Source organism: Micromonospora purpureochromogenes, assembly GCF_900091515.1.
Lineage (GTDB): Bacteria > Actinomycetota > Actinomycetes > Mycobacteriales > Micromonosporaceae > Micromonospora > Micromonospora purpureochromogenes.
Genome location: NZ_LT607410.1, coordinates 3,107,733 through 3,162,614, shown reverse-complemented (window position 1 = coordinate 3,162,614; position 54,882 = coordinate 3,107,733). Strand labels below are relative to the sequence as shown.

The window sequence follows — 54,882 nt, the reverse complement described above, 5'->3', positions numbered from 1 at the left end:
CGGCGGGCTCGTCCCGGGCGTCGAGGGCCGCGGCGACCTCGTCCAGCACCTCGGCCATCCCCTCGTAGGTGCGGCGGAACTCGGCGACCAGCGGCGCGAGCGGCCGTCGGACGTCGATCAGCTGGCTGGCCACCACCGCCACCCCGCCGCCGATGAGCGCGTCGACGAACCGGAACGGCACCAGCGACTCGGTCGGTGGCGAGACCACCACCAGGTAGAGCGCGGAGACCGCGGCCTGCACCACGGCGACCGTGCTCGCCCCGACCGCCACGGCGAGCGCGATGGTGAGCAGGATGACCGTGAACACCGTCCAGCTGGTGCGCGGCCCGAGCGCCTGCACCACCAGGTCGGCGACGAGGACGCCGGCGGCGACCCCGAGCAGCACCTCGACCGCCCGGCGGACCCGCTGGCCCCGGGCCTGGCCGAGCACGATCAGCGCGGCGGCGGGGGCGAAGAACGGCTGCGGGTGGCCGACCAGCCGGGTGGCCAGGATCCACGCCACCGTCGCGGCCAGGGTCGTCTCGACCACCGGCAGCCAGCCCTGCCGCAGCCGCCCGGCGGCTTCCCGGAACCAGCCCCACCGGACCATCGCCGCCTCCTCGCCCCGTTCGGGCCCCACCGTAGCCGGGCCGGCGGGTCATGGCCGCCAGGCCCCGGCCGCCTGACCCCGCGTACGCCCGGAAGTCGCGCGGCGGCCCGTCGACCGGTCCGGCCGGTGCGGCCGAGCACGCCGGTCGACCGATCGGCGGTGAGACGCTGAATTGTTCGCCGTAGTGCGGGCATACGCGGGCGTCTACGCTCGCCAGCGTGGATCTGCTGACCGGTCTGCTCGACGGCCCCCGCGCCCGGGGGGCGTTCCTGCTCCGCTCGCTGCTGGACCCGCCGTTCGCGCTGCGGATCGAGGATCGCGCGCCGCTGACCGTGGTGGCCGTGGTGCGCGGCACCACCTGGGTGGTGCCCGACGGCAGCGCAGCCGAGCTGCTGCACCCCGGGGACGTGGCGGTGCTGCGCGGCCCGGACGCGTACACCGTCGCCGACGACCCGGCCACCGCGCCGCAGGTGGTCATCCACCCCGGCCAGCGGTGCACCACCCTGCGCGGCGAGCCGTTGACCACCACCCCGGCGGCGGGGGTACGCACCTGGGGCACCGGCACGCCGGGCCGCACGGTGCTGCTGACCGGGACGTACCAGTTGCCGGGCGAGGTCAACCGGCGGCTGCTCGCCGCGCTGCCCGCGCTGCTGGTGGTCCGGGCCGACGAGTGGCGCAGCCCGCTGGTCGGGCTGCTCGCCGACGAGGTGGTGCGGGACTCCCCCGGCCAGGAGGCCGTCCTCGACCGGCTGCTCGACCTGCTGCTGATCGCCGTGCTGCGGACCTGGTTCGACCGGCCCGGCGCCACCCCCTCGTGGTACGCGGCGGCGGCCGACCCGGTGGTCGGACCGGCCCTGCGCCTGCTGCGCGACGATCCGGCGCGCCCCTGGACGGTGGCGGCGCTGGCCGCCGAGGTCGGGGTGTCCCGGGCCGCGCTGGCCCGCCGCTTCACCGAGCTGGTCGGTGAGCCGCCGATGGCCTACCTGACCGGCTGGCGGCTGAGCCTCGCGGCGGACCTGCTGCGCGAACCGGACGCCACCCTCGGCGCGGTCGCCCGCCGGGTGGGCTACGGCAGCCCGTTCGCGCTGAGCACCGCCTTCCGCCGGGTACGCGGCATCAGCCCCCGCGACCACCGCACCCGCACCCCGGTCGCCTGACCGGACTCACCGCCGGCCCTCGCTCCACTGGTCGGGACACCGGCGCGCCGGACGCGGCATCGCCGGCCGATTCTCGGCCGACCGTCAGGCGATCATGGCCTGCCCAGAGCCGGACACCCGGCCGGTGGGACAGGTCAGGAGCCGGTGAAGGCGCGGAGCAGGGCGCGGACGGCGGCGCGCAGGTCCTCGCGGCTCTCCGGGCTGCCGGGCGGCGGCGCGCTGAGCGCGCCGGCGCCGACGAGGCGGTCGAAGAGCAACCCGTCGACGAAGGCGACGAACTGGTCGCCCTGCCGCCGTGGGTCCGGCGCACCGGCCCCCGCCAGCAGCGCCCGGGCCTGCTCGCGCAGCACGGTGCCGTGCGCCAGGATCGGCCGCAACTCGGGTCGGTGCACGGCCTCCAGCAGGCAGGCGTAGCGGGCCAGGCTACGGTCCCGCCCGACGGTGAGCCAACGGTCCAGCACCTGCGCCGTGGCCACCGCGAGGTGGTCGAGGTCGGCCGGGGTGAGCCGCGGCGGCGGCCCGGGGGGTGGCGCGTCGGTGGGCAGCTCCCGGTCGGCCAGGTCGGCGCGGTCCAGGTCGGCCAGGCGGCGGACCACCGCCTCGATCAGCGCCTGCCGGGTCCGCAGGTACGCCGACGTGGTGCCGACCGGCACCCCGGCCCGGGCGTCGACGGCGCGGTGGGTCAACGCGCGCATCCCGCCCTCGGCGAGCAGCGCGATCGCCGCGTCGGCCAACGCCGCCACCCGCGCGGACCGACCGTTCATCCGGGCCTCCTCGTCGGTGTTCTACAGCTGTAGTATTAACTTCTACAGTTGTAGAAAGGCGGCCGGGATGGACGGACACGCGGTGGTGGTCGGCGGCGGGATCGGTGGCCTGGCCGCCGCCCTCGCCCTGCACCGGGCGGGCTGGCGGGTGACCGTGCTCGAACGCGCGCCGGAACTGGGCGAGGTGGGAGCCGGGCTGACCCTGATGTCCAACGCGCTGCGGGGACTGGACGCGCTCGGCGTCGGCGAGGCCGTCCGCGCGCACGGCCGGACCGAGGCCCCCGGCGGGCTGCGCACCCGGAGCGGACGCTGGCTGTCCCGGGTGGACGGCGCCGACCTGACCCGGCAGCTCGGCACCGCCGCGCTCGGCGTCCACCGGGGCAGGCTGCACGGCGTGCTGCGCGACGCCCTGCCGGCGGCCGCGCTGCGCACCGACGCCGAGGTGGTCGACGTGACGACCGGTCCGGACGGCGCCCGGGTGCAGCACCGCTGGCGCGGGGAGCCCGCCGAACTCGCCGCCGACCTGGTGGTGGGCGCCGACGGGCTGCGCTCGGCCGTCCGTTCCCGGCTCTGGCCGGAGCACCCCGGGCCCACGTACGTCGGGGCGACGGCGTGGCGGGCGGCGATCCGCTGGGACGGCTCGCTGCCGACCGCGGTGAGCTGGGGCCCGGGCGCCGAGTTCGGCATGGTCCCGCTCGGCGCCGACCAGGTCTACTGGTACGCCGCGGTGACCGCCCCACCCGGCGGGCGGGCCCCCGACGAGCTGGCCGCCGTGCGGGAGCGCTTCGGCGACTGGCACGACCCGGTTCCGGCGCTGCTCGCCGCCACCCGGCCCGAGCAGGTGCTGCGGCACGACCTGCACCACCTGGGCACCCCACTGCCGTCCTACGTGCGCGGCCGGGTGGCGCTGCTGGGCGACGCGGCGCACGCGATGACCCCGTACCTCGGTCAGGGCGCCTGCCAGGCGATCGAGGACGCGGTCACGCTCGGCGCGGCCTGCGCCGGCGGGCCGGCACACGTCGACGCCGCGCTCGCCCGCTACGACCGGGAGCGCCGCCCGCGCAGCCAGGCGGTGGCCCGGGCCTCGGCCCGCGCCGGCCGCTTCGGCCAGCAGCTGCGCCACCCGGCGGCGGTCACGCTCCGCGACACCCTGATCCGGCTCACCCCGTCCCGCGTCGCGCTGCGCCAGGCGGCCCGGTACGCCGACTGGCACCCGCCACGCGACTGAGCAGACCGGCCCCGGCCTCACCGGATTCGGCGGTCAGCAGCCGGCGGCGGCCAGGCCGGCGTACTCGGGCGAGGCCAGGAAGCGGGTCAGCACCTCGACGGTGCCGGGGGTGTACGGGCGGCCGTCGAGCACCTCGCCGGGCGGGACGAAGAGCATCGCCGCGCCCTCGCCGAGCACCACGTCCTCCTGCCGAGCCCGGGTGGCGGCCCAGAAGTAGTGCTTCACCCGGTCCAGCTCCGGCAGCTCCTGGCTGGCGAAGAGCCGCAGCTCGCCGTCGGGGCGCAGCCCGGTCTCCTCGTACAGCTCGCGGCTCGCGGTCGCCGCGGCCGTCTCCCCCGGCTCCCCGTGCCCGCCCGGCAACCCCCAGACGTCGGGATGGTTCGGGGCGTGTTCGTCGCGGAGCTGCAACAGCAGCCGGCCGGCCGGGTCGACGAGCAGCACGCAGGCGAGGAGACGCATCCGGTCGGCCTAGTCGCCGGGCCCGCCACAGCGGCCGGGCGCGGCGGGCGGCGCGGTCAGGGGCGGCCGCGCCACAGCGGACTGTCGACGTAGTGGTTGTCGTAGCGCTGTCCGCTGGCGGCGATCTCGGCCGGGTCGGCCTCGCCCCGGTACACCCGCTCGAGGAGCCGGTAGTAGTCGAACCGGTCGATGCCGGGGGTGAAGACCACCAGCACGTCGGCGGACTCGCCGCGGGCCGGGGCGAAGGCGTGCGGGGTGTGCGCGGGAACGAGCAGGAAGTCGCCGCGGCGCAGGGTGCGGATCTCGTCGGCGACCAGCACGTCCAGGACCCCGTCGAGGACGAAGAACGTCTCGGCGGCGCGGGTGTGCAGGTGCGGTGGGGCGCCGGGCGAGCCGGTGTGCAGGGTGGCCCGGTTGGCGGTGAGCGCGCCGCCGGTCTCGCCGGCGTCGCCGAGCAGGGTGATCAGGCTGGTCGGGCCGTCGGCGAGGACGGTGGCGTCGTCGGCACGGACATGCAGTGGTGCGTCGGTCATGGTGCTCGCCTTCTGATGGGGACGGTGGTCAGGACGGGGGCGCGACGAGGCGCTCACGGGTGTTCCGCGGGGTGTCCGGGTAGCGGTCGCCGACCGCCTTTCGCAGCTGCGCGAGGGTCTGCCCGGCCAGCTCCCGCCGCCAGGCCAGGTCGGCGCGGCGCATCGCCTGGGAGATCAGGCAGGCCTGCCGGTAGTCGACGTCGGCGCGACCTCCCGGCCCCTGGCGGAGGATCTGCGCGCAGCGGAAGGCCTCCTCCGCCCCCTCGATGGCGGTCACCACGTCGAGCAGGGTGATCTCCTCGGGGGCGCGGGCCAATCGGAACCCGCCGCGCGGGCCGGAGACGGACCGGAGAATCCCGGCCCGCACCAGGGCCTGCAACTGCTTGTTGAGGTACGCCGTGGGTAGCCCGTAGAAGGCGGCCAGGCGGGCGGCCGACACCGCACGCCCCGGCTCCAACCAGGTCATGTTGAGGCAGCTGTGCAGCGCCCACTCGACGCCCTCGGCCATCTTCATATTCTGGATACTATATATCCAGGATCTGCTCGGCAAGCGTTCCGCACTGCCGGGCGCCGATTCCGGCCCGCCGGTCGGCCCGTCGCCCGGCGGCGGCGGGTCGAGGAGCACCGTCCACCCTGGCCGAATTCCCTCACCGCCCTCCCCGAGGTGGAGAGCCGAAATTGCGTCCGGCCAACCCTTCAGACTATCGATCGCGCCCATTTATGGCGTCAGCCGAAAGGGAGAACGGGCCGGTAAGATCGGTGACACGGTTGTGACTGATCGCTGACTGCGGATAGTGAGTGCGATCACACACACTGCTGGCATGAATACGGGACTCGACCGCGGCAGGGCATTCCGCCTCGCGGTGTGTCTCGCCCTGGTGGCGATGCTCACCGGGTGCATGCAGCTCAACATCGGCCTGACCGTCAACGCCGACGACACGATCGACGGGCAACTGCTGCTGACCGCCGACAAACGGTTCCTGACCACCGACAACAGGACCGTCCAGGTCGGCTTCGCCGAACTCCGGCAGAACATCCCCACGTTGCCGAAGGGCGACGAGTGGGTCTACGAGAATGAAGGCTTCTACGGTTCCCTGATCACCTACCACCACACTCCGCTGAAGGATTTCACCAGCGAGAGCGTAAGACTGGTCCGGGAGGACGATCTCTACCGGTTCAGCCTCCCGCTCGATCCGAAGAAATACGGCGGGAAGGTGGCCGAACAGGATCCGTTGAACCAGGCGAGGTTCATGCAGTTGATGTCGTTCGAGATTTCCCTGACCTTTCCCGGTCGGGTGATCGACACGAACGGCACGCGCATCGGCCGCTCGGTCACCTGGAAGGTCGTCGCCAACCAGGAAAAGCCGCTCGAGCTGCGGGCGGTGGCCGAGGCGGCGCCGAAGCCTTCGCCGTCCGCCACGGCGGCCGCCTCCCCCGGCGGTGACGAAGGCGGGTCGTTCCCCTGGCTCCTGGTCCTCGGGTCCGTGGTCGTCCTGCTCGTGGTCGGCGCGGTCGTCGCCGTCCTGCTGCTGCGCCGACGGGGCCGGTCCGCCGCCGCTCCCGCCGCGACTCGGACGGGCGCGGCCGTCGCGCCGGCCGCCACGCCACCGGCGGAGCATCCGAGGCCGGTCTGACCCCGACAGGGCCGGACATCGCCACCACCCGGGCGGCCGGGCCGGGCACACCAACCCGGCCGTCGCACCTCACCATCACACCCCCTCCTCCCGGCACCATCCGAAGGGAGATCGCTATGAACGATCTCTACACCTGGGCCGCCCTCGGCAGCCTCACCGGCGCGAGCGCCGCCACCCTGCTGACCGCCAACGTCGTCGGCGGCCTGCTCGGACCCTCCGGCGACAAGGCCCGCAAGTGGATCGCGTTGGGCGTCGCCCTGGTGCTGTCCTACCTGACCGCGGCGTTCGCCACGGACGCCGGCGCCGAGAAATGGATCATCGCGTTCTTCAACGGGCTGATCATCTTCTCCGCCGCCCTCGGTATCAACCAGCTGCCGCCGGGCAACCGGCAGGCGACGCAGGCGTCGCCGAGCCGGGTCGCCCAGGGCGGCGCCGAGCCCCGCTACATCCGTTCCTGGGTCTGAGAGAGGTGAGCGTCATGGTCTTCGGAATCATCAGCGCCGCCGTCCACATCGTCCTCGGCGCCGCGTTCGGTGGGTGGGCCGGCGGCACCCTCGGTCTGCTGATCGGCGCGGTCGTCGGGCTGCTCGTCGGCGCCCCGTTCGGCTGGGCGGTCGCCTCGGCCGGGGTGTACGGCCCGGACGCCCGCGGCGTCTGGCTCTTCCTCGTGGACCACACCTGGAGCCTGCTGAACACCGCCGTCGGCGCGGTCTACCTCGCCGTGCACCTGATCTTCGGTCACCAGCTCGACCGGACCACCTCGCAGCACAGCTGCCGGGTCAACCTCGTGGAGGGCGTCTCCCCGCGGTACGCCACCACCATCGGCACGGTCTGCGCCGGCTCCAGCCCCGGCATCCAGCGGCACGAGGACGTGCACATCTTCCAGGGCCGGCTGCTCGGCCCGCTCTACATCCCGCTGGTGCTGCTCAACTACGTGCTCTTCACCATCGCCCCGGTCTGGTTGCTCTGGCACGACCACACCAACGCGCCGATCAACGCCTTCACCCGGTACTTCGAGATCGGCGTCTACCCGCACGTCTGGAACGAGGCCATCGCGTACCGGATCCAGGGGAGCCCGCCGCGATGACCGACGACGGGCGTGGACCGGTCGAGGCGGCCACCGCCGACCTGGCGGCGTGGCTGGCCACCGCCGCGGGCGAGGGCGTCCCGGTCGGCCCGCCCGCCGACGGCGGACCCGCCGACGGGCTGACGGTCTGGCCGCTGGAGCTGCGGCCCGGCCGGCAGACCCGCGGCACCGGCAACCGGGAGCCGTACCGCTTCACGGTCCGCTACCTGGTCAGCGCCGCCGGCCCGGCGGCGCTGCCCCGGCTGGACCGGGTGCTCGCCGCCGCGGTCGTCGACGGGGAGCCGGAGGTGCTGCTCGAGGCCGGCGACCCGCAGCTGTGGCGGGCGTTCGGTGTGCCGCCCCGGCCGGCGCTGCTGATCGACGTACCCGCGCAGGTGGCCCGGCCGCTGCCGGCCGCGCCGCCGGTGCTGCGCCCGCTGCGGCTGCGGCAACTGCCGATGCGCACCCTGGACGGCCGGGTGGTCGGCCCGCAGGAGCAGCCCCTCGCCGCGATGCGGGTCGAACTGGTCGGCACCTCCCAGGCCACGCAGACCGACCCGGCCGGCCGGTTCCGGCTCACCGGCGTGCCGGACGACCCCGAGCAGCCCGGCCCGGTCCGGCTGCGCCTGGTCGGCCGCGGCCACACCCTCACCGCCGACGTCGACCCCGCCGACACCGACCTCGTCATCGTCTGCGAACCCCCGGCCCGCTGACCCGGACCACCCCCGCGCACCAGGAGGACCGATGCCCAACTACTTCTCCCCCGGCATCTACGTCGAGGAGGTGCCGAGCGGGGCCCACCCGATCGGGCCGGTCGGCATGAGCACCGCCGCGTTCGTCGGCATCGCCCCGGACCGCGGCGCCCACGTGGACCGGGCGATGCCGGTGAACAGCTGGTCGGAGTTCCTGCGGCTCTACGCCGGCGGCGAACGCCCGGAGAGCACCCCGCTGGCCCGCGCCGTCTTCGGCTTCCTCGACAACGGCGGCACCCGGTGCTGGGTGGTCAACGTCGGCGAGGGCGGCCAGCTCACCGGCGGCGGCCAGCGCCGTACCGGCCTGCAACTGCTGGAGGCCGTCGACGAGGTGTCGATCCTCGCCGCGCCCGGCTTCCACGACCCGGTCTCGCACGAGGCCCTGCTGAGCATGGCCGAGCGGCTGCGCACCATGGTGGCGATCTGCGACCCGCCCCCCGGCATCGACGACATCTCGGCGCTGACCCGGGTCGCCACCCCCAGCTCCGCCCGCGCCCCCCGCGCCGCCGACGCCAAACCCGCCGAGGGTACGGCCAAGCCGGCCGACGACGACGACGGCGGCGGCGGCGGCGGCGGCGGCACCGTCGCGTACCGGCCCCGGCAGTCGGACTTCGGCACCTGCTACTTCCCCTGGCTGCGGGTGCGCGACCCGCTCAGCGGCGACCTGGTGCTCACCCCGCCGAGCGGGCACATGGCCGGCATCTGGGCCCGCACCGACGGGCTGCGCGGCGTGCACAAGGCCCCGGCCAACGAACCGGTACGCGGCGCCGTCGACCTGGAGTACCTGGTCACCCGCCCGGAGCACGACGTGCTCAACCCCAAGGGCGTCAACGTGATCCGCTACTTCGCCGGCGAGGGCATCCGGGTGTGGGGCGCCCGTACGCTCGCCGCCGAGGCCAGCGAGTGGCGCTACCTCAACGTGCGGCGGCTCTCCATCTCCATCGAGCAGGCCATCGCCAACGGCACCCGGTGGATGGTCTTCGAGCCGAACGACTTCTCGCTGTGGCGCTCCATCCGCCGCGACATCGGCGCCTTCCTCACCCGGGTCTGGCGCGACGGCGCCCTGCTCGGGCGTACGCCGGAGGAGGCGTTCTTCGTCAAGTGCGACGAGGAGACCAACCCGGCCGACGTGCGCGACGCCGGCATGGTGGTCGCCCACATCGGCATCGCGGTGGTCAAGCCCGCGGAGTTCGTGGTGTTCAAGCTCAGCCAGTGGGCCGGTGGCACCGAGACCGAGACGATCGGAGGCTGACATGACGACCCCCGCCACGCCGCAACCGGGCGCGCCGGTCGACCCGTACCGGGCCTACAACTTCAAGCTGCTCATCAACGGCATCACCAACGGGCACTTCACCGAGGTCAGCGGCCTGGAGGTGACGATCGCCCGGCGGGCGTACCGGGAGGCCGGCAACGACCGGATCCGGGCCGTGCCCGGCCAGGTCGACTACGCCCCGGTGACCCTGCACTTCGGGCTCACCTCCTCCCGCGAGCTGTGGGACTGGGTGCAGGCCGCGGCCCGGGGGACGGTGAACCGCCGCAACGTCTCGGTGGTGCTGCTCGACGCCGCCGGCACCAGCGAGGCGCTGCGCTGGAACATGATCAACGCGTGGCCGATGCGGTGGCGGGGCGCGCACCTGCACACCCTCTCCCAGGAGATCGCCATCGAGGCGCTCACCCTGGCGTACGAGGGCCTGGAGCTGGAGTCGGGCAGTGCCGCCGCCGCGCCCAGGACCGCGTAGCTGGCTGGCCCGGCGGCTGCGGGACGCCGCCGACGCCGTCGAGCGGGACCTCGCCCCGACCACCGGTGGCTCGCCGGACGGAACGCCGCCGGACCGGCCGCCGGCCCGGGTGAGGCCGGGGGTGCCGTCGGCCGAGGCGGCGCGGGACGTGCCGCGCCGGCCGGGCCAGCCGCCGGAGCACTGGCTGCGCCTGGTCGCCGCGCACGCCCCCGGCCTGCTACGCGGCCTGGACGTCGACCCGGACGCTCTGCCGGACGCCGGGTCGCCGGCGGGTGCGCGCGACCCACGGGGCGGGCCCGCCGACGGGGCGGGTGGCAACAGGCCGCCCGCCCGCTCGGGTCCGTCGGCGCTACCCCCGGGCAGGCCGGGTACGGCCGTGGGCTGGTGGCCGCGCAATCGCGACGGGGGTCCGGGCTCGTGGTCCCGTGACGCCGACGCCGCCGTGGGCGCGTGGCGGGGCGACCCCGATGGCGGCCCGTGGCCCGGCACGCCCGACGCAGCCGTGACCTCAGGGCACGCCGACCGCGACGGCACCATTGGCGCGCGGCCCGGCGACCCCGTTGGCACCGTCGGCTCGTGGCCCAGTGACCCCAGCGCGGGCGTGGGCTCGTGGGCCGGCGCCCCCGACACGGGCGTGGGCTCGTGGGCCGGCGACCCCGACACGGGCGTGGGCTCGTGGGCCGGCGACTCCGGCACCGGCGTGGGCTCGTGGGCGGCCGACTCCGGCGCGGGCACCCGTCCCGGGTCCGCGACTGAGGGCAACTGGCCGGATGGCGTCAACGGCACAGTCGGGCCGAGTTCTCCGGCCGCCGGCAGCTTCCCCGCCGTCCCCGACCCGAGTGGCAGGCCGGGAGCCACCGCGCCGGACTCCCGGCCGGGACCGCCGCCCGCGCATTCCTGGCCCGGCCGACCGGAACACCACCGGTCCCGACAGCCCGAGCGACGGGTCCGACAGCCGGCCGACGACGTCGACCGTTCGCCGGGGCGTGGCGCCGGCGCTCACCCGGGGCCGGCAGCCTGGCAGATTCGTCCGGCGATACCCGGCCCCGGATTCGGCGACCTCTCGCACACCGGGCCCGGCGACGGCGGCGCCCACCCGCACCGGGACGCGCTGCCGCTCGCCGGTTCCGGCGAACCCCGCGTCGGCCGGGTCGACCAGTCCGAGCAGGATCCGGCGACCGCCTCCGTCGAGGGGACGACAGCCGATGGCCGGGCGGGCACCGCCACCGACCCGGCGCACCGACGAGGCACGACCGGCGGAGATCACGTCGGCGCGCTCCGGTTCCCCGCCCCCTGGTCCCTGCCGACGGGAGCGCGGGCGGGCACCGACCACCCCGGACCGCCGGCCGGTCCCGGGGCGGGCCGGGCGCCCGGGGCGTACCCGGGCGACCTCGCCCGGACGGCCGAGTACCCCGGCGTCGCCGCACCGACCGGCTTCGACAGCGCATCCTGGTCCGCCGACCGGTGGCCGCCGGCGCGGCCCGGCAACGGGTGGCCCGACGCGTTCGCGCCCACCCCGGCACCCGACCCGTGGCCGGTCCTGCCGGACGGGCCGGCGGGCGGCGGCGCCGGGGGCGTACCCCCGACGGGAGCGACCACGACGGGGCCGGCGGGGCGGTGGGCCGGGGATCCGTGGCCGGCGCTGCCCGACGACCCGGTGTGGCGGCCGGCCACCGGCGACGGTGACGGCGAGCGGCTGCGCCGCCTCGACCACGAGCAGCGGGGGGCCTGATGGAACGGGTGGCCTTCCTGGTGGACTCCTCCGGCGTCCGGGTGGACTGCCTGCTCAACCCGGAGACGGTGCAGGTGACCCGGCTGGCCGGAGTACGCCCGCGCGGCGTCGGCGACGGGCAGCTCACCGGCGCCGGCCTCGCCGACGACCCGCTGGTCTTCACCGGCGGCGGCCGCACCGAGCTGGTGCTCGACCTGCTCTTCGACACCGACCTGGTGGACGCGCCGACCCGCCCGGAGGACGTGCGCGCCCTCACCCGTCCGCTGTGGATGCTGGCGGAGAACTCCGCCACCGCGCACGGCTGGCTGCGACCGCCGCTGGTCCGGCTGGTCTGGGGCAAGACCTGGAACATTCCCGGCGTCATCGTCGCGATCGCCGAACGGTTCGACGCGTTCACCCTCACCGGCTCGCCCCGCCGGTCCTGGCTGCGGCTGAAGCTGGTGCGGGTGGCGGAGTCCGCCGACGAGGCCCAGGAGGGCTTCGACGAGGAACTGGCCGCCGCCACCACCCCGGTGGCCGCACCCGGTTCGGCGGTGGTGGCGGCCGGGGACGGCTCCGCCGTGCCCGGTTACTCCGGGGTCCGCTTCGACCTGCTCGCCCACGACGCGCTCGGCTCGCCGCTGCGGTGGCGGCTGCTCGCCGAGCACAACCGGATCACCGATCCGCTGACCGTGCCGGCCGGCACCGCCCTCGCGGTGCCCCCGCTGACCGCCGCCGCGACCACCCCGACCACGCCGGGAGGTGCCCCGTGACCGCCTGGCCGACCGTGCTGCTCGACGGCGTACCGCTGGACGCCCGCCGGCTCCGGTCGGTGCGGGTCGCCGGGCGGCTGGACCAGCCGACCCAGTGCGAGATCGGCTACGCCGCCGGCCCCGGCGCCGCCGCGCTGGACCTCGGTCCCGGCCCGGCGGTGCCGACCGGCGCGAGGATCGACGTCCGACTGGACGACGCCGGCCTGTTCACCGGGGAGGTGACCTGCGTCGAGGTGGAGTACGCCGCCGACGGCACCGCCCTGGTCCGGCTGCGCGGTTACCAGCCGCTGCACCGGCTGCGCAAGCGGCAGCAGTTGCGGGTATTCGAGTCGGTGACCGCCGCCGACCTGGCCCGGGACCTCTGCGCCGAGGTGGGCCTCGACGTCGACGCCGAGGAGGACGGCCCGCGCCTCGAGCGGGTGCTCCAGCACCGGCACAGCGACCTCGACCTGCTGCTGGAGGTGGCCGGCCGGGCCGGGCTGCACCTCGCCGACGACGAGGACCGGCTGCGGCTGGTCACCCTGGACGGGCACGGCGAACCGGTCATCCTGACCCTCGGCCACACCCTGCACTCGCTGCGGATCGCGGCCAACCTGGACCGGGCCGCCGGGCAGAGCGCGGCGCTGGGCTGGCATCCGCAGCGCGCCGAGCCGATCAGCCAGCGGGCCGACGCGGCGCGCACCGGCCGGCGCATCCCGCTCGACCCCGACCCGGCCACCGTCGGCGCGGACGGGGTGCGCACCGCGGTGGACCAGCCCGGCCGCAGCGACGACGAGCTGGCCGCGATCGCCCAGGCCGGCCTGGACGCCCGGGTGGCCGCGCTGGTCACCGCCGAGGGGGTCGCCGAGGGCGACCCGGCGCTGCGGCCCGGCCGCCGCGTCGAACTGGCGGGCGTCGCCGACCCGGTCGCCGGGGTGTACGTGCTGACCGAGGTGGTGCACACCATCGACGCCAACGGCCACCTGACCCGGTTCAGCACCGCCCCGCCGCCGGCCCCGGCACCCGCCCCGGTCGCCGGCGCGGTGGTCACCCTCGGCACGGTCACCGACGTCGACGACCCGGACCGGCTCGGCCGGGTCCGGCTGACCCTCCCCGCCTACGGGGACCTGGACGCCGGCTGGCTGGCCGTGCTCTGCCCCGGCGCCGGGGCCGGCAAGGGGATCGTGGCGCTGCCCGACCCGGACGACACCGTGCTGGTGGCGCTGCCCGGGGGCGAACCGGCCGCCGGGATCGTCCTCGGCTCGCTCTTCGGCGCGGTCGAGCCGTACGACGCGGGCATCGCCGACGGGCGGTCCGGCCGGTGGTCGGTGCGTACCGGCAGCGGCCAGACGATCGTGGTGGACGACGCGGCGCGCAGCCTGAAGCTCGCCACCGACGCCGGCAGCTTCCTGGAGCTGACGCCGGAGCTGACCACCCTGCACGCCGCCACCGACCTGGTGCTCTCCGCGCCGGGCCGGGCGATGGTGGTACGCGCCCGCAGCGTCGATTTCCTGCACGCCGAGACGACCGAGGACGCGCCGACCGCGCGGGAGCGGGCCGCCGCGCTCGCCCGGCAGACCTCAGGAGGCCGCTGATGCGCTGGATCCACCTGCAATCCGTGATCACCTGCGACCACGACGGGCGGGTGACCAACCGGGCGTCGCAGCGCTGGGTGACCGTCACCGGCGTACCGGTGCTGGTCGACGACGACCCGCAGGGGCGGGACATCGTGGCCTGCCCGAACTACGGGCCGACGGTGAAGCCCTGCACGAAGACGCTGCCGGTGCGGGTCGGCTACAGCGACTGGCTGCGCGTCGACGGGCACCGGATCGTCCTGTCGCACCTGGACGGGTTCACCGACGGCACCCCGCCGGGCCTGGTCCACCACACCGTCCGCGACCCGCGGCAGAGCCTGGTGGAGGCGGACCGATGAGGGCCTTCCGCTTCGTGGGCGCCGGCTTCGACGCCGGCCGCACCGGTGGTCTGGCGTTGACCGCGGCCGGCGGGCTCGCGATGACCGAGGGCGACGAGACGGTACGCCAGGCGCTGTACCTGCTGCTCTCCACCACCCCGGGCGAGCGGCTGATGCGCCCCGGGTACGGCTCCCGGCTGCACCGGCTGGTCTTCGCGCCCAACGACGACACCACCGCCGGCCTGGCCATCCACTACGTCCGGCAGGCGATCCGGCGCTGGGAGCCGCGCGTCGAGGTGATCGACGTCGACGCCGGACCGGACCCGGACGACCCGTGGCGGCTGGTGATCCGGCTCGACTACCGGGTCCGGGCCAGCCTCTCCCCCGGCCAGCTGGTCTTCTCCGTCGACCTGCTCCCCGACGACGAGGAGACCGACGGGCCGGACCATGACCACGCCGAGAGGGACGAGACATGACGCTGCCCGTGCCGCACCTCGACGACCGCGCCTTCCTCGACCTCGTCGCCGAGGCCCGGGAGCGGATCCGGCAGTCCTGCCCGGCCTGGACGGACCTGTCCGCGCACGACCCGGGAATCGCCCTGGTGGAGGCGTTCGCGCACCTCACCGAGGTGATGATCTACCGGCTGAACCAGCTGCCGGAGAAGGCGTACGTGCAGTTCCTCAACCTGCTCGGGGTGGCCCGGCACGCGCCGTCGGCGGCCTGGGCGGACGTGCGGTTCACCCGTACCGGGGGCGAGCACGGCGCGGTGCGCATCCCCGCCGGCACCCGGGTCGCCGCGGCGCGCGGCGCCGACCCGAAACCGGTCGTCTTCGTCACCACCGAGCCGGCGACGCTGGCCGCCGGGCAGGCCGAGGCGACCGTGCGGATGCACCACTGCGAGCCGGTCGAGGCGGAACTGCTCGGCACCGGCACCGGGCAGCCGGGGCAGGCGCTGCGCGCCGCCCGGGCGCCGCTGGCCCGGACGGCGGAGCCGCTGGACCTGCTGCTCGGGGTGGAGGTGGCGCCGGGCTCGGTGGAGCTGGGCGCGGCCGCCCGGGAGCACGAGGGACGGACGTACGAGATCTGGCGCCCGGTGGACAGCTTCGCCGGGGTCGGCCCGCAGGCCAAGGTGTACCTGGTGGACCGCTGCTCCGGGGTGCTCACCTTCGCCCCCGCCCTGGACCTGCGCCCGTCCGGCGACGGGTCGGCCGGGGCGGCGGCGACCGGGGCGGCCGGCTCGGGACTGGTGACGGTGGCCGCGGTGCCGCCGGCCGGGGCGGGGATCCGGCTCTGGTACCGGGCCGGCGGCGGGCGCACCGGCAACGTCGCCGCCGGCACGCTGACCAGCCTGCGCGACCCGCTGCCCGGGGTACGGGCGGAGAACCCGGAGCCGGCCAGCGGCGGGCGGGACATGGAGACGCTGGACTCGGCGCTGGTTCGCGGGCCGTACGAGTTCTTCGCCCAGCAGCGGGCGGTGACCGCCCGGGACTTCGAGATCCTCGCCGCCGGCTCCGGGGCGGTGGCCCGGGCGCGGGCCTTCACCCGGGCCGCGGTCTACAGCTTCGCCCGGCCGGGCGAGGTCGAGGTGGTGCTGGTGCCGTACGTGCCGGACGAGGCGCGGCCCGGCGGCCGGCTGCCGGTGTCGGTGCTGCGCGAGCACGAGGTGGAGGAGGCACGCCGCCGGGTCGAGGCGGACCTGGACCGCCGCCGCGCCCTCGGCACGAGCTGCCGGGCCGGGTGGGCCCGCTACAAGGCGGTCTCCATCCGGGCCCGGGTGGTGGTGCGCCGGGAGGAGGACGCCGAGGCGGTGCGGCGGCGCATCCACGACCGGCTGCACCAGACGCTGAGCCCGCTGCCCACCACGCTGAACCCGGCCGGCTGGGCGTTCGGCGAGCCGCTGCGGGCCTCCAACGTGTACCGGATGCTGGAGCACGCCGAGCCGGGCGTGCGCTACGTGGAGTCGGTGCGCTTCGTGGTCGACGAGGCCCCCGACGCCGAGGTACGCACCCTCGCCGTCGACCAGTACCAGGCCCGCACCTGGTACGCGGGCCGCGGCGAGGTGTTGTTCCGCTCCACCAACGCCGGCGCCGGCTGGGAGCCGGCCGGCCGGTTCGAGGGCGAGACGGTGCTGCGGGTGTCCCCCGCCCCCGCCCCGGTACGCCCCGGCGTGACCGCCCGCCCCGGCTCGGTGGCGGCGGTGACCGTCCGGGCCGCCGGTGGCTCCCGGGTGCACCTGAGCACCGACCTCGGCGAGAACTGGTCGCTCCTGACCGACCTGGACTCCCGCATCTCCGACGTGGCCTGGATCGACCGGGACGGCGCGGGCGCGCTGCTGCTGGCCACCGACACCGGCCTGTACGAGGTCTCCCTGCTGCCCGGCTCGGTGCCGTTGCAGATCCTGGTCGACCCGGCCGACGCCGACCGCGGCTTCTACGCCGTGCGCGCCTTCGTCTCGGAGCGGGGCGCGCCCGGGGTGGCGGTCGCCGCGCAGGCCGGGTTCGGCGTCTACCTCTCCACCGCCGCCGGCCGCCCGGGCAGCTTCACCCACGTCGGGCTGGCCAACGTGGACAACCGGGTCCTCGCCGTGCAGTACGACGGCCCGGCCACCCTGCTCTGGTCGGGCGCCGGCGAGCCGGACCCGAAGAAACCCGGGCAGGGCTGCCACCGCACCCGGCTGTTCGAGTCGGACGTGAAGTGGCAGTCGGTGCAGGCCGGCTGGATCGGCGGCACCTGCCGCGACCTGGCCTTCGCCGGCACCCTCGCGCTGGCGGCCACCCAGAGCGGCGGGGTGGTGCGACTGGACACCCTCGCCGCGCAGCCGCAGTGGCAGCCGGTGATGGTCAACTGTGGGCTGCCGCTGCGGGACCGGACCCGGTTCGTACCGGTCGACGCGATCGCCGCCACCGGCGGCACCGACCGGCTGATCCTGGCCGGCGGCGAGCGCGGGGTGTACCGCAGCGGCGACGCCGTGGACTGGACGCCCAGCGCCAACCAGGCCACCGCCGACGTGGTGACCGTCCCGGACACCTGGCTGCTCTGCTCCGGCGAGCACGACATCGAGGTGGTGCGGCAGGATGCGCCGAGCGGCGATTGAGCGGCTGCTGCCCGCCGCGTACCAGCGGGCCGGCGTCCCCGGCAGCGTGCTGTTCGCGCTGCTGGAGGTGATGGAGGCGCTGCACGCCCCGGACGAGGCGGTGCTCGCCGACGTCGACGCGCTGTTCGCCCCGTACCGGGCGCCGGACGGGTTCGTCGGGTACCTGACCCGGTGGGTGGCGATGGACCACGTGCTCGCCTCGCCCCGCCCGGACGCGCCGCCGGCACTGCCGATGGGGCGGCTGCGGGACCTGGTGGCGCACGGCGCGCACCTGGCCCGCTGGCGGGGCACCCCGTACGGGATGCGGAGCGCCCTGGAGCTGGCCACCGGGGTGACCGGGTTCGTCCTGGACGAACCGGTCGACCGGCCCTTCCACCTGGTGGTCCGGGTGCCGCCGGCCGCCGCCGGCTCGCTCGCCCTGATCGGCCGGATCGTGGCGGCGGAGAAGCCGGCCGCGGTGACCGCCGAGGTCGTCCTGCTCGGCGACGCCGACCCCGCCGACCCGCCGGCCGACCCACCCACGGACCAGCCGGCCACCGGCTGGTCCGGACCTGCCGCCGACCCGGCTCCCGGGGCCGCCATCGGTCGGCATCCGGTCGACCCGGAGCCCGGCCACCCGGGCGACCCCGAACCGCCCGTCGACCCGCCGCCGCTGCCCACCGGCCCGGCGGTCGGCCGGGCCGCCGTCCCGCCCCCACGCACCCTTCCACCTCCGGGACCGTCCGCAGAGGAGCCGTCATGACCACCGAATGGGCCGTCGTCGCCGCCGCCGAGCAGTTCACCCTCGACACCGGCAACCACGGCGAACTCACCTTCACCGTCTCGAACCCCGGCGCCGCCCCGGACACGGTGGTCTTCGACGTCGCCCCCGGGGAGGGCAGCCAGCGGTCCTGGTTCACCGTCGCCGAGCCGCAGCGGGTGGTGCCGGGTCAGGGGTCGGTCTCCTTCCTGGTCCGCCTCGCCGTGCCGCCCGGCACCGCGCCCCGCCGCTACGACATGACCGGCTTCGCCTACTCGGCGAACACCGCGCCCGAGGAGAGTTCCCGCTCCAGCGGCCGGGTGACGTACGAGGTCCGCGCCGTCGCCCCGCCCCGCCGCGCCCCCTGGCCGTGGATCGCCGCGGCCGTGGCGCTGGTGCTGCTGGTCGGCGCGGTGGTCGGCTGGCTGGTGACCCGACCGGAGGACGCGCCCGCCCCGGGCGAGCCGCAGGTGGTCACCCTGGAGGCGGAGAGCCTGGTGGCGCAGGCGAAGGTGGAGTCGCCGACCGGCGCCGCGGCGAAGGTGGTGGTCCAGCCGAACTGCTGCGGGGTCACCTGGTCGCAGGACCGGCAGCTGTTCTTCCAGGGCCTGGCGGTCGGCGACCAGGTCACGGTGACCGTCGACCTGCCGAAGGCCGCCGTCTGGCGGTTCTCCGCCGCCCGCACCACCTCGTTCGACTACGCCAACACCATCTTCCAGATCGACGGCGTCCAGGTCGGCGGGACCTTCCTCGGCTTCACCCCGAAGGTGGTCCGTACCGACTTCGAGGACGTCGGCACGCTGCGGCTCGGCAAAGGGCCGCACCAGGTGACGCTGGTGGCGGTGAGCAAGACACAGGCCTTCGACCGGTACTTCGCCGGGATCGACCAGATCCGGTTCACCGAGGTCGGCGGGGCGGCGGCGGCCCGGCCATGAGCGGGCGACGCAAGCTGCTGCTGGTGGGGCTGGCCGTCCTGCTGGTGGTGCTCTTCGTGGTGGCCGTCGGCGCGGGCCGGGGCGACCGGGGCGGCCCGGACGACGACGGCGCCGTCCGCTGGCTGGGCCGGCTGGTCGGCGACAGCGCCACGATCGACCCGGCGACGGTGCGGGCCGGCTGCGACCGTACCGGGGACACCCTGACCGTGGTCGGCGCCTGCGTGCTGCGCGTCGCCGACCCGGACGGGCTGCGCACCCTGGTGCTGCGCAGCCCGGACCGGTTCCGGGTCACCGCGCCGGCGCCCCGCGACGCCGGCTTCACCGTGGACGACGAGGTGGAGCCGGGCGAGGACGGCACGGCCGTGGCGAAGGTCGCCGTCGACCGGGCCAGCGAGATCACCGTCGGCTGTGCGGGAGGTGTGGCGTGCGCGGTCACGATCGGATCCTGAGCCGCCGGGCGGCCTGGCCCGTACCCGCTCCCCGTCGCGGGGGCCCGATCCGCGAGGAGGCCCGTCGTGGGTGAGCTGCGCAAGCCGTTCCTGCTGCTGGCGCTGCTGGCCGTGGCGCTGGTGGTCGGGGTGGAGCTGGGCTCGTCGCTGCTCACCGGCGGCGGGGACGCGGGCGGCGCGCTGCGAGCCGGCGCGCAGGACCTGGGGGTGGACGTCGGCGAGGTGGGCCGGGTCGACGAGCCCGCCGGTCGGGGCACCGGCTATCTGGCGCTGGTCGACGTGGTGGCGCTCTGGACGACAGGGCTGTTCTGTCTGAGCCTGGTGGTGCCGGACCGGGTCCAGGGGCGGGTGCAGGGCGTGGCGACGCTGGTCTTCTCGATCGTGCTGATCCTGGTGTCGCTGCTGATGCTGGTGCTCGCCTTCGTGGAGCTGTCCATCATGGTCTCGCTCTTCCTGGCCGCGCCGTTCGGCACGCTGGCGTACCTGGCGCTGTGGGGTTTCTTCCCGGTCGGCGAGGCGAGCCTGCTGCTCGGCCTGGTGCTGCTGCTCAAGCTGGTCTGGGTGGTGCTGCTGCTGCTCGCCCAGCCCCGCTTCCTGCAGAACAAGGGGCTGGTGCTGCTGGCGCTGACCACGCTGCTCTGCACGGTGCTGCTGGAGTTCCTGCACAACCTGGTGCCGGTCGTCGTGGTGAGCATCCTCGACGACGTCGGCGCGCTGGTCTTCGCGGTGGTCGCGATCGTCTGGGGCCTGGTCCTCCTGATCGGCTCGATCCCCGCCATCGTCAAGGCCGTCCGGGTGACCGCCGCCCTGCCCACCCGCTGACCCGGCTCGCCCAGCCCCACCCACCCCCGCCCGCTCGCCACCAGCGGCCGACCGACCCCGACAGCGTCGGCGCGATCGTGGAGGGTTGTTGTCGTCCCTGCGACAACAACCCTCCACGATCCCGACTGCCGACCCTCGTGGCGGGGACGGGGGGTGGTGGTAGGTCGCGGCCACAGCACAGGCAAGGGCTTTCCTGACGCCGTGCGGTAACCTGTGCCCGACCACGGGGCGCGGGACCGAGGCGGGCAGGGGGTGGCCATTGGCGACGCTGGCCGACGTCGCCCGCCGCGCGGGCGTCTCTCCCGCCACCGCCTCCCGGGTCATCAACGGCAGCAGCAAGCCGGTCGCCGACGAGCTGCGCGAGCGCGTGCTGCGGGCCGTCGCCGACCTGCGGTACGTCCCGAACGCGCACGCCCAGCTGCTGGCCCGGCCGCAGCGCAGCGTGGTCGGCGTGGTGGTGCACGACGTCTCCGACCCGTACTTCGCCGAGGTGACCCGGGGCCTGCAACGGGTGGCCACCGACCGGGGCCGGCTGGTCATCATCTGCAACAGCTACCGCGACCCGGAGCGCGAGCTGGAGTACGTCGAGATGCTGCGGGGCCAGCAGGTCGCCGCCATCGTGCTGGCCGGCTCGGGCTACCACGACCCCGACTGCACCGCCCGGCTCACCGAGAAGCTGGCCGCGTACGAGGCGACCGGCGGCCGGGTGGCGGTGATCGGCCGGCACGAGCACCCCGGCGACGCGGTGATGCCGGCCAACTCCGACGGCGCGCGCCGGCTCGGCGCGGAGCTGCGCCGGCTGGGGCACCACCGGATCGGCGTGATCGCCGGTCCCCGGGAGCTCACCACCACCAGCGACCGCCTCGCCGGGGTGGCCGAGGGGCTCGGTGCCGCGCTGCCGCCGGAGCGGGTCCGGTACGCCGACTTCACCCGCGACGGCGGTGCCCGTGCGGCGGCCGAATTGCTGGCTGCGGCGCCGGGGCTGACCGCGCTGGCCGCGCTCAACGACTCGATGGCGGTGGGCGCACTGACCCTGCTGCGCGCCCGGGGCGTCCGGGTCCCCGAGGAGGTCTCCGTCGTCGGTTTCGACGACATGCCGGTGGCCGCCGACGTCACGCCCGCGCTGACCACCGTCCGGCTGCCCCTGGTGGAACTGGGCGCCCGCGCGATGACCCTGGCCCTGGAACCGGCCGTCGGCCGTCCCCGGGTCGAGGTGCTTCCCGCCGAACTCGTCCGCCGCGGCAGCCTCGGCCCGGCCCCCGCCTGACCGCCCTCGCTCGAACCGCAGCTCCGGCAGCGGGCTGGCGACCGACGTCATGCGCCGCTCCCTTCCTGGCGTGGGTTACGGGCGCGGCCGGGCGCACCGGTCCCCGCGCGTCGAGGTCCAGCTCCGCCCACTTTCGGGCGGGCAGGTCGAGCAGCCGGTCGACAGGTGCCGGGGCGCGTCGCGGGTGCCGTCGGCGACCAGCACCGGTGCCGGTCGGACCGCCGCCCGGCACCGCGGCCAGCTCGCCTCCGGATGGAGGTTCGGAACCACCGCCGGCTGGGGACAATGGGTGCCTCGGGCGACTGCACGGCTGCCCCGACCCGGCGACGAGGGAAGGAGGTGGCCGCGGGTGACGCACGGACGGGACACCGACGGGTACGACACCACGGCCCGCCTCTTTCCGGGCACCGACCCGACCAGCGCGGCGCACCGGGCCATTGACTGGTCCGCCACCCCGCTGGGCCCGGTCGAGTCCTGGCCGGCCGAACTGCGGGCCGCCGTGCGCACCGTGCTGCCGTCGAAGATCCCCATGCTGATCTGGTGGGGCCCGGAGCTGGTGCAGATCTTCAACGACCCCTACACCGGGATGGTCGGCGACAAGTTCCCGGCCGCGGTCGGGCAGCGGGGCGCGGAGTGCTGGGCCGAGGCGTGGGACACCCTCGGCCCGATGACCGAGCAGGTCCTCGCCGGCGGCGGCGCCACCTACGCGCAGGACCAGCTGCTCTTCCTCCAGCGCCACGGCTACCGCGAGGAGACCTACTGGACCTTCTCCTACAGCCCGATCCACCGCGCGGACGGCAGCGTCGCGGGGATCTTCGTGGCGACCAGCGACGTGACCGGTCGGCTGGTCGCCGACCGCCGCCTGGCCCTGCTGCGCACCCTGGGCGACCTCTCCATCGCCGAGGCGGACACCGCCGGCGACGCGGCCCGGGCGGCCGCCCGGATCCTCGCCGAGGGCCGCGCCGACCTGCCCCTCGGGCTGGTCTACCTGCGTGACGAGCAACTCCTCGACGACGAGCGCGGGGAGCGGCCGCCGGCCGGGCCGGCCGGCGACGAGCTGACCCTGGTGGCGTCGTTCGGCACCCCCACCGGGGACGACGGCGCCCCGGACGGGCTCGCCGCCCCCGGCCGGCTCGCCGAGGTGGCGCAGGTGATGCGTACCGGGCAGCCGGCCCGGATCACCGGCCTCGCCCGCCGGCGCGCCGCCGCCACCGTCGACGGCATGCCGGTGGACGACGCGGTGGCCCTGCCGCTGCTGGCCACCGGCCGCGCCCGGCCGGTCGGCGTGCTGGTGCTCGGCGTCACGCCGTACCGGGAGCTGGACGAGCCCTACCGGCACTTCCTGGACCTGGTCGCCAACCGGGTCTCCACCGCGCTGACCGACGTGCTGGCGTACGCGGCCCAGCGCCGCCGGGCCGCGGCGCTCGCCGAGCTGGACGCCGCGAAGACGGAGTTCTTCACCGACGTCAGCCACGAGCTGCGCACCCCGCTGACCCTGATCACCGGGCCGGTGCAGGAGAGCCTCGCCGATCAGCTCCAGCCGCTGCCGCCGGCCCAGCGGGAGCGGCTGGAGGTGGTCCGCCGCAACGCCGGCCGGCTGCGCAAACTCGTCAACGACATGCTCGACTTCGCCCGGATCGAGGCCGGCCGGCTGGAGGCGGAGCGGGCGGCCACCGACCTCGCCGCCCTGACCGCCGGCGTCGCCGAGTCCTTCGCGCACGCCATGCGCCAGGGCGGGCTGGACTACCGGGTCGACGTCCGGCCGCTGCCGCGCACCGCGTACGTGGACCGGGACATGTGGGAGAAGGTCGTCGTCAACCTGCTCTCCAACGCGCTGAAGTACACCCTCTCCGGCACCGTGCGGCTGCACCTGCACGGCGACGACGACCAGGTCACCCTGACGGTCAGCGACACCGGCGTCGGCGTCCCCGCCGACCAGCAGGAGCTGCTGTTCCGCCGGTTCCACCGGGTGCGGGGCAGCGGCGGCCGGTCCCACGAGGGCACCGGCATCGGCCTGGCGCTGGTGCAGGAGCTGGTCCGGCTGCACGGCGGCCACGTCGGGATGCGCTCGATGGAGGGCGAGGGCTCCACCTTCACCGTCCGGCTGCCGTACGGCCGACCGGCCGGCGCGGCGGAGGTCGCCCCGGCGCGGCCCGCGTACCCGCAGGACGCTCTGAGCTGGCCGGCCCCGACGCGCCCCGGCGAGGCGGAGGCGGCCGGGCCGGCCGGGCCGGCCCACCCGGCCGGCGCCCCGACGGTGCTGGTGGTGGAGGACAACGTCGACCTGCGGGCGTTCCTGGCCGGGCTGCTCGCGCCGCACTACCGGGTGGTGACGGCGGTGGACGGCCGGGACGGGCTGGCGCAGGCCCGCGCCCTGCTGCCGGACCTGGTCCTCACCGACATGATGATGCCGCGGCTGGACGGTTTCGGGCTGCTGCGTGAGCTGCGCGCGGACCGGCACACCGCCACCGTGCCGGTCATCGTGCTCTCCGCCCGGGCCGGCGAGGAGGCCGCCGTGGAGGGGCTGGGCGCCGGCGCCGACGACTACCTGGCCAAGCCCTTCTCCTCCGAGGAGCTGCTGGCCCGGGTGCGCGCCCACCTGGAGCTGGCCCGGCTGCGCAACCAGGAGGCGACCTGGCGCGCCGCGCTGGTCGATTCGTTGCAGGACGCGTTCGCGGTGGTCGAGCCGGACGGCACCCTGGTGGAGGCGAACGACGCCTTCTGCCGGCTGATCGGCGTCGAGCGGCTGCGGCTGCCCTCGCCCCCGCCCTACGACTGGTGGCCGGACGGGGAGCTGGAGCCGGCCGAGCGGGACCGGCTCGCGGCGGCGCTGGACGAGGCGGCGCGCACCGGCCGGGGCCGGCTGACGCTGCCGCTGCGGCACGCCGACGGGCACCGGATCTGGGTGGCGGCGGTCTACAACTCGGTACGCGAGCCCCGCACCGACCGCCGGCTCTACGTCGCGACCCTGCGCGACGTGACGACGGAGGTCAACGTGGCCGCCCGCAGCGCCGCGCTGGCCGCCCTCTCCGGGCGCCTGGCCGGGGCCAGCGACATCACCGAGGTCCTCGACGCCGGCCTGTCGCACCTCGGCAACCTGGTGGGCGGTGCGCGCGGCATCGCGGTCACCCTCGACGGGGCCGGGGCGCCGGTGGTGGTCAGCTCGGGCGTCGACCTGAGCGACCGGGTGCGGCGGATCCTGGCGGAGCTGGACAACGACGGCGAGCCGGTGCTGACCCGGGACGACGCGGGCCGGGTGACCGGCCTGGGCACCCGGATCGAGCCCGGCGTGCCCGACGGCGGGATCTGGCTGGAGCTGGACCCGCCGCGGCCGCTGCCCGCGCTGGACCGGCCGCTGGTCCGGCAGCTCAGCGGCGCGCTGGCGCAGGCGCTGGTGCGGGCGCGCGCCTACGAGACGCAGCGGACGGTGGCCCTGGCCATGCAGCGGGCGATGCTCGGGCCGGTGGAACTGCCGGCCGGCTTCGCGGTCCGCTACGAGCCGGCGTTCCGGCCGCTGGAGGTCGGCGGCGACTGGTACGACGTGGTGCCGCTCCCCGGCGACCTGGTGGGCGTGGTGGTCGGTGACTGCGTCGGCCGGGGCCTGCCGGCCGCCACCGTGATGGGGCAGCTGCGCAACGCCTGCCGGGCGCTGCTGTTGCAGGCCAAGAGCCCGGCGGAGGTGCTGTCGGCGCTGGACGACTTCGCCCGGTTCGTGCCGGGCGGCGGAAACACCACGGTGTTCTGCGCGATCGTGGATCGCTCGCTGGGGGTGCTGCGCTACTCCTCGGCCGGTCACCCGCCCGCCGTCCTGATGCACGCCGACGGCAGCGCGGAGCTGCTGGACCGGGCCGGTTCGGTGCCGCTGGCCAGCGTCGCGGTGAGCGGGCGGCCGGAGGCGGGTGCGCGGTTGCCGGGCGAATCGACGTTGCTGCTCTACACCGACGGCCTGGTGGAGCGGCGGCGGGAGCTGATCGACGCGGGGATCGCCCGGGCGGTGGACATCCTCGCGGAGGGTCGGCAGCGGCCGGAGGCCGAGGTGGCCGACCGGCTGATCCGTGACCTGGTGCCGGACGTCCGCAACGACGACGTGGCGGTGCTGGTCTACCGGCACCGGGAGCCGGCGGTCTTCCACGCGACGCTCGCCGCCGACCCGGCGCAGCTCTCCGGAACCCGGGAGGCGTTGCGCGGCTGGCTGGCCGGGCTCGGGGTGGGTGCGCCGGACGTCGAGGCGGTGCTGATCACCGTCGGCGAGGCGTGCGCCAACGCCATCGAGCACGGCTACCGGTTCGCCACGGGCGCCACGGTGACGGTGCGGGGGCGGCTGCGGGCCGGGCGGCTGGAGGTCGAGGTGGCCGACAGCGGCGGGTGGCGGGAGGTCGGCGTGGACGGCGGGGAGCGGGGCCGGGGCCGGCTGATCATGGCTCGGCTGATGGACGAGGCGGTCATCGACGGCACGCCGCAGGGGACGGTCGTCCGGCTGGCCAAGCGGCTCTCCGGCGCCGCCTGAGGTCGCGTACCCGACGGCCGGGTCGGGCCGGTAGTGAAGATCGGCTATAAGTGGTGCATGGAGTTCCCGCCGTACCTCGCCACCATGCCGATGCACGCGATCACCGAGATCCACGGCGAACCCGGCCTGCTGGAACGGTTCCGGCTGGAGATCCGGGCGTTCGACCCGGCCGCGCGGGAGCGGCTCGGCGCCGCCCTCGACCTCGCCGCCGAACTGCACCGCGACGACCGGCGGGTGCGCGAGCCGTACCTCAACCACCTGCTGCGGGTGGCGATCCGGATGATGCACCACTACCAGGTGCGCGACGTGGACGTGATCGTCGCCGGCCTGCTGCACGACGCGGTGGAGGACCATCCGGGCGAGCTGGCCGGCACCGACGTCGCCGACCCGACGGCGGCGGCGCTGGCCACGCTGGCCGCGCGCTTCGGCCCGCGCGTCGCCCGGCTGGTCGGTGCGGTCACCAACCCGGAGTACGACCCCGACCGCGACCGCAACGCCCAGTACCGGGAGCACGTGGCGGCCAGCCTGGACCGGGAGCCCTGGGCGCGGGTGATCAAGGTGTCCGACTTCACCGACAACGGGGTGGGCGTGGTCTACACCATCGGGCCGAAGGTGGCCCGGTCGGCGGCGAAGTACCGGCCGCTGGTGCCCGTCTTCCGCGACCTGATCAGCCGGCCCGACACCCCGCTGTCGGCGCCGGTGAAGCGACACATCTTCGCCCAGCTGGACCTGGCCGAGGAGCGGTTCAGCGCGATCCTCGACCAGCCCAACTAGTAGTGCTTCGTTAGGAGCGGCGCAGGGCGCGGGTGGTGCCGGCGGCGATGGTGGTGACCAGGATCAGCCCGGCGGCGATCAACCCGTACGCCACCCACACCGTCTCCCCCGTCGGCGCGAAGGCCGACTCCTGGCGCAGGTCCACCAGCGGCAGCAGCAGGTCGATCGCGTAGACGGGTGCCCGGAACCGCACCGGGCTCGTCGGGTCCAGCGGCGTCGGCGGTACGGCCGTGAAGACCGCGGTGCCGACGACGACCAGCGCCACCAGCCACATCGCGGCCAGGGCGGGCCGGTACCCGTACCCGACGGTGACGTCCTGGAGCAGGCCCCAGAACCGGTTGACCGGGGACTGCCCCGATCGTCGGTGCCGCTGCCCCCGCAACAGCACCGTGCGCGCGGCGTCCTCCTCGCCGCGCCGCCGGTACGTCCCCGCCAACTGCTCGTACGCCTGCGGCGAGTAACCGTCCTCGTCGCGGCCGAGCCAGGCGAGGCGCTGCCGGACGTCGGCCCGGGAGTGGAGGCTCTCGTAGACCAGGCCGTCGAGCCGCAGCGCCGCCGGCCAGCTCTCGGGGCCGTCGCGCAGCACGCCCAGCCGGGCGTGCCGGAGGTCCACCCGCCCCTCGACCGGCCCGTCGGTGGCGAGGACCAGCTCGGTCGTCTGGAGCTGCCGGCAGTCCAGTGTGGGCGTGCGCAGGCGGGCGTGCTCGAAGCAGACCTGACTGCCGACCCGGGCGAAGGAGATGTTGATCCGGCCTTCGGCCGTAAAGCCGTCGCAGCAGCTCATCGTGCCGCCGACGGCGAGACCGACGGCGCCGAGGGCCCGCCCCTGCGGATTGGTCAGGGCGGCGCCGTGCAGCCGTACCGATCCCCGGATGTCGGCGTGGTGCAGCTGGACCTCCCCGGTGCAGCGCAGGCCGTCGCCCCGGACGTCGTGCCCGACCGAGAGCAGCCGGGCGTCGAGCGCCGGCGCGCCGGACAACCGCGCCCGGTCGAGGACGAGCGCACCGTCGATCCGGGCGGCCGCGAGTCGGACGCCGTCGGCGCACCGGGCGTCGGTCAGCCGCAGGTTGCCCTCCACCACCGCCTTGTCGGCCCAGATCCCGGCCAGCCGGGAACCGGCGAGGTCGATCTCCCGGGTGCGCGCGCCCACCAGCTCGAAGCGGTCGGTGAACACGCAGCGGCTCATCCGCACCGCGTACGGGATCTCCGCGTACGACAGGTCGAGGGTGCCGGTGATCTCCGCGCCCACCAGCGTCAGGGCGGCCAGCTCACCCGGCTCGGGCGGCACCGCCCCGAGCAGCAGGGCCCGGATGACCGCCGCGCGGACCACCCGGTCCTCGGCGTCGGTCAGGTCCACCAGCCCACGGCGCGAAAACGCCGTCCACAGTGCTCGCTCCGGGACGGTCAGCTCCAGGTCCACCCCGCCATGGTGCCCGCCGACCGCAACCGGCGCCGGCCCGGCCGGCGGGGGCGATGGCCTGTGCGCCCTGCGGGTGGCGGTGGCCCGGGCGCCCGGCGGGTGCGGTGGCCCGGGCGCCCGGCGGGTGCGGTGGTCCGGGCGCCGGCACCATCGGGTCAGGCCGTCGCGGCGGCGACGCGGCGGCGCAGCGCGGGCAGCCGCTCGCCGGTGGTGCGCAGGACGAGCCGGAACGGGTACCGGCCGTGCGACCACACGTCGTCGCAGACCTGGAGCAGGGTGGCGAACTGCGCGGGCGGCTCGTCGGCGAGGAGTTGCTCGGCGTCGTCGACCCGCAGGGCGAGCGGGCCGGCGTCGTCGGAGTCGAGCAGGCAGTCGGCCAGCGCGTCCCAGTTGCGCCCGAACCACTCGGGCAAATCGAGGGCCTGCGCGAGCAGCCCGAACAGGTCCGCGCGGCTGCGGGCGTCGGCGCCCGGCACGACGACGGTGCCGGCGGTCGGGTCGGCGATGGGGTCGGCGGTCAGCTCCAGCCACGGTGGCAGGTGGGGCGCGTCCATCCGGTCATCCTCCCCGCTCCGGTCGGGCCGGCCGGTCCCCGGCCCGACCGCCACCCCTCAGAGTCGGTAGAAGTTCGCGTAGTGGTCCGGCGAGAACCAGGTGACCCCGGTGCTCCGGTTGACCACGATCCGGTACGCGTCCCGCGAGGCCCCGTACGCCCGGGGGTAGACGTCGTACTCGTGGTAGGTGGCGTTGGCGGGGAGCTGGCCCTCCCGGTTGTAGAACTGGCCACCGGCGAAGTTGTAGAGCCCGCCGCTCCAGGTGTACCAGCCCCGGCTGGTCGGGAAGCCCTTGGCGGCCCAGCCGGACCGGGCGGTGCGCGCATCCGCGCAGCGGGTCATCGTGCACGAGCTGTAGACCGCGGCGGAGGCGGAGTCGGTGAGCGACGGGGTCACCACGGACGGGCCGACGAGCGCCGCGGCGACCATGGCGGTGAGCAGGGCGAACGTGCCGACCAGGCGGCGCAGGCGGCTGAGCGGGGCGGGCGGGGTGGCGAGGATGGTCATCGGGCCCTCCGGATCACGAGGCATCGATCGGTGTCGACCTCCAGTGTCCGGTCCGACCGGCCCGGACGAGAAGCCCCCGGCAGCCGAATTCGTCCACAACGGTCGGTGACCTCGCGGTGCCGATGGCGCCCCGCAGCTCGCCGCTGCCCGCGATCTTGAGGCCGGCCCGAGGGGTGGCACGATGTCCCTCATGGACTGGATGCCATTGCTGAGCACGGGAGCGGGCGCCCTCATCGCGCTCTCCGGCAGCTTCCTGGTCGACCTGCGGCGGGGACGGGACACCCGGGACCGGGACCGGGACCTCGACCGGTGGCGCACCTGCATCGACTTCGCGCTCGCCCTGGGCACCGCGCACAGCATGCTGCGCAACGCCGCCGCCGGTGACCGCGCCGCGACCACCCGGGCGATGAGCGAGTCCGGGGCTTACCAGGAACGGGAACGGCTGCTGATGTCCGGCACGCCGGAGCTGGTCGTGGCGGGCGAGGACGCGTTCCACCGACTGGTCGACATGCAACGGCTGATCCGCGCCGGCGAGGACCTGCGCACCGCCGAGGGGCACGAGGCGTACCACCGTTTCGCCGAAAAGCTGTGGACGTTCCGGATGGCGGTACGCCGGCACTTCGGGCACCGGGCGATCGATCCGGGGACGCTGGACCGCAAGGACTGGTCCGAGCGCAACGAGTGCGTGTACTGCGGGGCCGCCGCCTGACCCGCAACACGGGGTGTCCCATTCCGGTCATTGACAGTCGAACTTGCGCCTGGCAAGACTTGCCCTTCTCCGACAAGGACTGCTGATGCTGCAGCTCATGCTCTGCGGGGCACAGGACACCAAGCGCGTCCGCGATGAATTCGCCGCGGTCGTCAAGGGATTCGGCGCGGGGGTGTGGCACTACCTCTCCGGCGAGATTTTGTACCTGAACCATGCGAATGCGAGCTGGGAGACCAACTCGCGTGACACGGTCCGCAGCGCAGACCTGTGCGTGTTCGTGATCGTCGAGAGATACGGCTCGGTCACCTGGCAGACCGAGTTGCGTGAGGCGCTGTCCACCGGAAAGCCGCTCATCGTGCTCTGCCTGGACGAGACCTACGAGACGTACCGGACGTTGACCCGCAACGTCCCGCTCGCTGCGGTGGAGGACGAGGGACGCCGACGCCTGATCGAGACCATGCACGAGGTGGAGTCCGAGCGGCAGCTGACCATTGTCCCGTTCTCGTACGGAACCTTCGGCGACGTTCTGCGCCGGCAGTTGTCGACCCTGTTCAAGGTTGGCCTGCGTCATCTCGAGATGCGTAACGAGCGCATGGCGGCAGCGCGGATGGTCCACGAGCCCGCCCGACTCACCCGCTCCGAGCTGATGACGCTCGCGGAGGTCGCGGTCGACGAGACGGAAGACAAGATCCCCCGAAAGCACGCAATACGCGCCCTCGCCGCGCGTGGAGCCACCGATGAGCAACTGGTGCTGGATCTGCTGTCCAGCATGGAGCAGGGCGTCCAGCGGCTCACGATTGAGCTGCTGCCAAAGCTGTACACCACCCGACCGGCCGACTCCGACTTCCTCGCGCACTGCATCGCCGTGGCCAACCGCTCGTCAGACGTCGGAGTAACCCGGCGTCTCATTCCGGCGCTGCTCGAGATCGACCTCTCCGCCGCCGTGGAAGCGATGGTCACGCTGGACCTGGTGGAGTCCGGTGCCCGCCGCCGGATGTTCGAGACGCTGGAGACGTTCGAGCAGCGCCTGACCGATCCCAAGGTGGTCGAGGGAGTGCGCGCTCTGCTCGGCCGCTGCCTGACCGCCGAGTCCGAGGCGGACTGGAAGGCCCGCTGCCGGGCCTGGCATGAGCGACTGTCCTCGAAGCGGCAGCCGGATGGCAACGCGCCGGGGGACGATCCGGACCCGGACGAGGACAGCGGGCCGGACGACGACCGGGAACGCCCCTCGTCGTAGCTCGGCCTGTCCCCCTCCCCGAGCGGAGCCCACTTGCTGAAAGAGACGGCGGCCGGGGGGGTCTCAGGGTTCGCGCATCCAGGTCTTCGGATCGGTCACGAAGACACCCTTGCCCTGCTGTCGCCGGATGACCCGCAGGGCCTCCAGCCGGGCGTAGGCCATCTGCACGGTCCCGTGGCTCACCCCGTATTTGTCGCGCAGCTGGCTGATCGAGGGCAGCCTGTCCCCCGGGTTCAGCTTCTTGGTCCTGACGTCGGCGATCACATCGTCGGCGATGCGCCAGTAGTCCGGCACTTCTCGCATGGCACTCCTCGCGTGGCAACCCGATTCGATCACAACGCGACGCGCCCAACAAGCAGCGTTGACTCATCTGACTGTTCTAGCTATGTTGCTGGTGAGCCGCTTCTCGCGTGGCAACGGGTTCGGCTCATCCCCCTGGTCGGGGCGGGTGCGCGTGCCCGTCCCGACCCACCGGACCGCTGCGCTGTCGTACCGCTGATCGGAGCTGCGGCGGCGGGGCCGGCGGGCCGCGCGCGGCCGGCGTGCGCGCGGCCCGCCCTTCCAGACCCGCGAGAGGACGCCCGTGACCGAGCTGTATCCCGGCGGCGCCCCGGCCCGGCCGACGCCGCACGAGGTCCGCACCCACGCTTTCCGGCCGCGCCGCGACGGCGTCGACCCCGATCAGGTACGCCGGTTCCAGGCCGTGGTCGCCGACGAGCTGACCGACCTGCACCAGCGGGTACGCGAGCTGAGCCAGGAGAACGAGCGGCTCCGGCGGGCGTTGCGCGACTGGCGGACCCTGCACGCCCGGGAGTGCCGGCCACCGAACTCCGGCCTCTGGTGAACGAACGCCCCTCCCCCGGCGACCTGCTCGTCGTCGACGGCCGAGCCTCCGTGCAGTTCGGCGGGGACCGCGCCCTGCTGCTCCGGGTCGTCTCGGTCAGCTCGGAAGAGCCGTACCCGGGCTGGATCTGGCTGGCCGGGTACGTGCTGGACCGGCGGGGCCGGGCGACCGCCCGGCGCGAGGTGTACGTGCAGCTCGCCGGCCTCCGCCCCGCAGCTCAGCCGTCGCCGCCTTCGACCAGCGCTAGAGCCGCGACAGGATCTCCGCCTTCTTCGCGGCGAACTCCTCCTCGGTGAGGATGCCCGCGTCGCGCAGCTCACCGAGCTGGCGGAGCTGCGCGATGGGGTCGACCGGCGCAGGCGCCGCCGTCGGCGCCGGGGCGGCGGGCGCCGGCGTGCCGGGCAGGCCGGAGTAGTGCCGGGTGTTGGTCCGCTGCTGCTGAGCCAACCGCGCGGCGTGGGCGGTGTCGTTGATGACCGCCACCGCCTCGCGCGGCTGCGGGATGTCCTCCAGGACCACCAGCTCGACGCCGTTGGAACGCTGCACCTTGACCACCACGCTGCCGACGCCGCGGGCCTTCTGGGTGATGGACTGCCGCAGGTCCACGTCGATCACGTCGCCGATCGGCACCTGCTGCGCGTTGATCGAGAGGAATCCCCGCTCGAAGTACAACATGGTCTCGGTCAGCTTGTACCGGCCGCCGCCGATCCCGGTGAGCGGCTGCCCGACCGCGGCCCAGAGCACGCCGGGCTCCAGGGGGCCGGGCGCCTGCGGCGGGGGCGACACCGGCACCGTGCTCACCGGCACCGGGGTCATCGGCACCGTCGTCGCCGGCACCGGGGTCATCGGCTGCGGCTCCAGCAGCTCGGCCGGGCTCTGCGCCACGACGGCGCCGGCCGGTGCGCGCATGGCGGGCAGGTTCGCGGGGCCCTGCGCCACGGCGTCGTCGACGTAGAGCTGCCACCCCACGGGGGGCGGCGGCCACGTCGGATCCGGCTGCCAACCGGCCGGCGGCAGCCAGCCCTGGGGCGCCGGCGGCCAACCCGGAGGAGTATTGAATCGCAACGCCATGACGATGCCGCACCTCGTTGAATCGCTGGTCAGGACCGGTAGAGACTAGCCGGGCCGGCACCCGCGCAGCTCCGCCGAACGACTGATCATTTTCGGCGTCCGACATGCAGCCCCCACCGTGTCGCCCCAGGATTTCTCGCCCCCCACGGGGACGCCGGCACCCCTACGATGCGGGCCATGCCCCTCTCAGCCGCACCACGCCCCGCTACCGCCAACTGGACGCCGCCGCGACGGCCGGAGTGCTCCTGCCCCGAGCACGACGAGGACCTCGCCGGCCTGGTGCTGCCCTCCACCGAGCCCGGCGAGCCGCCGATGACGCTGCCGGATCTCGTCGCCGCGAACGCCCTCGGCGTCCTGCCCGCCGAGCCACGCGACCGCTGGTTGGAGGTGCACGACGAGTCGGACTCGGGGCCGGCGCGTCTCGGCCCCTTCCACTGGGGTCTGTGGCTCGGCGACGAGGCCCGGTCGTGCTACGACGACGACTCGGAGCGCTCACTGGACCAGGCGCTGCTGGACCGTCCCGGCATCGAGCGGGTCGAGTGGATGGAACGCGAGGAGTTCCTGGTCGGCGCCCCCACTATGTGCGCGAGCGGGCTGGTGGCCGCCATGGCGCGCACCCTGGCCGACCCCCGGGTACGCGCCGCCGGACCGCCGGCCGCCTAGGCCCGGCCGAGGCCGCCGGACCGCGTCGACGCCGCCGGGTCAGCGGGCGAGCGCCGCGTAGCGCCCGTCGCGGTCGATCAGCATGTCGTGGGTGCCGGACTCGACGATGCGCCCGTGGTCGACCACGGCGATCTGGTCGGCGTCGCGCACGGTGGAGAGCCGGTGCGCGATGGTGATCACGGTGCGACCCCGGGCGAGCTGGTCGAAGGCCCGCTGCACCGCCCGTTCGGTCTCGGTGTCGAGGGCGCTGGTGGCCTCGTCCAGCACCAGGATGCGCGGGTCGCGCAGCAGTGTCCGGGCGATCGCCAGGCGCTGCTTCTCTCCGCCGGAGAAGCGGTGCCCGCGGGAGCCGACCACGGTGTCGTACCCGTCGGGAAGGCCGGCGATGAGGTCGTGGATCTGCGCGGCGCGGGCCGCGTCCTCGATCTCGGCGTCGGTGGCGTCGGGCCGGGCGTACCGGAGGTTCTCCCGCACGGTGGTGTGCAGCAGGTAGGTCTCCTGGCTGACCACGCCCACCACGGCCGCGAGGTCGGTCAGCCGCAGGTCGCGCAGGTCGACGCCGTCGATGGTGATCCGGCCGTTGCCGGGGTCGTGCAGGCGGCTGACCAGGGCCGCCAGCGTGCTCTTGCCGGAGCCGGTCTCGCCGACGAGCGCCAGGCTGGTGCCGGCCGGCACGTCCAGGGTGATCCCGGCGACGGCGGCGGTGTCGCTGCCCGGGTAGCTGAAGGTGACGTCCTCGAGGCGCAGGTGGCCGCGGACCCGCGCCGGGTCGATCTCGACCGGCTGCGCCGGGTCGTCCACCTCCACCGGGAGGTCCAGGTACTCGAAGATCCGGGCGAAGAGCGCCAGCGACGCGGTCAGCGAGACGCCGACGTTGAGCAGCCCCATCAGGGGGCGGAACAGCCCGCCCTGCAGGGCGGTGAAGGCGACCAGGGTGCCGATGCTGAGGGTGCCGGCGGTGCCGGGCAGGCCGGCGCTGAGGTAGATCACCGCCGGGATGGCGGCGAAGATGACGGTCATCGTGGCCATCCGCCACCGTCCGGCCAGCTCGGAGCGAAGTTCGAGGTCGACCAGGCGGGCCGACGAGGTGGCGAACCGGTCGATCAGCGCGGCGCCGGCGCCGAGGGTCTTGCTGAGCTGCACGCCGCTGATCGACAGCCCCTCCTCGATGGTGACGTTGAGGTCGGCCAGTTCGCGCTGGCGCTGCGCGGTGATCTCGCGGCGCATCCGGGCCACCTTGCGGGTCAGCCAGATCGCCGGGGGCAGCACCAGGAGCGAGACCAGGGAGAGCCGCCAGGAGAGCGCCACCATGGCGACCGCGGTGGCCACCACCGTGGTCAGGTTCGCCGCGATCGAGGTGGCGGTGGAGGTGACGACGGTCTGCATACCGCCGATGTCGTTGGTGATGCGCGACTGCACCTCGCCGGTGCGGGTGCGGGTGAAGAACGCGATCGACTGGCGGTGCAGGTGGGTGAAGACGTCGGTGCGCAGCCGGTGCATCACCAGTTGGCCGACGCGGGTGGAGATCCAGGTCTGCACGACGCCGAGCACGGCGGTCACGGCCGCGACCGCGACCATGCCGACGACCAGCCAGACCAGCAGGGTCAGGTCGCGCTCGGGCAGCGCGCGGTCGATCACGGTACGCAGCAGGAACGGCGTGGCCATCGCCAGCACCGACGAGACCACGATGATCACGGTGATGGTGGCCAACTGCCAGCGGTACGCGGTGAAGAGCCGGCCGATGCGGCGCAGCGACACGTCGCGGGCCTGGGCCTTCTCGGCGGCGGAGACGGTGCGGGGGGCGCCGCCGCGGCCCTCCCGGTGGGTGGGGGTCGGGTCCAAGGAGTGCCTCTTCCTGTCGGGGTTATTGCTGAGGTTACCTCATCATGAGGGAACAACAGGAGTTTCTGCTACCGTATTCCCGTGGACGCCGACGAGCGCGAGGCGCACGAGGAGAGCCTGGCCGAGCTGTTCTGGGCGGTGGCCCGCCGGTTGCGCCACCAGTCCCGGCAGACCCTCGAACCGTGGGAGGTCAACCCCGGCCACGCCCGCGCCCTCGCCGTGCTCGGTCGACACGGGCCCATGCGGCTCAGCGCGCTCGCCGACCACCTGCACATCGCGCCCCGCTCCACCACCGAGGTCGTCGACGGCCTGGAGGAACGCGGGCTCGTCGCGCGCCACCCCGACCCGGCGGACCGGCGCGCGACCCTGGTCACGTTGACCGACGAGGGTACGCGGATCGGCGCGGCCATCCGCGCGGCCCGTACCGCCGAGGCGGACCGCTTCTTCGGTCACCTCTCCCTTGCCGACCAAGCGCATCTGACCCGCATCCTCCGCACCCTCCGCGACTGACCTCATCCGTTCGCGCTTCATCCGTTCGCGCTTCATCTGTCGGCGCGGCGGCTGGCGAGGATCGCCAGCACCTCGCGGCGTACCCCGTCGGTCTCGTGCACCAGGCGGCGGTGGGCGAAGCGCACCACGAGGATGCCGGCGGTGGCGAGCAGCACGTCCCGGCGCAGGTCGATCTCGCGTTGGCGCGGGTCAGCGTGGGTGCTCGCGCCGTCTAGTTCGAAGTCGACCCGTTCCCGCTCGGCCCAGACGTCCAGGTACATCGTCCGGCGACCGATGACGATCCGGGTCTGCCGGTGGAACGGCGGCATCCCGGGGCCGGTGAAGACGTGGTCGTGACCCCAGATCTCCAGCGGGCTCCGGCAGCCGGCATCGAGCTTTGCCAGCAGAGCCCGCAGCTCGGCGCGACCGGCGAGGCGCGGCACGCGGTCGAGGGCGGCGGCGATGCGCTGCGGTGTCGTGAGCCGGTCGTTGACGGCCTGGATCACCGGGGCGGGGCGGTCCACGGCGGGCAGCAGCGGCCACGCGTCGACCAGCGCCTGCTCCAATCGAACCACCGGCATTCCCGCCCGGCTCACCACCTGCGGCGGCCCCATCACGAACCCCTGGCGATGGTGCACCGCCAACTGTGATCGGGGGCGGACTCCGGAGCCGCGCGGCGCGTCGAGGTGCACCGGCTCGTCCGCGGGTTGGCGGCGCAGGCCCCACACGTCGAGGGCGGTGAGGCAGCTCAGGGCCGCCTGCCCGTCGGCATAGGCGAGGGCGGCACGCCTCCTCGGCTGCGGTTCGAGCCGCAGGAGGGGCGGAGCGTCGGGCGGGCAGCGAGCGCGGACTTCGTCGCCCCCCCCCCCGGCCTCGCCACGAGCCAGGTCTGCGTCGACGTAGACGCCGGGAAGCACGCGCAGGAGTCGACCGACGTGGCAGGCGTGCCACAGCACCCACTCGGGGACCACCTCGGTCACCACCCGCCGGGTCACCACTCCCTCGCCCCGCTCCAACAGAGCCAGCAACATCGGATGCACCCCGGCAGCTTGCGGCGCCCCCACCCCGCCCGCTCCCCCACCCCGCCTACCTGTGGACACCACACCCGCCTGTGGAGAACCCCCACCCCACCCGCTCATCTGCTACGGCGCACCCATGATCGGGTCGCAGAATCCGAGAGGTTCGTCGGCGTGTCGTCTCGGAAAGACGTACTGGATCACGGGAGCCCAGCGAGCTGGGCGCGGAGGTACGCGCGTTCGGGGGCGTTGGCGGTGTGGGCGATGGCGGACTCGTAGGCCGCGGCGGCCTCGTCCGATCGCCCGAGGCGGTGGAGGAGGTCGGCGCGGACGGCGTGGAAGACGTGGTACGTGTCGAGGTGCAGGTCGTCGACGAGGGCGAGCGCCACGGCGGGGCCGTGCACCTCGGCGACGGCCACCGCCCGGTTCAGCGCCACCACCGGGCCGGGGGCGAGCGCCTGGAGCTGGTCGTACAGCTGGAGGACCTGGCCCCAGTCGGTGGGGGCGTCGCTGTGCACGGCGTTGATCGCGGCCTGGAGCTGGTACGGGCCGGGGCGGTTGCGGCGTAGGCAGCGGCGGACCAGGGCCTGCCCCTCGGCGATCAGGGACTGGTCCCAGCGGGTGCGGTCCTGCTCGGCGAGCGGGACCAGCGCGCCCTCGGCGGTGACCCGGGCGGGGCGGCGGGCCTCGGTGAGCAGCATCAGCGCGAGCAGGCCCAGCGCCTCCGGCTCGTCGGGCATCAGATCGACCAGCAGCCGGCCCAGGCGCAGCGCCTCGGCGCAGAGTTCCGTGCGGACCAGCCGCTCCCCGGCGCTCGCCGTGTACCCCTCGTTGAAGATCAGGTAGACCACGGCGAGCACCGCCCGGAGCCGGTCGGGCAGGTCGGCGTCGCGCGGGACGCGGTACGGGATCCCGGCGTCGCGGATCTTGGCCTTGGCGCGGACCAGCCGCTGGGCCATGGTGGCCTCGGGGACCAGGAAGGCGCGGGCGATCTCGGCCGTGCTCAACCCGCCGAGCAGGCGCAGCGTGAGCGCCACCCGGGCGGCGGGACCGAGCGCCGGGTGGCAGCAGGTGAAGATCAGCCGGAGCCGGTCGTCGCGCACGGGTCCCTCCTCGGCCGGTGGCTCCTGGGCGTACAGCAGCGCGGCCTGGGCGTGCCGGTCCGCCCGCGAGGCCTCCCGCCGCAGCCGGTCGATGGCGCGGCGGCGGGCGGTGGTGATGATCCAGCCGGCCGGGCTGGGCGGCGGGCCGGTCTCCGGCCAGCGCCGTACCGCCTCGGTGAAGGCGTCCTGGACCGCCTCCTCGGCGAGGTCGATGTCGCCGAGGACGCGGACCAGCACGGCGACCGCCCGGCCGTACTCGGCGCGGAAGGCCGCCTCGACGTCGAGGGTCACCCCTCACCCTGGAAGGGGCGCACCTCGATCGGCAGCGTGGTGGCGAGGGCGTACCGGCGGCCCCAGTCGAGAGCGGCGTCGAGGTCGGCGGCGCGGATGATGGTGAACCCGCCCAGGTACTCCTTGCCCTCCACGAAGGGGCCGTCGGTGACCAGCACCTCGCCGTCCTTCGGGCGCAGCACGGTGGCGGTCTCCGGGGCGTGCAGCCCCTGCCCGAAGACCCACGAGCCGGTCGCCTCGAGCTCCTCGCGGATGGCGCCCAACTCCCGCATCACCCCGGCCAGGAACTCCGGGTCCGGCGTCCCGCCCTCGGGCTGGTACATGCTCAACAGGTACTGCTTCATGTCGTCCTCCTGGTGTGGATCGGCTTCCACTCTCCACACGAACGGCGGGCGGGCGGATCGACACTCCGGCGACGGATTTCCTCAGGCACGGTAGCCGGCGGTCAGGATCCGCTGCGCGGACATCGCGTACGCCCCGGGGTCGTCCGGGGTGGCGGCGCCGAGCCCGTCGACGTACCGGTTGTACATGCAAAGGCGGCGGCGATCAGGACCACGTCGTGGATCTCCCGATCGGTGGCACCGTGGGCGCGGGCGGCGTCGACCAGCTCGCCGGTGACGGCGCGCCCGTCCTCGCGGACGGTGTCGGCGAGGCGGAGCAGGGCGCGCAGCTTCTCCGGCACCGGGGCGGTGGACAGGTCGGCGAGGACCCGGTCGACGAGGTCGGGGCCGTCGTCGAGCTGGGCGCCGGCGGTGGCGGAGTGCGACGCGCGGCAGAAGTCGCACCCGTTGCGGCCCGAGACGTACGCGGCGATCAGCTCGCGTTCACCGCGGGTCAGGCTGCTCGGCCCGCGCAGCAGCACCTCGGCCAGGTCCATCAGCGGTCCGGCGGTCTCCGGCCGGTACCGCAGCAGGCCGACGATGCCGGGCTCGCGCCGTTCGTCCACGCCGAGGTCGATGTGCGCCATCCGGTCCCCCTTTCCGTTGGCCGCGCCCACCGGGCTCGGCAGCTGAACACTACATAGATAATCTTGACTTCTTCTATTGAAATTTATCTACGCTTCATGACCTAATACTGACAGTTCCTTTCGTCACTCCCGCCGCCCCCGCGGCGCCCCCCAGGGAGGAAAGATGAACCGTCTCCGCGCGGCCGCGGCCGCACTGCTGGCGACCGTCACGGTGGTCGCCGCCGTCGGCCTCGGCACCAGCCCCGCCAGCGCCGCCCCCGCCGGCCTGCCCGGCATGGACGTCTCCAGCCACCAGGGCAACGTGAACTGGTCGGCCGCCTGGAACAACGGCGCCCGATTCGCGTACGTCAAGGCCACCGAGGGCACCTACTACACCAACCCGTACTTCGCCCAGCAGTACAACGGCTCCTACAACGTCGGGATGATCCGGGGCTCGTACCACTTCGCCCGCCCGGACACCACCAGCGGCGCCACCCAGGCCAACTACTTCGTCGACCACGGCGGCGGCTGGTCCAAGGACGGCCGGACGCTGCCCGGCGCGCTCGACATCGAGTACAACCCGTACGGCGCGACCTGCTACGGCCTGAGCCAGAGCGCGATGCGCAGCTGGATCGCCTCGTTCGTCAACCAGTACTACGCGCGCACCGGCCGGTGGGCCACCATCTACACCACCACCGACTGGTGGACCACCTGCACCGGCAACACCTCGCAGTTCGCCGCCAACAATCCCCTGTGGATCGCCCGCTACGCCAGCACGGTGGGCACCCTGCCGGCGGGCTGGCCGACGTACTCCTTCTGGCAGTGGGCGTCCTCGGGCGTCTTCCCCGGCGACCAGAACGTCTGGAACGGCACCCTGGACCGACTCCGGGTGCTGGCCTGCAACGGACCCTGCTGACCCCACCGGCGGCGGGCCGCCCGGCCCGCCGCCGGCACCACCAACGAAGGAGGCCCCCATGTCCGTACCCGTGTCCCGCCGGGCCGCGCTGCGCGGCGCGGTCCTGCTCGGCGCCGCCGCCGGCGCTTCCGCCCTGACCCAGCTCGGCGGGGGCCGCGACGCGCGCGCCGTCGCCACCCGCATCGACCAGCCCGTGATCGCCAACTGCGCGACCTGGGGCGCCCGCCCCCCGTCGCAGCCGGTCAGCGTGGTGCAGAGCCGACCCAACAAGATCATCGTGCACCACACCGCGTTCCCGAACACCACCGACTACAGCCTGGCCAAGGCGTACGCGAACTCCCGCGACATCCAGAACCTGCACATGGACACCAACGGCTGGCTCGACTCGGGGCAGCACTTCACCAACAGTCGCGGCGGATACCTCACCGAGGGCCGGCACGGCAGCCTCTACGGGCTGCTGCACGGACAGACCATGGTGCAGGGCGCGCACTGCGTCGGGCAGAACAGCCAGGCGATCGGCATCGAGAACGACGGCATCTACCTCGACGTGCAGCCGCCGGCGGCGCTCTGGAACAGCCTGATCGTCTTCTGCGCCTTCACCTGCCAGCAGTACGGCATCGCGCCCAGCGAGATCTACGGGCACAAGGACTTCAACAACACCCAGTGCCCCGGCCTGCTGCACGGCCGGCTTCCCGAGCTGCGCGCCGCCGTCGCCGCGCGACTGGGGTGATTGCTTATATAAGCCTCGGCTGATAGAAAGCGTCCGTGCACGCCTTCGACGTCCTCGGCGACCCGGTGCGCCGCCGCATCCTGGAGCTGCTCGCCGAGGGCGAGCTCAGCGCCGGGGAGGTCTGCGCGGTGATCCAGCGGGAGTACGGCATCTCGCAGCCCGCGGTCTCGCAGCACCTCCGGGTGCTGCGGGACAACGGCTTCGCCACCGTCCGACCGCAGGGCGCCCGCCGTCTCTACGCCGTCGACCCGCGACCGCTGCGCGAGGTCGACGAGTGGCTGGCCGGCTTCCGCCGGTTCTGGGCCCCGGCCCTGGACGCCCTCGCCACCGAACTGGCGCGCGGCCGACGCGAACGGCGCCTGCACCCACCGCAGGACCCGACCGAGGAGAAACCCTGATGACCGACGTCACGCACCAGATCAGCGCCGTGCGGCGCACCGTGGGCAGCCGGAGCCTGGAAGCCGGCGAGGCCCGGGTGATGACGATCAGCCAGACGTACGACGCGCCCCTGGAGGACCTCTGGGACGCCTGCACCAACGCCGAACGCATCCCCCGCTGGTTCCTGCCGATCTCCGGCGAGCTGCGGCTGCACGGCCGCTACCAGTTCGAGGGCAACGCCGGCGGCACCATCCAACGCTGCGACCCGCCGAAGAGCTTCGCCGCCACCTGGGAGTACGGCGGCGAGGTCAGCTGGGTCGAGGTGCGGCTGACGCCGGAGGGCGACGGGCGTACCCGGTTCGAGCTGGAGCACGTCGCGCACGTCGACGACGAGCGCTGGACCGAGTTCGGCCCGGGCGCGGTCGGCGTCGGCTGGGACCTGGGTCTGCTCGGCCTCGCCTCGCACCTGGCCGCCGACGGCAGCGGGATCTCGCCCGAGCAGGCCGAAGCCTGGATGGGCTCCGAGGAGGGTCGACGGTTCGTCACCCTGAGCAGCGAGAGCTGGGGCGAGGCCAGCGTCGCCGCCGGCACCGACCCGGAGGCCGCGCGGGCCGCGACGGCCCGCACCACCGCCTTCTACACCGGCGCACCGGCCGCCTGACCACCAGACCTTTCCCGGGTACGCGGGCCAGGTCGGGAAGGGTGCCGGGCCGTGCGGGTACGCCCGGCCCGGCGCGCTCCCACGTCCCCGGCGCCCGCCGGACGAGCCGGTTTCGGCTGGCCGGGGGAAACCGGGAGGCGGACTGTCGGTGCCCGGGGCGACACTGTCGAGCATGCCGCCGCCCCGCAGTGCCGCCGACCTCGCCGCCCTCGTCCACAGCGGACAGCCGGTGAAATACCTCTGCTTCTGGGGGCACCGGCCCCGACGCGACGGCACTGTTGGCCAGGGCTGCCTGAGCCAGTGGTGGCCGGCGCCGTTCACGGTGGACGGCCGCCGCTTCACCACCGCCGAGCACTGGATGATGTGGCAGAAGGCGGCGCTCTTCGGCGACGAGGAGACCGGCGAGCGGATCCTCGCCGCCGGCCACCCGCACCGCGCCAAGGCGCTCGGGCGCCAGGTGCGCGGCTTCGACCAGGCGGTGTGGGAGGCCCGGCGGTACGACATCGTGGTCGCCGGCAGCGTCGCCAAGTTCGGCCAGCACGACGACCTGCGGGCGTACCTGCTGGGCACCGGGGAGCGGGTGCTGGTCGAGGCGAGCCCGGTGGACCGGGTGTGGGGCACCGGGCTGGCCGCCGACGACCCGCGCGCGGAGGACCCGGCCCGGTGGCGGGGGCTGAACCTGCTCGGCTTCGCGCTGATGCAGGCCCGGGAGACGCTCCGGGAGCAGGCCGGTCGGGAGGCGCAACGGTCGCCGGAGCGGCCACCGGGCCGGTAACGTGCGGCGACATGACCGGCTCTCCGTACGCGCACTGCTCCTTCTGCGGCGCCGCCTACCCGGCGGACGCCGGCTGGCCGCGGATCTGCGCGGCCTGCGGCGAGACGGTCTGGCGCAACCCACTGCCGGTCGCGGTGGCGCTGCTGCCGGTCCGCACCGACGCCGGCCTGGGCCTGGTGGTGGTCCGCCGGGACATCGAGCCGGCCCGCGGCCTGCTCGCGCTGCCGGGCGGCTTCATCGAGTACGGCGAGGAGTGGGCCGACGCGCTGGTCCGCGAGCTGCGCGAGGAGACCGGCCTGATCGGCGAGGCCGACCAGGCTCGGCTGTTCGCGGTGCACGGGGCACCGGCCGGCGGCACCATCATGATCTTCGGGGAGCTGCCCGAGCGGCCGGCCGACGGGTTGCCGCCGTCGGCGCCGACCGAGGAGGCGACCGAGTGGTTGGTCCTCACCGAGCCCGTCGAGCTGGCCTTCTCCACCCACACGCTGGCGATGGCCGACTTCTTCGCCCGGCAGGGCTGAGCACCCGCCGAGGCGACCGGGACACCGGCCGGACGGGCGGCCCGACGCCGAGTGGTGCCGCCGGCGGAGGATTCTTCTCGCCTACCGGCACGCGTCCTCGGCGCCGCCCGACCGGGTGATCCGGCGCGGAGGGTCGACCCTCCGCGCCGGATCACCGCTCAGCTCGCCGAGCAGGTGGGCGTGGCGGACGGTCCCACGCCGGTGCCCTGGAAGCCGAAGGTGGTGCTGGCGCCGGCGCCCAGCTGACCGTTTTGACTTCCTCCACCGCCATGAATGGCGGGGATTCCCTCCGCGCTGCGCGCGGAACGCGCAACGCCCAGGTGGGTTCCTGCTTCACCGCGATCAGCCGGAGCGTGCTCCGGTCTTACGTCCGCTCCACAGGCGTTTTCCGTCTCCGCATGCCCTGCGGCGACGTCTGGTGCGGCGGGCTCCAGCTTGGTTATCGCTGGAGCCCGCCCAGATTTTACCACGGTCAATGGCACGCTCGGGGCCTGGCGGCCCCTCCCCTGCGGGCCTTCACCCCCGCCCTCAAGGGCGGAGCCGCCGGGCGGCGGGGTCGACGGCGGGGGCGTGGTGGTCGGCGGCGTGGCGGTCGGCGGCGTGGTGGTCGGCGGCGTGGTGGTCGGCGGCGTGGTGGGGCCGCCGGAGTTGAGCGCGTCGAGCGTGGCGGTGTAGGCCGGCTTCTTGTTGCCGCTGCCGTCGAAGAGCAGCGGGTTGCCACTGGCCCGCCACGAGTCGGTGTCCCGGATGCCCCAGACGGTGATGCCGGTGCAGCGGCTCACCGCGAGGCAGGCCCGGACGACCCGGCCGTAGTTGTCGGCCTGGGCCGACCCGGACCCCTCGATGTCCAGCTCGGTGATCTGCACGTCCACGCCCAGGTTGGCGAAGCGCTGGAGGTTGGCCTGGTAATCGGCCGGCACCGGGGAGGCGCTGTTGAAGTGGGACTGGAAGCCGACGCAGTCGATCGGCACGCCCCGGGCCTTGAAGTCCTGCACCATCGCGTACACCGCGTTGCTCTTCGCGTTCTGCCCGTCGGTGTTGTAGTCGTTGTAGCAGAGCTTGGCGGTCGGGTCGGCCGCCCGGGCGGCGCGGAACGCCGCCTCGATCCAGTCGTTGCCGGTGCGCTGGAGGTTGGAGTCGCGCCGGGCGCCGGTGCCGCCGTCGGCGAACGCCTCGTTCACCACGTCCCAGGCGTAGATCTTGCCCCGGTAGTAGGTCGCCACCTGGGTGACGTGGTTGACCATCGCCGAGCGCAGGCCGGTGCCGCTGAGGTTCTGCGCCCAGCCGGGCTGCTGCGAGTGCCAGGCCAGCGCGTGCCCGCGTACGCGCATCCCGTTGGCTCGGGCGTGGTTGACGATGCGGTCGGCGTTGGCGTACGTGAACTGGCCCTGGGTGGGTTCGGTCGCGTCCCACTTCATCTCGTTCTCGGGCGTGACCATGGTGAACTCGCGGTTGAGGATCCCGACGTAGGTGGCGTCGGAGAGCTTGTTCGCGGCCACCGCCGCACCGAAGTAACGGCCGGTCTGGGCGGCGGACGCGCCCAGGGTGGTGGCGGCGCTGGCGCCGGGCGCCAGGGCGAGCGTCGTGCCGAGGGCGGCGACGCCCGCGGCGGCGGCCACGAGGGTCGCGCGGAGCCGGGCTCGGGTCGCCGGACGTCCGCGCGGGCGGGGACGTGGGTCATGGCAGATCAACCTTTCGACGGTGATGGGGGCGGGACGTCGCGCCTCGACCGTCGCCCGACGCGGTGACCGGCTCCGTCGCCCGACGTGACCGCCCGGAGGCCGCGCCGGGATCCGCCGTGCTGCGACTGTCACCGCAAGGGTCGAGGGGTCCCGTCCTGACGGTACCGAAAGCTTTCCGACACTTCAACGAAAATCAATGTCTTGCATGTCGGCTCATCGCACCCGGCGGGTCAGCGGAGGTGGCAACAAACCGGAGGCTTCGGGACGCCGAAACTTTCGGGGTGGACGGACCGACACCCGAGGGGAAGCAGCGCGAGGAGGCGGCCATCCCGGTCGGCCGGTCAGCCGGTCGACGAGCCCCCGGACTCCGTGCCGGCCGCTGCGAGGTAGCCGCTCGCCTGGAGTTGGAACAGCTCCCGGTAGAGCCCGTCGGCGGCCATCAGCTCCTCGTGGGTGCCCTGCTGCACCAGGCGGCCGTGGTCCAGCACGAAGATCCGGTCGGCGTGCCGGACGTTGGCCAGCCGGTGGGTGATCAGGACGACCGCCCGGTCGGGGCGGCGGCGCAGGTGCTTGAAGAGGGCGTGCTCGGCCCGCGCGTCGAGGGCGGCGGAGGGTTCGTCGCAGATCAGCAGCCGGGCGTCCCGGTAGAGGCCCCGGGCGGCGACCAGCCGCTGCCACTGGCCGCCGGAGAGGTCCTGGCCGTTCTTGAACTCCCGGTCGAGCAGCGTGTCGTAGCCGAACGGGAGATTGGCGATCATGTCGTGCGCGGCGGCGGCGCGGGCGGCGTCCTCCACGGTCGGGCCGGCCTGGTCGGCCCGGCGGTCGTGCCGGCCGATGCGAATGTTCTGCCCCGCGGTGAAGGGGAACCTCCAGTACTCCTGGGTCATCACCGCCACCTGGGCCGCGGTCTGCGCCGGGTCCAGCTCGGCGAGGTCGACACCGTCCCAGCGGATCGTCCCGCCGGTGGGGCGGTACAGCCCGGCGATCAGCTTGGCCAGGGTGGTCTTGCCGGAACCGTTCTCGCCGACCAGGGCGACCACCTCGCCCCGGCGGACGGTCAGGCTGACCTGGTCCACCGCCGAGGTGTCCGTGTCCGGGTAGCGAAGGCTGACCCGGTCGAGTGCGATGGTGTCGAACCCGGCCGCCGGGCGGCCCTCCCCCACCCCGAGCCGCCCCCGCGCCCGCTCGAGGAAGTCCCGGTAGTCCTGGTAGTAGAGGGCGTCCTCGTACAGGTTGTTGGTGGCGAAGACGGCGATGCCGAGGCTGGACCGGGCGGACTGCAGCGCCAGCAGGGCGGTCGCCGCGGCGGCCAGCGCGACCACGCCGGTGAGCAGCAGCCCGCCGAGCACGGCGTACACCCCGAAGGCGGCCACCCCGGCGGCGGACATGCCGAACGCCCGGGTGGCGCTCTGCGCCCGGACCAGGCGCAGCTCGGCCCGGGTCTCCACGGCCATCACGCGGCGGAACTCGGCCAGCAGGAAGTCGCGCATCTGGTAGGCCCGGACCTCGACGGCGGTGCGCCGGTTGGCCATCAGGTGCGCCAGCATCCACATCCGGCGGCGGCGGGTGATCCGGGCCAGCATGGCCAGGTACTGCCGGCGGGCCATCCGGACCGCGGTGACCGCCTCGGGCACCGCGGCGAGCAGCAGGCACGGCAGGAGCAGGGGCTGGATCACGGTCACCGCCGCGGCGGTGGCCAGCACGCCGACGACGCCGGTGATCAGGTTGACCGTGTGGTCGACGATGGACGCCGCCTCGGCCATCCCCCGGTCCCGGACCCGGTCCATCTCCTCGGCGAAGCCGGCGTCGTCGAAGGCGGCCAGCTCCACCGCCGTGGTGGCCTCGAAGAGCCGCAGCTCCACCGCGTAGTTGATCTGCGGCATCAGCCGGGCCTGGGCCCAGCCGGCGGTCACGGTGAGGACGCCCCGGGCCGTCACCGCCAGCGCGGCCAGCACCAGCGAGGGCAGCGCGGCGCGGACCCGGTCGGGTGTCGGGCCGCCGGCGAACAGCTCACGCAGCACGCCGGTGGTGGCGAGCAGCCCGAGGGTGGTCATCACCCCGGCCGCGAGGTTCAGGCCGATCGCCGCGAGGGTGTCCCGCCGGCTGGTGGCCCAGGCGAGCGTGACCGCCTCCCGGACCAGGTGGGGCAGCCGCCGGGCGACCGACCGGAAGCTGGTGTGCGCGAACTCGGTCGCCCGGTGCATCCAGTGGCCGTCCTCGAGCTCCGGCAGCTCCAGTTCGTCGGCGTCGTCGGACGGGCCGTCCTGTCGGGACGAGCGGCGTGGGCCGATCACCGTCGCCATGGGTCCTCCCGGGCCGAGGGACAGGGCAGGGGAAGAGCCTACTGTCGGCGACCGCACGGTGTCGTCCGCGTGACCGGCGTGTCGTACACGTGTCGCAACGGCGTGTCGCCGACCACGGTGCGGGACGGGTCTGCCGCGTCGCGTCGCGCCGACCCCGCCGGGGTGGCAGGCTGGAGCCGAGCCGGCGGCGGCGCGAGGAGCGCCACCGGCGTCCCGTCGTGAAGGAGAAGATCGCCCCGATGGCTGCGAGTGTGACCACCACCGACGAATGGCAGGCGCTGCGCAAGCACGCCGAGACGATGCGCGGCACCCACCTGCGGGAGCTGTTCGCCGCCGACCAGCGCCGGGGTGAGCGGCTCACCGGCGAGGTCGCCGACCTGCACGTCGACTACAGCAAGAACCTGGTCACCGACGAGACGCTGGAGCTGCTCACCGCGCTGGCCGAGCGGGCCCGGCTCAGCGACCGGATCTGCGCCATGTTCGCCGGGCGGCACATCAACTCCACCGAGGACCGGGCGGTGCTGCACACCGCGCTGCGGCTACCCCGCGACGCCACCCTGATCGCCGACGGCCAGGACGTGGTCGCCGACGTGCACCGGGTGCTGGACCGGATGGCGGCGTTCGCCGAGCGGGTCCGCTCCGGGCAGTGGCGGGGGCACACCGGCGAGCGGATCAGCACGGTGGTCAACATCGGCATCGGCGGGTCCGACCTCGGGCCGGTGATGGCGTACGAGGCGCTGAAGGCGTACCGGGACGGCGGGATCAGCTGTCGGTTCGTGTCCAACATCGACCCGACCGACATCCACGACAAGACCCACGACCTGGACCCGGCGACCACGCTGTTCGTGGTGGTGTCGAAGACGTTCTCCACCCAGGAGACCCTGGCCAACGCCAACCAGGCGAAGATGTGGCTGCTGTCCGGGCTGGACGCCGACGACGACGCGGCGATCGCGAAGCACTTCGTCGCGGTGAGCACCAACGAGCAGCGGGTCCGCGACTTCGGCATCGACCCGCAGAACATGTTCGGCTTCTGGGACTGGGTGGGCGGCCGGTACTCGCTGCCCTCGGCCGTCGGGCTGTCGGTGATGCTGGCGGTCGGGCCGGACCGGTTCCGCGAACTGCTGGCCGGCTACCACGCCGTGGACGAGCACTTCCGGACCACGCCGGTGCAGCGCAACATCCCGGCACTGCTGGGCCTGCTGAACGTCTGGTACACCAACTTCCTCGGCGCGCAGACCCACGCCGTGCTGCCGTACTCGCAGTACCTGCACCGGTTCCCGGCGTACCTGCAGCAGCTGACCATGGAGAGCAACGGCAAGTCGGTGACGCTGGACGGCACCGCGGTCGACCACGAGACCGGCGAGATCTTCTGGGGCGAGCCGGGCACCAACGGCCAGCACGCGTTCTACCAGCTGATCCACCAGGGCACGCTGCTGATCCCGGCGGACTTCATCGGGTTCAGCCAGCCCAACCACGACCTCGGCGACATGCACGACCTGTTCATGTCGAACTTCTTCGCGCAGACCGCCGCGCTGGCGTTCGGGCGGACGAAGGAGCAGGTCGAAGCGGAAGGCACCGCGGCCAAGGTGGTGCCGCACCGGGTGATGCCGGGCAACCACCCGACCACCTCGATCATCGCGCCGAAGCTGACCCCGGGCACTCTCGGCCAGCTGATCGCCCTCTACGAGCACATCGTCTTCACCGAGGGCGCGATCTGGGACATCAACCCGTTCGACCAGTGGGGCGTGGAGCTGGGCAAGGTGATGGCCAACCAGCTCGCGCCGAAGCTGACCGGCGGCGACCCGGACCTGTCCGACGTGGACTCCTCCACCGCCGCGCTGATTCGCCGCTACCGCCGGGAGCGCGGCCGGGACTGAACCCCACGGGACGGCGGCCGGGTCGACGACCCGGCCGCCGTCTTTTTTCGGGCACGCGACTGGTCCAACCAGTTGACGGGTTGATGTGCGCGGGGTCACACTGCTGCCGTGGCCTTCGTTCCCGTCCCCCGCAGCTCCGTCGCCGACCACGTCTTCGGCCAGCTCCGCGACGCCATCGTCAGCGGTCGCTACCGCCCCGACGACCCGCTGCCCGGCGAGCGCGAACTGGCCGCCGCGTTCGCGGTCAACCGGCACGCCGTCCGGGAGGCGCTGCGCCGGCTGCAACAGCTCGGCCTGCTCCGGGTCAGCCAGGGCGGCGCCACCCGGGTGCTCGACTGGCGGGTGCACGCCGGTCTCGACCTGGCGCTGTCCCTCGTGCAGTCCGGCGACCTGCTCCCCGTCGACACGCTGGTACGGGACATGCTGGAGATGCGCGCCTGCGTCGGCGTGGACGCCGCCCGGCTCTGCGCCGAGCGGGCCGATGCCGAACTGCGGGGCAGCGTCACCCGCGACGTCGAGGCGTACGCGGCGCTCGCCCCGGACCTGCACGCGATGGACAAGGCCAACATCCTGCTCTGGCGGCACATCATCGACGGCTCCGGCAACACGGCGTACCTGCTGTCCTTCAACAGCCTGGTCGCCGGGGCGGTGGCCGTCGGCGAGGTGCCGCCCGAGCGGCGCGCCGCCGAACTGCTGGACGTCACCGGCCACCGCCGGCTGGCCGAGGCGATCGCCGACGGGCGCGGCGACGACGCCGCCGCGCAGGCCCACGCCCTGCTCACCGCCCCGCTCACCACCCCCGCCACCCCACCAGGAAGGGAATGCCGAGCATGATCCCCGCCGTGCTCTACGCCGTACCCGCGTTCCTGCTGCTCGTCGTCGTGGAAGCGCTGTCGTACCGGTTCGCCCCCGACGACGACGAACGCGGCTACGAGCTGCGCGACACCACCACCAGCCTGACCATGGGCGTCGGGAGTGTGCTCATCGGCACTCCCTGGCGGCTGCTCACCGTCGGCCTCTACGTGGGGCTGTGGACCCTCGCCCCGGTGCAGCTCTCCCCCACCAGCATCTGGACCTGGGTGCTGGTCTTCTTCGCCGACGACCTGGCCTACTACTGGTTCCACCGCACGCATCACGAGGTGCGCCTGTTCTGGGCCAGCCACGTGGTGCACCACTCCAGCACGTACTACAACCTCTCCACGGCACTGCGGCAGAGCTGGACGACGCCGATGACCTCGCTGCCGTTCTGGCTGCCGCTCGCGCTGCTCGGCATCCCGCCGTGGATGATCTTCCTCCAGCAGTCGATCAACCTGCTGTACCAGTTCTTCCTGCACACCGAGCGGATCAACGTGCTGCCCCGGCCGATCGAGTGGGTCTTCAACACCCCGTCGCACCACCGGGTCCACCACGGCGCCAACAACGAGTACCTGGACCGCAACTACGGCGGCATCCTGATCGTCTGGGACCGGCTCTTCCGCAGCTTCGAGCCGGAACGCGCCGCCGTCCGCTACGGCCTGACCAAGAACATCAACACCTACAACCCGCTGCGGGTGGCCACCCACGAGTACGCGGCGATCTGGCGCGATGTTCGGGAAGACACCTCCTGGCGACATCGGCTCGGGCACCTCTTCGGCCGGCCCGGCTGGCAGCCCGCCCGATGAGGCGGCTCTGGCCCGGGCTGTACGCGGCGGTCGTCGCCGTCGAGCTGGCCGGCGTCGCGCTCGACGTACCCGCGCTGCAGTGGGCGGCGAAGCCGCTGCTCGCGCCGCTGCTGCTGGCCTGGCTGCTGCGCGTACGCCGGAAGTGGGACCTGGTGGCGGCCGGCCTGGTGTTCGCGACGGCGGGTGACGTGGCGCTGCTGCTGCCCGGCACCACCGCGTTCCTGGTCGGGATGGGGTGCTTCCTCGGCACCCAGCTCTGCCTCCTGACCGCCTTCCTGCGGCACCGGCGGGCGCCGCTGGCCGCGTTCGCCGGCTACCTGGCGGTCTGGGCGGGCGCGAACGCGCTGCTCTGGGGGCGGCTGGGCGACCTGCGGCTGCCGGTGCTCGGCTACAGCCTGGCGTTGAGCCTGATGGCCGCCGCCTCGGTGGGCGTGTCCCGCCGGGCGGCGGCCGGTGGGGCGCTCTTCCTCGTCTCCGACCTGCTGATCGGGCTCGGCGCGGCGGGGGTGGAGCCGACCGGGCGCCGGCTGGCGGTGATGGTCACCTACATCGTGGCGCTGGTCCTGCTCACCACCGCCTGGGCCCGCCGCGACGCCACCGAACGGCCGACCGTGGCGGACCGCCCCTCGCCCCCGGTGGGGGCGACGACCGAGGCGTGATCGACCCCGATTGCGGCGGGTCGCGGTGTCAAAGCGTTCCGACACCGCGACCCGCCGCATTGCGGGTACGGCCCGACCGGGTGGTCCGTCAGGGGTTCATCTCGTACGCGCCGGAGAGCGCCTCCACCTGGGACCAGACCCGGGCGGTGCGCTGCGGATCGGCGACCGGTCGACGGACCTGGGTCAGCGCCCACGCCGCCTGCGCGTCGGTGGTGGCCGCCTTGCCGTGCAGCTCGGTGGCGTGGCCGGAGAAGTCGCGGACCAGGATGTCGAAGATCTCGTCCAGCAGGTCGGCGTCCAGGCCGGTCAGCGCGGCCTGCTCCAGGATCAGCTGGCCGTAGACGACCAGCGCGAACAGTTGGCCGAGGGCCAGCAGGAAGTCCAGGTCGCGCTGCTGCTCCTCGCTCGGCGCGTGGGCGGCCAGCAGCGCGCAGAGCCCGTCGGCCTGCTCCCGGAACCGGGCCACGTTCGGCACGCCGGCGTGCGCGTCGTACGCGGCCCGCCAGTCGTGGAAGCGGATCGCGCCGAGCCCCCGGGCCGGGCCCTGCCGGAACAGGAACTCGTCGTCGGACGGGTCGTGCCGGGTCGGCACCGGCGGGAACTCGGCCGGCCGGAACAGGTAGTTGGCCATGAACTTCAGGATCAGGGCCAGGTTGACGTGCACGGTGCCTTCGAGCTTGGGCAGGCCCCGAATGTCGCGGGCCGCCTTGTCGAAGTAGGTGTCCGCCTCGAAGCCCTTGGCGGCGATGACGTCCCAGAGCAGGTCGACGACCTTCTCGCCCTCGGTGGTCACCTTCATCTTGGTCATCGGGTTGAACAGCAGGTAGCGGCGGTCGTCCGGGCCGGCCGAGCGGAAGTAGTCCACCGCCCGGTCGCTGAACAGCTTCATCGCCACCAGCCGGGCGTACGCGTCGGTCAGCTCCCGGCGCACGTGCGGGAAGTCGGTCACCCGCCGGCCGTAGAGCACCCGGTTGTGGGCGTGGGTGACCGCCTCGTACATCGCGTGCTCGCAGATGCCGATCGAGGCGGTGCAGAGGTTGAACTTGCCGACGTTGACGGTGTTGAGGGCGGCGTCGAAGGCGGCCTTCCCGGTGTGCAGGACGTCCTCGGCGCGCACCGGGTAGTCCTCCAGCCGGAACTCGCTGACGTACATCTGCGCGTTCACCACGTTGCGCACCAGGTGGTACGCGGGGTGCCGGCTGTCGGCGGCGAAGAAGACGTAGCCGTCGGGGCCGTCGACGTCGGCGCGGCGGCCGAAGACCGAGACCAGGCCGGCGACGTTGCCGTTGCCGATGTAGTACTTGCCGCCGGTGGCCCGGAAGCCGCCCTCGCCGTCCGGGGTGAGCAGCATGTCGGTGGAGTAGATGTCGGCGCCGTGGCTGCGCTCGGAGAGGCCGAAGGCCATCACGTGGCCGGCGTCGAGCAGGGTGGCGGCGCGGGCCCGGGCGGCGGCGTTGTCGCTCTGCCAGACCGGGCCGAGGCCCAGGACGGTGACCTGCCAGGTGTACCAGTAGCCGAGGCCGTAGAAGCCGAGCACCTCGCTGAGCGCGGCGTTGCGGGCGGTGTCCCAGCGCTTCGCCGGGTTGCCGGCACCGTCGGCGGCCGGGGTGCAGAACGCCGCGAAGAGACCGGACTTGGCGGCGAAGTCGAGGAAGTCGCCGTACCAGGTGTGATCGTTGTAGCTGTCGACCAGGACCTTCTTGCCGCGCTGCTCGAAGAAGTCGACGGTTGCGCGCAGCAGCCGGCGGGACTCGGAGTCGAGGTGGGCGGGGTCGTAGGTGCGCGGGTTGAGCAACGGGTCGGCCATGGGGGTCCTTTCCGGAAGGTGGGGTCAGCGGGCGAGGTCGCGCAGGGTGGCGAGGACGTCGTCGAGCCAGGCCAGCACCATCCGCTCGTACGCGATGCCGCCGCGCAGCACGACGTGCTGGAGTGCCGCGCGGGCGTCGCCGGGGTCGGGCGCCGGGAAGTCGCGGCGCTCGCCGGCCAGGTAACTGGCGAGGACCGCCTCGTGGTCGGCGCGGTAGCGCTCGACCTCGGCGACCAGGTCGGCGCGGCCGGCCCGGTCGGCGAAGGCGGCACCGCGGATCTTGACGGCCAGCTCGTGCCGGACCGCCTCGGGCTGCACGGGCGCGCGCAGCCAGTCGGCGAGCGCGCTCTGCCCGGCGGCCGTGGCCGACCAGCACCGTTTGTCGGGGCGGCCGTCCTGGCCGACCTCCTCGGCGGTGACCCAGCCGTCGCTCTCCATCCGCTTGAGCACCCGGTAGATCTGCTGGTGGGTGGCGGTCCAGAACCGGCCGATCGAGCGGTCGAAGCGGCGGGCCAGCTCGTAGCCGGAGGCCGGCTGCTCCAGCAGGGAGACCAGGATCGCGTGCTCGAGGGCCATACGGGCATCCTGCTATGCAACGAGTTGCATAGGCAAGGCCGCAGGGGCGTCGGTCACACGCACGACGACGCCGCGCCCCTCGCGGGAGCGCGGCGTCGTCGGATCAGGGTCAGCGTCGGGCGCCGGCGGGGCGGCGGGTCAGCGCCAGCCCGAGGGCGATCATGCCGACGCCGAGGAACAGGTGCAGCCAGTCGTCCGCGTTGTTGAGCGGGACGAAGTTGGCGCCGCTGTCGTGGTTGACGACCACGCCGTAGAGCCAGAGCACCAGGTAGATGGCGCCACCGGCGAGCAGGTACGCCCGCGAGCCGGAGACCGTACGCGCCAGGGCGAGCCCGGCGACACCGAACGCCAGGTGTACCAGGTTGTGCAGGATCGACACCTGGAAGAGCCCGAGCAGCTTCGCCTCCGACTCGTGGCCGGCGAACATCATCTCGCCGTAGTCCGTGGTGATGCCGGGGATGAAGCCCAGCACGCCGATCAGTAGGAAGACCACGCCGACCGCCTGTGCGGCGCGGCGAACGGGGGACGCGGCGGTCGCCGATGCCCCTCGACCGGGTCTGTTCACCATGTCAACCACCTCCGTCGAAGTCCGTGTGGTGCCGGATGCCCGGGACCACACCCCGCAAACCTCCGGAACCGGGCGGTTGTGTGCGGAGGCCGGCTCAGGCCGGTGGCAGGTGCTCGCGGAGCGCGGCGAACTCGGCCACGGTCAGCCAGGAGGGGTTCGCGCCCTGCGGCTGGCGGAGGACCTCCGCCCCGGC

The 54,882-nt window shown here is 74.1% G+C and carries 57 protein-coding genes (2 of these 57 running past the window's edge); 36 read left to right on the top strand and 21 right to left on the bottom strand.

What is annotated here, in order from left to right; all coding sequences use genetic code 11:
* On the bottom strand, positions 1-589 hold the 5' portion of the coding sequence (locus tag GA0074696_RS14670) for an FUSC family protein (protein ID WP_088961625.1). It extends 536 nt beyond the left edge of the window; 589 of the gene's 1,125 nt are visible here — the first part of the coding sequence; the start codon lies at positions 587-589; its stop codon lies beyond the left edge, outside the window.
* A gap of 218 nt (positions 590-807) precedes the next feature.
* On the opposite strand from GA0074696_RS14670, the gene GA0074696_RS14665 reads away from it, so the two are divergent.
* Entirely contained in the window at positions 808-1,746 is a 939-nt protein-coding gene (locus tag GA0074696_RS14665; RefSeq protein WP_088961624.1) for an AraC family transcriptional regulator, read from the top strand.
* Positions 1,747-1,880: 134 nt separating this feature from the next.
* Here the strand turns inward: GA0074696_RS14665 and GA0074696_RS14660 are convergent, their stop codons facing one another.
* Positions 1,881-2,510 carry a TetR/AcrR family transcriptional regulator gene (locus GA0074696_RS14660; RefSeq protein WP_088961623.1) on the bottom strand — a complete coding sequence of 210 codons (630 nt, stop codon included), beginning with the start codon at positions 2,508-2,510 and terminating at the stop codon, positions 1,881-1,883.
* 67 nt (positions 2,511-2,577) lie between these two features.
* Here GA0074696_RS14660 and GA0074696_RS14655 point away from each other — a divergent pair, with 67 nt between their 5' ends.
* Positions 2,578-3,738 carry an FAD-dependent oxidoreductase gene (locus GA0074696_RS14655; RefSeq protein ID WP_088961622.1) on the top strand — a complete coding sequence of 387 codons (1,161 nt, stop codon included), beginning with the start codon at positions 2,578-2,580 and terminating at the stop codon, positions 3,736-3,738.
* Between the two features lie 33 nt (positions 3,739-3,771).
* On the opposite strand, the gene GA0074696_RS14650 is transcribed toward GA0074696_RS14655, so the two are convergent.
* Genes GA0074696_RS14650 through GA0074696_RS14640 form a run of 3 tightly spaced genes read right to left on the bottom strand, consistent with a single transcriptional unit; the run spans position 3,772 to position 5,238 of the window.
* Complete coding sequence (locus GA0074696_RS14650; RefSeq protein WP_088961621.1) at positions 3,772-4,197, bottom strand: NUDIX hydrolase; 426 nt, start codon at positions 4,195-4,197, stop codon at positions 3,772-3,774.
* Between the two features lie 56 nt (positions 4,198-4,253).
* Positions 4,254-4,730 carry a cupin domain-containing protein gene (locus GA0074696_RS14645; protein ID WP_088961620.1) on the bottom strand — a complete coding sequence of 159 codons (477 nt, stop codon included), beginning with the start codon at positions 4,728-4,730 and terminating at the stop codon, positions 4,254-4,256.
* 28 nt (positions 4,731-4,758) lie between these two features.
* Complete coding sequence (locus tag GA0074696_RS14640; RefSeq protein WP_088964565.1) at positions 4,759-5,238, bottom strand: RrF2 family transcriptional regulator; 480 nt, start codon at positions 5,236-5,238, stop codon at positions 4,759-4,761.
* A 391-nt stretch (positions 5,239-5,629) separates the two neighbouring features.
* Here GA0074696_RS14640 and GA0074696_RS14635 point away from each other — a divergent pair, with 391 nt between their 5' ends.
* From GA0074696_RS14635 to GA0074696_RS14545, 19 genes are all read left to right on the top strand, one after another.
* The gene (locus tag GA0074696_RS14635; protein ID WP_231925380.1) at positions 5,630-6,364 is read left to right on the top strand and encodes an LppM family (lipo)protein; all 735 of its coding nucleotides are present in this window, start codon (positions 5,630-5,632) and stop codon (positions 6,362-6,364) included.
* Between the two features lie 116 nt (positions 6,365-6,480).
* Positions 6,481-6,828 carry a hypothetical protein gene (locus GA0074696_RS14630; protein ID WP_088964564.1) on the top strand — a complete coding sequence of 116 codons (348 nt, stop codon included), beginning with the start codon at positions 6,481-6,483 and terminating at the stop codon, positions 6,826-6,828.
* 14 nt (positions 6,829-6,842) lie between these two features.
* Positions 6,843-7,451 carry a glycine zipper family protein gene (locus GA0074696_RS14625; RefSeq protein WP_088961619.1) on the top strand — a complete coding sequence of 203 codons (609 nt, stop codon included), beginning with the start codon at positions 6,843-6,845 and terminating at the stop codon, positions 7,449-7,451.
* Positions 7,448-8,143, top strand: a complete 696-nt coding sequence (locus GA0074696_RS14620; RefSeq protein ID WP_088961618.1) for a carboxypeptidase-like regulatory domain-containing protein — start codon at positions 7,448-7,450, stop codon at positions 8,141-8,143. Before GA0074696_RS14625 ends, GA0074696_RS14620 begins: the two co-directional genes overlap by 4 nt.
* Before the next feature lie 31 nt (positions 8,144-8,174).
* Positions 8,175-9,434, top strand: coding sequence for a phage tail sheath family protein (locus GA0074696_RS14615; RefSeq protein WP_088961617.1), 1,260 nt, complete (start codon positions 8,175-8,177; stop codon positions 9,432-9,434).
* Between the two features lies 1 nt (position 9,435).
* Positions 9,436-9,921, top strand: a complete 486-nt coding sequence (locus tag GA0074696_RS14610) for a phage tail protein (RefSeq protein WP_088961616.1) — start codon at positions 9,436-9,438, stop codon at positions 9,919-9,921.
* The gene (locus tag GA0074696_RS31385; protein WP_088961615.1) at positions 9,893-11,653 is read left to right on the top strand and encodes a hypothetical protein; all 1,761 of its coding nucleotides are present in this window, start codon (positions 9,893-9,895) and stop codon (positions 11,651-11,653) included. Before GA0074696_RS14610 ends, GA0074696_RS31385 begins: the two co-directional genes overlap by 29 nt.
* On the top strand, positions 11,653-12,405 hold the full coding sequence (locus tag GA0074696_RS31380) for a CIS tube protein (RefSeq protein ID WP_088961614.1): 753 nt from the start codon (positions 11,653-11,655) through the stop codon (positions 12,403-12,405). The genes GA0074696_RS31385 and GA0074696_RS31380 overlap by 1 nt, the downstream gene beginning before the upstream one ends.
* Positions 12,402-13,979, top strand: a complete 1,578-nt coding sequence (locus tag GA0074696_RS31375) for a phage baseplate assembly protein V (protein WP_088961613.1) — start codon at positions 12,402-12,404, stop codon at positions 13,977-13,979. Before GA0074696_RS31380 ends, GA0074696_RS31375 begins: the two co-directional genes overlap by 4 nt.
* A complete protein-coding gene (locus GA0074696_RS14590; protein WP_088961612.1) occupies positions 13,979-14,317 on the top strand; it encodes a hypothetical protein in 339 nt (112 codons plus the stop codon). Before GA0074696_RS31375 ends, GA0074696_RS14590 begins: the two co-directional genes overlap by 1 nt.
* Positions 14,314-14,772, top strand: coding sequence for a GPW/gp25 family protein (locus GA0074696_RS14585; RefSeq protein ID WP_088961611.1), 459 nt, complete (start codon positions 14,314-14,316; stop codon positions 14,770-14,772). The genes GA0074696_RS14590 and GA0074696_RS14585 overlap by 4 nt, the downstream gene beginning before the upstream one ends.
* A complete protein-coding gene (locus tag GA0074696_RS14580) occupies positions 14,769-17,390 on the top strand; it encodes a putative baseplate assembly protein (RefSeq protein WP_088961610.1) in 2,622 nt (873 codons plus the stop codon). Before GA0074696_RS14585 ends, GA0074696_RS14580 begins: the two co-directional genes overlap by 4 nt.
* The gene (locus GA0074696_RS14575) at positions 17,371-18,132 is read left to right on the top strand and encodes a phage tail protein (RefSeq protein WP_157745932.1); all 762 of its coding nucleotides are present in this window, start codon (positions 17,371-17,373) and stop codon (positions 18,130-18,132) included. Before GA0074696_RS14580 ends, GA0074696_RS14575 begins: the two co-directional genes overlap by 20 nt.
* Complete coding sequence (locus GA0074696_RS14570) at positions 18,129-19,064, top strand: hypothetical protein (protein ID WP_088961609.1); 936 nt, start codon at positions 18,129-18,131, stop codon at positions 19,062-19,064. The genes GA0074696_RS14575 and GA0074696_RS14570 overlap by 4 nt, the downstream gene beginning before the upstream one ends.
* The gene (locus tag GA0074696_RS14565; RefSeq protein ID WP_088961608.1) at positions 19,061-19,513 is read left to right on the top strand and encodes a hypothetical protein; all 453 of its coding nucleotides are present in this window, start codon (positions 19,061-19,063) and stop codon (positions 19,511-19,513) included. The genes GA0074696_RS14570 and GA0074696_RS14565 overlap by 4 nt, the downstream gene beginning before the upstream one ends.
* A 66-nt stretch (positions 19,514-19,579) precedes the next feature.
* A complete protein-coding gene (locus tag GA0074696_RS14560; RefSeq protein WP_088961607.1) occupies positions 19,580-20,335 on the top strand; it encodes a hypothetical protein in 756 nt (251 codons plus the stop codon).
* 259 nt (positions 20,336-20,594) lie between these two features.
* On the top strand, positions 20,595-21,602 hold the full coding sequence (locus GA0074696_RS14555; protein ID WP_088961606.1) for a LacI family DNA-binding transcriptional regulator: 1,008 nt from the start codon (positions 20,595-20,597) through the stop codon (positions 21,600-21,602).
* Positions 21,603-21,951: 349 nt separating this feature from the next.
* Positions 21,952-26,109 (top strand): SpoIIE family protein phosphatase, encoded by a 4,158-nt coding sequence (locus GA0074696_RS14550; RefSeq protein ID WP_172894287.1) that lies wholly within the window; start codon positions 21,952-21,954, stop codon positions 26,107-26,109.
* Positions 26,110-26,166: 57 nt separating this feature from the next.
* Complete coding sequence (locus GA0074696_RS14545; RefSeq protein ID WP_088961604.1) at positions 26,167-26,883, top strand: HD domain-containing protein; 717 nt, start codon at positions 26,167-26,169, stop codon at positions 26,881-26,883.
* 10 nt (positions 26,884-26,893) lie between these two features.
* Here the strand turns inward: GA0074696_RS14545 and GA0074696_RS14540 are convergent, their stop codons facing one another.
* The 3 genes from GA0074696_RS14540 to GA0074696_RS14530 form a co-directional block, all read right to left on the bottom strand.
* Complete coding sequence (locus GA0074696_RS14540) at positions 26,894-28,303, bottom strand: hypothetical protein (protein ID WP_088961603.1); 1,410 nt, start codon at positions 28,301-28,303, stop codon at positions 26,894-26,896.
* Positions 28,304-28,458: 155 nt separating this feature from the next.
* Positions 28,459-28,857 carry a barstar family protein gene (locus GA0074696_RS30780; RefSeq protein WP_157745930.1) on the bottom strand — a complete coding sequence of 133 codons (399 nt, stop codon included), beginning with the start codon at positions 28,855-28,857 and terminating at the stop codon, positions 28,459-28,461.
* Between the two features lie 57 nt (positions 28,858-28,914).
* A complete protein-coding gene (locus tag GA0074696_RS14530; protein WP_088961602.1) occupies positions 28,915-29,364 on the bottom strand; it encodes a ribonuclease domain-containing protein in 450 nt (149 codons plus the stop codon).
* Positions 29,365-29,554: 190 nt separating this feature from the next.
* Here GA0074696_RS14530 and GA0074696_RS14525 point away from each other — a divergent pair, with 190 nt between their 5' ends.
* Together GA0074696_RS14525 and GA0074696_RS14520 are read left to right on the top strand one after the other, a co-directional pair.
* A complete protein-coding gene (locus tag GA0074696_RS14525; protein ID WP_088961601.1) occupies positions 29,555-30,073 on the top strand; it encodes a hypothetical protein in 519 nt (172 codons plus the stop codon).
* A gap of 85 nt (positions 30,074-30,158) precedes the next feature.
* The gene (locus GA0074696_RS14520) at positions 30,159-31,310 is read left to right on the top strand and encodes a hypothetical protein (RefSeq protein WP_088961600.1); all 1,152 of its coding nucleotides are present in this window, start codon (positions 30,159-30,161) and stop codon (positions 31,308-31,310) included.
* Between the two features lie 63 nt (positions 31,311-31,373).
* On the opposite strand, the gene GA0074696_RS14515 is transcribed toward GA0074696_RS14520, so the two are convergent.
* Positions 31,374-31,613, bottom strand: coding sequence for a winged helix-turn-helix domain-containing protein (locus GA0074696_RS14515; protein ID WP_088961599.1), 240 nt, complete (start codon positions 31,611-31,613; stop codon positions 31,374-31,376).
* Positions 31,614-31,893: 280 nt separating this feature from the next.
* Here GA0074696_RS14515 and GA0074696_RS14510 point away from each other — a divergent pair, with 280 nt between their 5' ends.
* A complete protein-coding gene (locus GA0074696_RS14510; protein WP_088961598.1) occupies positions 31,894-32,154 on the top strand; it encodes a DivIVA domain-containing protein in 261 nt (86 codons plus the stop codon).
* A gap of 243 nt (positions 32,155-32,397) precedes the next feature.
* Here the strand turns inward: GA0074696_RS14510 and GA0074696_RS31370 are convergent, their stop codons facing one another.
* The gene (locus GA0074696_RS31370) at positions 32,398-33,225 is read right to left on the bottom strand and encodes an SHOCT domain-containing protein (protein ID WP_197700846.1); all 828 of its coding nucleotides are present in this window, start codon (positions 33,223-33,225) and stop codon (positions 32,398-32,400) included.
* A gap of 177 nt (positions 33,226-33,402) precedes the next feature.
* Here GA0074696_RS31370 and GA0074696_RS14495 point away from each other — a divergent pair, with 177 nt between their 5' ends.
* Positions 33,403-33,888, top strand: coding sequence for a hypothetical protein (locus GA0074696_RS14495; RefSeq protein ID WP_157745928.1), 486 nt, complete (start codon positions 33,403-33,405; stop codon positions 33,886-33,888).
* Positions 33,889-33,927: 39 nt separating this feature from the next.
* Here the strand turns inward: GA0074696_RS14495 and GA0074696_RS14490 are convergent, their stop codons facing one another.
* On the bottom strand, positions 33,928-35,730 hold the full coding sequence (locus GA0074696_RS14490; RefSeq protein WP_088961596.1) for an ABC transporter ATP-binding protein: 1,803 nt from the start codon (positions 35,728-35,730) through the stop codon (positions 33,928-33,930).
* An 81-nt stretch (positions 35,731-35,811) separates the two neighbouring features.
* Between GA0074696_RS14490 and GA0074696_RS14485 the strand changes: the two genes are divergently transcribed.
* Positions 35,812-36,240, top strand: coding sequence for a MarR family winged helix-turn-helix transcriptional regulator (locus tag GA0074696_RS14485; RefSeq protein ID WP_088961595.1), 429 nt, complete (start codon positions 35,812-35,814; stop codon positions 36,238-36,240).
* A 32-nt stretch (positions 36,241-36,272) separates the two neighbouring features.
* Here the strand turns inward: GA0074696_RS14485 and GA0074696_RS14480 are convergent, their stop codons facing one another.
* From GA0074696_RS14480 to GA0074696_RS14465, 4 genes are all read right to left on the bottom strand, one after another.
* Positions 36,273-37,250, bottom strand: a complete 978-nt coding sequence (locus tag GA0074696_RS14480; RefSeq protein ID WP_231925379.1) for a DUF559 domain-containing protein — start codon at positions 37,248-37,250, stop codon at positions 36,273-36,275.
* A gap of 185 nt (positions 37,251-37,435) precedes the next feature.
* Entirely contained in the window at positions 37,436-38,629 is a 1,194-nt protein-coding gene (locus GA0074696_RS14475; RefSeq protein WP_088961593.1) for an RNA polymerase sigma factor, read from the bottom strand.
* A complete protein-coding gene (locus tag GA0074696_RS14470) occupies positions 38,626-38,973 on the bottom strand; it encodes a YciI family protein (RefSeq protein WP_088961592.1) in 348 nt (115 codons plus the stop codon). Before GA0074696_RS14470 ends, GA0074696_RS14475 begins: the two co-directional genes overlap by 4 nt.
* A 101-nt stretch (positions 38,974-39,074) precedes the next feature.
* A complete protein-coding gene (locus tag GA0074696_RS14465; RefSeq protein ID WP_231925378.1) occupies positions 39,075-39,596 on the bottom strand; it encodes a carboxymuconolactone decarboxylase family protein in 522 nt (173 codons plus the stop codon).
* A 163-nt stretch (positions 39,597-39,759) separates the two neighbouring features.
* On the opposite strand from GA0074696_RS14465, the gene GA0074696_RS14460 reads away from it, so the two are divergent.
* The 6 genes from GA0074696_RS14460 (at position 39,760) to GA0074696_RS14435 (ending at position 43,556) form a co-directional block, all read left to right on the top strand.
* Complete coding sequence (locus GA0074696_RS14460; RefSeq protein WP_088961591.1) at positions 39,760-40,491, top strand: lysozyme; 732 nt, start codon at positions 39,760-39,762, stop codon at positions 40,489-40,491.
* A gap of 58 nt (positions 40,492-40,549) precedes the next feature.
* Positions 40,550-41,221 carry a peptidoglycan recognition protein family protein gene (locus tag GA0074696_RS14455; protein WP_088961590.1) on the top strand — a complete coding sequence of 224 codons (672 nt, stop codon included), beginning with the start codon at positions 40,550-40,552 and terminating at the stop codon, positions 41,219-41,221.
* Positions 41,222-41,256: 35 nt separating this feature from the next.
* Positions 41,257-41,619 (top strand): ArsR/SmtB family transcription factor, encoded by a 363-nt coding sequence (locus GA0074696_RS14450; protein ID WP_088961589.1) that lies wholly within the window; start codon positions 41,257-41,259, stop codon positions 41,617-41,619.
* A complete protein-coding gene (locus GA0074696_RS14445; RefSeq protein ID WP_088961588.1) occupies positions 41,619-42,260 on the top strand; it encodes an SRPBCC family protein in 642 nt (213 codons plus the stop codon). Before GA0074696_RS14450 ends, GA0074696_RS14445 begins: the two co-directional genes overlap by 1 nt.
* A gap of 172 nt (positions 42,261-42,432) precedes the next feature.
* On the top strand, positions 42,433-43,035 hold the full coding sequence (locus GA0074696_RS14440; RefSeq protein ID WP_088961587.1) for an NADAR family protein: 603 nt from the start codon (positions 42,433-42,435) through the stop codon (positions 43,033-43,035).
* A gap of 11 nt (positions 43,036-43,046) precedes the next feature.
* A complete protein-coding gene (locus GA0074696_RS14435) occupies positions 43,047-43,556 on the top strand; it encodes an NUDIX domain-containing protein (protein WP_088961586.1) in 510 nt (169 codons plus the stop codon).
* 158 nt (positions 43,557-43,714) lie between these two features.
* Here GA0074696_RS14435 and GA0074696_RS14430 read toward each other — a convergent pair whose 3' ends face one another.
* Both GA0074696_RS14430 and GA0074696_RS14425 read right to left on the bottom strand, forming a co-directional pair.
* The gene (locus tag GA0074696_RS14430; protein WP_231925377.1) at positions 43,715-45,175 is read right to left on the bottom strand and encodes an endo-1,4-beta-xylanase; all 1,461 of its coding nucleotides are present in this window, start codon (positions 45,173-45,175) and stop codon (positions 43,715-43,717) included.
* Positions 45,176-45,579: 404 nt separating this feature from the next.
* Positions 45,580-47,541 (bottom strand): ABC transporter ATP-binding protein, encoded by a 1,962-nt coding sequence (locus GA0074696_RS14425; RefSeq protein ID WP_088961585.1) that lies wholly within the window; start codon positions 47,539-47,541, stop codon positions 45,580-45,582.
* A 239-nt stretch (positions 47,542-47,780) separates the two neighbouring features.
* Between GA0074696_RS14425 and pgi the strand changes: the two genes are divergently transcribed.
* From pgi to GA0074696_RS14405, 4 genes are all read left to right on the top strand, one after another.
* Positions 47,781-49,418 (top strand): glucose-6-phosphate isomerase, encoded by a 1,638-nt coding sequence (gene pgi, locus GA0074696_RS14420; protein ID WP_088964561.1) that lies wholly within the window; start codon positions 47,781-47,783, stop codon positions 49,416-49,418.
* Positions 49,419-49,526: 108 nt separating this feature from the next.
* Entirely contained in the window at positions 49,527-50,252 is a 726-nt protein-coding gene (locus GA0074696_RS14415; RefSeq protein ID WP_088961584.1) for a FadR/GntR family transcriptional regulator, read from the top strand.
* On the top strand, positions 50,249-51,079 hold the full coding sequence (locus GA0074696_RS14410; protein ID WP_088964560.1) for a sterol desaturase family protein: 831 nt from the start codon (positions 50,249-50,251) through the stop codon (positions 51,077-51,079). Before GA0074696_RS14415 ends, GA0074696_RS14410 begins: the two co-directional genes overlap by 4 nt.
* Positions 51,076-51,738: a lysoplasmalogenase gene (locus GA0074696_RS14405; protein WP_088961583.1), complete on the top strand. Its 663-nt coding sequence runs from the start codon at positions 51,076-51,078 to the stop codon at positions 51,736-51,738. Before GA0074696_RS14410 ends, GA0074696_RS14405 begins: the two co-directional genes overlap by 4 nt.
* Positions 51,739-51,826: 88 nt before the next feature.
* Here the strand turns inward: GA0074696_RS14405 and GA0074696_RS14400 are convergent, their stop codons facing one another.
* The 4 genes from GA0074696_RS14400 to GA0074696_RS14385 form a co-directional block, all read right to left on the bottom strand.
* Positions 51,827-53,545, bottom strand: coding sequence for an acyl-CoA dehydrogenase (locus GA0074696_RS14400; RefSeq protein WP_088961582.1), 1,719 nt, complete (start codon positions 53,543-53,545; stop codon positions 51,827-51,829).
* Positions 53,546-53,569: 24 nt separating this feature from the next.
* Entirely contained in the window at positions 53,570-54,121 is a 552-nt protein-coding gene (locus tag GA0074696_RS14395; protein ID WP_088961581.1) for a PadR family transcriptional regulator, read from the bottom strand.
* 109 nt (positions 54,122-54,230) lie between these two features.
* Complete coding sequence (locus GA0074696_RS14390; RefSeq protein ID WP_088961580.1) at positions 54,231-54,689, bottom strand: DUF4383 domain-containing protein; 459 nt, start codon at positions 54,687-54,689, stop codon at positions 54,231-54,233.
* Between the two features lie 94 nt (positions 54,690-54,783).
* Positions 54,784-54,882, bottom strand: partial view of a hypothetical protein gene (locus GA0074696_RS14385; protein ID WP_088961579.1) — the 3' portion only. Its footprint extends 345 nt past the window's final position; the window shows 99 of its 444 coding nt (coding positions 346-444); its start codon lies beyond the right edge, outside the window; it ends in the stop codon at positions 54,784-54,786.

What these genes read in the sequence shown, in the direction of transcription:
- GA0074696_RS14660 (WP_088961623.1), bottom strand. Translation starts at nt 2,510, where the DNA reads ATGAACGGTCGGTCCGCGCGGGTGGCGGCGTTGGCCGACGCGGCGATC.
- GA0074696_RS14655 (WP_088961622.1), top strand. Translation starts at nt 2,578, where the DNA reads ATGGACGGACACGCGGTGGTGGTCGGCGGCGGGATCGGTGGCCTGGCC.
- GA0074696_RS14650 (WP_088961621.1), bottom strand. Translation starts at nt 4,197, where the DNA reads ATGCGTCTCCTCGCCTGCGTGCTGCTCGTCGACCCGGCCGGCCGGCTG.
- GA0074696_RS14645 (WP_088961620.1), bottom strand. Translation starts at nt 4,730, where the DNA reads ATGACCGACGCACCACTGCATGTCCGTGCCGACGACGCCACCGTCCTC.
- GA0074696_RS14640 (WP_088964565.1), bottom strand. Translation starts at nt 5,238, where the DNA reads ATGGCCGAGGGCGTCGAGTGGGCGCTGCACAGCTGCCTCAACATGACC.
- GA0074696_RS14635 (WP_231925380.1), top strand. Translation starts at nt 5,630, where the DNA reads ATGCAGCTCAACATCGGCCTGACCGTCAACGCCGACGACACGATCGAC.
- GA0074696_RS14630 (WP_088964564.1), top strand. Translation starts at nt 6,481, where the DNA reads ATGAACGATCTCTACACCTGGGCCGCCCTCGGCAGCCTCACCGGCGCG.
- GA0074696_RS14625 (WP_088961619.1), top strand. Translation starts at nt 6,843, where the DNA reads ATGGTCTTCGGAATCATCAGCGCCGCCGTCCACATCGTCCTCGGCGCC.
- GA0074696_RS14620 (WP_088961618.1), top strand. Translation starts at nt 7,448, where the DNA reads ATGACCGACGACGGGCGTGGACCGGTCGAGGCGGCCACCGCCGACCTG.
- GA0074696_RS14615 (WP_088961617.1), top strand. Translation starts at nt 8,175, where the DNA reads ATGCCCAACTACTTCTCCCCCGGCATCTACGTCGAGGAGGTGCCGAGC.
- GA0074696_RS14610 (WP_088961616.1), top strand. Translation starts at nt 9,436, where the DNA reads ATGACGACCCCCGCCACGCCGCAACCGGGCGCGCCGGTCGACCCGTAC.
- GA0074696_RS31380 (WP_088961614.1), top strand. Translation starts at nt 11,653, where the DNA reads ATGGAACGGGTGGCCTTCCTGGTGGACTCCTCCGGCGTCCGGGTGGAC.
- GA0074696_RS14590 (WP_088961612.1), top strand. Translation starts at nt 13,979, where the DNA reads ATGCGCTGGATCCACCTGCAATCCGTGATCACCTGCGACCACGACGGG.
- GA0074696_RS14585 (WP_088961611.1), top strand. Translation starts at nt 14,314, where the DNA reads ATGAGGGCCTTCCGCTTCGTGGGCGCCGGCTTCGACGCCGGCCGCACC.
- GA0074696_RS14580 (WP_088961610.1), top strand. Translation starts at nt 14,769, where the DNA reads ATGACGCTGCCCGTGCCGCACCTCGACGACCGCGCCTTCCTCGACCTC.
- GA0074696_RS14575 (WP_157745932.1), top strand. Translation starts at nt 17,371, where the DNA reads ATGCGCCGAGCGGCGATTGAGCGGCTGCTGCCCGCCGCGTACCAGCGG.
- GA0074696_RS14570 (WP_088961609.1), top strand. Translation starts at nt 18,129, where the DNA reads ATGACCACCGAATGGGCCGTCGTCGCCGCCGCCGAGCAGTTCACCCTC.
- GA0074696_RS14565 (WP_088961608.1), top strand. Translation starts at nt 19,061, where the DNA reads ATGAGCGGGCGACGCAAGCTGCTGCTGGTGGGGCTGGCCGTCCTGCTG.
- GA0074696_RS14545 (WP_088961604.1), top strand. Translation starts at nt 26,167, where the DNA reads ATGGAGTTCCCGCCGTACCTCGCCACCATGCCGATGCACGCGATCACC.
- GA0074696_RS30780 (WP_157745930.1), bottom strand. Translation starts at nt 28,857, where the DNA reads ATGGACGCGCCCCACCTGCCACCGTGGCTGGAGCTGACCGCCGACCCC.
- GA0074696_RS14530 (WP_088961602.1), bottom strand. Translation starts at nt 29,364, where the DNA reads ATGACCATCCTCGCCACCCCGCCCGCCCCGCTCAGCCGCCTGCGCCGC.
- GA0074696_RS14525 (WP_088961601.1), top strand. Translation starts at nt 29,555, where the DNA reads ATGGACTGGATGCCATTGCTGAGCACGGGAGCGGGCGCCCTCATCGCG.
- GA0074696_RS14520 (WP_088961600.1), top strand. Translation starts at nt 30,159, where the DNA reads ATGCTGCAGCTCATGCTCTGCGGGGCACAGGACACCAAGCGCGTCCGC.
- GA0074696_RS14515 (WP_088961599.1), bottom strand. Translation starts at nt 31,613, where the DNA reads ATGCGAGAAGTGCCGGACTACTGGCGCATCGCCGACGATGTGATCGCC.
- GA0074696_RS31370 (WP_197700846.1), bottom strand. Translation starts at nt 33,225, where the DNA reads ATGGCGTTGCGATTCAATACTCCTCCGGGTTGGCCGCCGGCGCCCCAG.
- GA0074696_RS14495 (WP_157745928.1), top strand. Translation starts at nt 33,403, where the DNA reads ATGCCCCTCTCAGCCGCACCACGCCCCGCTACCGCCAACTGGACGCCG.
- GA0074696_RS14480 (WP_231925379.1), bottom strand. Translation starts at nt 37,250, where the DNA reads ATGTTGCTGGCTCTGTTGGAGCGGGGCGAGGGAGTGGTGACCCGGCGG.
- GA0074696_RS14470 (WP_088961592.1), bottom strand. Translation starts at nt 38,973, where the DNA reads ATGAAGCAGTACCTGTTGAGCATGTACCAGCCCGAGGGCGGGACGCCG.
- GA0074696_RS14465 (WP_231925378.1), bottom strand. Translation starts at nt 39,596, where the DNA reads ATGGCGCACATCGACCTCGGCGTGGACGAACGGCGCGAGCCCGGCATC.
- GA0074696_RS14460 (WP_088961591.1), top strand. Translation starts at nt 39,760, where the DNA reads ATGAACCGTCTCCGCGCGGCCGCGGCCGCACTGCTGGCGACCGTCACG.
- GA0074696_RS14455 (WP_088961590.1), top strand. Translation starts at nt 40,550, where the DNA reads ATGTCCGTACCCGTGTCCCGCCGGGCCGCGCTGCGCGGCGCGGTCCTG.
- GA0074696_RS14445 (WP_088961588.1), top strand. Translation starts at nt 41,619, where the DNA reads ATGACCGACGTCACGCACCAGATCAGCGCCGTGCGGCGCACCGTGGGC.
- GA0074696_RS14440 (WP_088961587.1), top strand. Translation starts at nt 42,433, where the DNA reads ATGCCGCCGCCCCGCAGTGCCGCCGACCTCGCCGCCCTCGTCCACAGC.
- GA0074696_RS14435 (WP_088961586.1), top strand. Translation starts at nt 43,047, where the DNA reads ATGACCGGCTCTCCGTACGCGCACTGCTCCTTCTGCGGCGCCGCCTAC.
- GA0074696_RS14425 (WP_088961585.1), bottom strand. Translation starts at nt 47,541, where the DNA reads ATGGCGACGGTGATCGGCCCACGCCGCTCGTCCCGACAGGACGGCCCG.
- pgi (WP_088964561.1), top strand. Translation starts at nt 47,781, where the DNA reads ATGGCTGCGAGTGTGACCACCACCGACGAATGGCAGGCGCTGCGCAAG.
- GA0074696_RS14410 (WP_088964560.1), top strand. Translation starts at nt 50,249, where the DNA reads ATGATCCCCGCCGTGCTCTACGCCGTACCCGCGTTCCTGCTGCTCGTC.
- GA0074696_RS14405 (WP_088961583.1), top strand. Translation starts at nt 51,076, where the DNA reads ATGAGGCGGCTCTGGCCCGGGCTGTACGCGGCGGTCGTCGCCGTCGAG.
- GA0074696_RS14400 (WP_088961582.1), bottom strand. Translation starts at nt 53,545, where the DNA reads ATGGCCGACCCGTTGCTCAACCCGCGCACCTACGACCCCGCCCACCTC.
- GA0074696_RS14395 (WP_088961581.1), bottom strand. Translation starts at nt 54,121, where the DNA reads ATGGCCCTCGAGCACGCGATCCTGGTCTCCCTGCTGGAGCAGCCGGCC.
- GA0074696_RS14390 (WP_088961580.1), bottom strand. Translation starts at nt 54,689, where the DNA reads ATGGTGAACAGACCCGGTCGAGGGGCATCGGCGACCGCCGCGTCCCCC.